At 71.0% G+C, this 55403-nt stretch carries 54 protein-coding genes, 1 tRNA gene, 2 pseudogenes and 1 riboswitch (1 of these 58 only partly in view); of the genes and pseudogenes, 22 read left to right on the top strand and 35 right to left on the bottom strand.

Annotated elements, in window-relative coordinates:
• Positions 1–277: 277 nt before the first annotated feature.
• Entirely contained in the window at positions 278–862 is a 585-nt protein-coding gene (locus tag A7B18_RS03680; protein ID WP_102125299.1) for a biotin transporter BioY, read from the bottom strand.
• Complete coding sequence (locus tag A7B18_RS03675) at positions 859–1794, bottom strand: biotin--[acetyl-CoA-carboxylase] ligase (RefSeq protein WP_102125320.1); 936 nt, start codon at positions 1792–1794, stop codon at positions 859–861. Before A7B18_RS03675 ends, A7B18_RS03680 begins: the two co-directional genes overlap by 4 nt.
• A gap of 206 nt (positions 1795–2000) precedes the next feature.
• On the opposite strand from A7B18_RS03675, the gene A7B18_RS03670 reads away from it, so the two are divergent.
• From A7B18_RS03670 to A7B18_RS03650, 5 genes are all read left to right on the top strand, one after another.
• Positions 2001–2405, top strand: coding sequence for a Fur family transcriptional regulator (locus A7B18_RS03670; protein WP_102125298.1), 405 nt, complete (start codon positions 2001–2003; stop codon positions 2403–2405).
• 194 nt (positions 2406–2599) lie between these two features.
• Positions 2600–5329, top strand: a complete 2730-nt coding sequence (locus A7B18_RS21850) for a hypothetical protein (RefSeq protein ID WP_102125297.1) — start codon at positions 2600–2602, stop codon at positions 5327–5329.
• A gap of 9 nt (positions 5330–5338) precedes the next feature.
• A complete protein-coding gene (locus tag A7B18_RS03660; RefSeq protein ID WP_102125296.1) occupies positions 5339–5995 on the top strand; it encodes a hypothetical protein in 657 nt (218 codons plus the stop codon).
• 145 nt (positions 5996–6140) lie between these two features.
• Positions 6141–6818, top strand: a complete 678-nt coding sequence (locus A7B18_RS03655; protein ID WP_102125295.1) for a MarC family protein — start codon at positions 6141–6143, stop codon at positions 6816–6818.
• Between the two features lie 112 nt (positions 6819–6930).
• On the top strand, positions 6931–7455 hold the full coding sequence (locus tag A7B18_RS03650) for an HNH endonuclease (RefSeq protein WP_102125319.1): 525 nt from the start codon (positions 6931–6933) through the stop codon (positions 7453–7455).
• 77 nt (positions 7456–7532) lie between these two features.
• Here the strand turns inward: A7B18_RS03650 and A7B18_RS03645 are convergent, their stop codons facing one another.
• Positions 7533–8681 (bottom strand): LbetaH domain-containing protein, encoded by a 1149-nt coding sequence (locus A7B18_RS03645; protein ID WP_102125294.1) that lies wholly within the window; start codon positions 8679–8681, stop codon positions 7533–7535.
• Between the two features lie 108 nt (positions 8682–8789).
• Here A7B18_RS03645 and A7B18_RS03640 point away from each other — a divergent pair, with 108 nt between their 5' ends.
• Both A7B18_RS03640 and A7B18_RS21845 read left to right on the top strand, forming a co-directional pair.
• Positions 8790–9359, top strand: coding sequence for an HD domain-containing protein (locus tag A7B18_RS03640; protein ID WP_180970003.1), 570 nt, complete (start codon positions 8790–8792; stop codon positions 9357–9359).
• Between the two features lie 149 nt (positions 9360–9508).
• The gene (locus A7B18_RS21845) at positions 9509–10024 is read left to right on the top strand and encodes a hypothetical protein (protein WP_180970002.1); all 516 of its coding nucleotides are present in this window, start codon (positions 9509–9511) and stop codon (positions 10022–10024) included.
• Between the two features lie 75 nt (positions 10025–10099).
• Here the strand turns inward: A7B18_RS21845 and A7B18_RS03625 are convergent, their stop codons facing one another.
• Together A7B18_RS03625 and A7B18_RS03620 are read right to left on the bottom strand one after the other, a co-directional pair.
• Positions 10100–10570, bottom strand: coding sequence for a response regulator (locus tag A7B18_RS03625; protein ID WP_102125290.1), 471 nt, complete (start codon positions 10568–10570; stop codon positions 10100–10102).
• Between the two features lie 197 nt (positions 10571–10767).
• A complete protein-coding gene (locus A7B18_RS03620) occupies positions 10768–11433 on the bottom strand; it encodes a response regulator transcription factor (RefSeq protein WP_102125289.1) in 666 nt (221 codons plus the stop codon).
• A 359-nt stretch (positions 11434–11792) separates the two neighbouring features.
• Here A7B18_RS03620 and A7B18_RS03615 point away from each other — a divergent pair, with 359 nt between their 5' ends.
• The 4 genes from A7B18_RS03615 to lon all read left to right on the top strand — a co-directional run bounded on the left by A7B18_RS03615 (position 11793) and on the right by lon (position 18259).
• Positions 11793–13481: a ribonuclease J gene (locus A7B18_RS03615; protein WP_102125288.1), complete on the top strand. Its 1689-nt coding sequence runs from the start codon at positions 11793–11795 to the stop codon at positions 13479–13481.
• 331 nt (positions 13482–13812) lie between these two features.
• On the top strand, positions 13813–14424 hold the full coding sequence (gene clpP / locus A7B18_RS03610) for an ATP-dependent Clp protease proteolytic subunit (RefSeq protein WP_102125287.1): 612 nt from the start codon (positions 13813–13815) through the stop codon (positions 14422–14424).
• On the top strand, positions 14421–15635 hold the full coding sequence (clpX, locus tag A7B18_RS03605) for an ATP-dependent Clp protease ATP-binding subunit ClpX (protein ID WP_102125286.1): 1215 nt from the start codon (positions 14421–14423) through the stop codon (positions 15633–15635). The genes clpP and clpX overlap by 4 nt, the downstream gene beginning before the upstream one ends.
• 173 nt (positions 15636–15808) lie before the next feature.
• Entirely contained in the window at positions 15809–18259 is a 2451-nt protein-coding gene (gene lon, locus A7B18_RS03600; RefSeq protein ID WP_102125285.1) for an endopeptidase La, read from the top strand.
• A gap of 69 nt (positions 18260–18328) precedes the next feature.
• On the opposite strand, the gene sugE is transcribed toward lon, so the two are convergent.
• From sugE to A7B18_RS03560, 8 genes are all read right to left on the bottom strand, one after another.
• Complete coding sequence (sugE, locus tag A7B18_RS03595) at positions 18329–18649, bottom strand: quaternary ammonium compound efflux SMR transporter SugE (RefSeq protein WP_102125284.1); 321 nt, start codon at positions 18647–18649, stop codon at positions 18329–18331.
• Positions 18650–18667: 18 nt separating this feature from the next.
• Positions 18668–18737: riboswitch (guanidine-III (ykkC-III) riboswitch) on the bottom strand.
• Between the two features lie 82 nt (positions 18738–18819).
• The gene (locus tag A7B18_RS03590) at positions 18820–19527 is read right to left on the bottom strand and encodes an ABC transporter ATP-binding protein (protein WP_102125283.1); all 708 of its coding nucleotides are present in this window, start codon (positions 19525–19527) and stop codon (positions 18820–18822) included.
• A complete protein-coding gene (locus tag A7B18_RS03585; RefSeq protein WP_102125282.1) occupies positions 19520–20332 on the bottom strand; it encodes an ABC transporter ATP-binding protein in 813 nt (270 codons plus the stop codon). The genes A7B18_RS03590 and A7B18_RS03585 overlap by 8 nt, the downstream gene beginning before the upstream one ends.
• Positions 20325–21305: a branched-chain amino acid ABC transporter permease gene (locus tag A7B18_RS03580; RefSeq protein WP_245872723.1), complete on the bottom strand. Its 981-nt coding sequence runs from the start codon at positions 21303–21305 to the stop codon at positions 20325–20327. Before A7B18_RS03580 ends, A7B18_RS03585 begins: the two co-directional genes overlap by 8 nt.
• Positions 21302–22162, bottom strand: a complete 861-nt coding sequence (locus tag A7B18_RS03575; protein ID WP_102125281.1) for a branched-chain amino acid ABC transporter permease — start codon at positions 22160–22162, stop codon at positions 21302–21304. The genes A7B18_RS03580 and A7B18_RS03575 overlap by 4 nt, the downstream gene beginning before the upstream one ends.
• 93 nt (positions 22163–22255) lie before the next feature.
• Positions 22256–23398, bottom strand: a complete 1143-nt coding sequence (locus A7B18_RS03570) for an ABC transporter substrate-binding protein (RefSeq protein WP_102125280.1) — start codon at positions 23396–23398, stop codon at positions 22256–22258.
• Positions 23399–23782: 384 nt separating this feature from the next.
• Entirely contained in the window at positions 23783–25528 is a 1746-nt protein-coding gene (locus A7B18_RS03565; RefSeq protein ID WP_102125279.1) for an NAD-dependent malic enzyme, read from the bottom strand.
• Positions 25529–25640: 112 nt separating this feature from the next.
• A complete protein-coding gene (locus A7B18_RS03560) occupies positions 25641–26060 on the bottom strand; it encodes a thioesterase family protein (RefSeq protein WP_102125278.1) in 420 nt (139 codons plus the stop codon).
• 61 nt (positions 26061–26121) lie between these two features.
• Between A7B18_RS03560 and A7B18_RS03555 the strand changes: the two genes are divergently transcribed.
• Positions 26122–27291 carry a YihY/virulence factor BrkB family protein gene (locus tag A7B18_RS03555; protein WP_102125277.1) on the top strand — a complete coding sequence of 390 codons (1170 nt, stop codon included), beginning with the start codon at positions 26122–26124 and terminating at the stop codon, positions 27289–27291.
• A gap of 29 nt (positions 27292–27320) precedes the next feature.
• Here A7B18_RS03555 and hisA read toward each other — a convergent pair whose 3' ends face one another.
• Positions 27321–28058, bottom strand: a complete 738-nt coding sequence (hisA, locus tag A7B18_RS03550) for a 1-(5-phosphoribosyl)-5-[(5-phosphoribosylamino)methylideneamino]imidazole-4-carboxamide isomerase (RefSeq protein ID WP_102125276.1) — start codon at positions 28056–28058, stop codon at positions 27321–27323.
• A gap of 70 nt (positions 28059–28128) precedes the next feature.
• On the opposite strand from hisA, the gene A7B18_RS03545 reads away from it, so the two are divergent.
• Together A7B18_RS03545 and A7B18_RS21840 are read left to right on the top strand one after the other, a co-directional pair.
• Complete coding sequence (locus tag A7B18_RS03545; protein WP_102125275.1) at positions 28129–29298, top strand: glycosyltransferase family 4 protein; 1170 nt, start codon at positions 28129–28131, stop codon at positions 29296–29298.
• A gap of 50 nt (positions 29299–29348) precedes the next feature.
• Positions 29349–29522: a hypothetical protein gene (locus A7B18_RS21840; RefSeq protein ID WP_180970000.1), complete on the top strand. Its 174-nt coding sequence runs from the start codon at positions 29349–29351 to the stop codon at positions 29520–29522.
• 66 nt (positions 29523–29588) lie between these two features.
• Here the strand turns inward: A7B18_RS21840 and A7B18_RS03540 are convergent.
• The 8 genes from A7B18_RS03540 to A7B18_RS03505 all read right to left on the bottom strand — a co-directional run bounded on the left by A7B18_RS03540 (position 29589) and on the right by A7B18_RS03505 (position 34793).
• Positions 29589–29673: transfer RNA gene (locus A7B18_RS03540), tRNA-Leu, on the bottom strand.
• A gap of 156 nt (positions 29674–29829) precedes the next feature.
• Positions 29830–30822 (bottom strand): malate dehydrogenase, encoded by a 993-nt coding sequence (locus tag A7B18_RS03535; protein ID WP_102125317.1) that lies wholly within the window; start codon positions 30820–30822, stop codon positions 29830–29832.
• A 123-nt stretch (positions 30823–30945) separates the two neighbouring features.
• A complete protein-coding gene (locus A7B18_RS03530; protein WP_180969999.1) occupies positions 30946–31350 on the bottom strand; it encodes an Imm10 family immunity protein in 405 nt (134 codons plus the stop codon).
• Positions 31351–31421: 71 nt separating this feature from the next.
• On the bottom strand, positions 31422–32597 hold the full coding sequence (locus A7B18_RS03525; protein WP_102125273.1) for an MFS transporter: 1176 nt from the start codon (positions 32595–32597) through the stop codon (positions 31422–31424).
• A complete protein-coding gene (locus A7B18_RS03520) occupies positions 32594–33190 on the bottom strand; it encodes a hypothetical protein (protein ID WP_102125272.1) in 597 nt (198 codons plus the stop codon). The genes A7B18_RS03525 and A7B18_RS03520 overlap by 4 nt, the downstream gene beginning before the upstream one ends.
• A gap of 48 nt (positions 33191–33238) precedes the next feature.
• On the bottom strand, positions 33239–33844 hold the full coding sequence (locus A7B18_RS03515) for a hypothetical protein (RefSeq protein ID WP_102125271.1): 606 nt from the start codon (positions 33842–33844) through the stop codon (positions 33239–33241).
• Complete coding sequence (locus tag A7B18_RS03510) at positions 33841–34482, bottom strand: hypothetical protein (RefSeq protein ID WP_102125270.1); 642 nt, start codon at positions 34480–34482, stop codon at positions 33841–33843. Before A7B18_RS03510 ends, A7B18_RS03515 begins: the two co-directional genes overlap by 4 nt.
• Positions 34479–34793 (bottom strand): PadR family transcriptional regulator, encoded by a 315-nt coding sequence (locus A7B18_RS03505; protein ID WP_102125269.1) that lies wholly within the window; start codon positions 34791–34793, stop codon positions 34479–34481. The genes A7B18_RS03510 and A7B18_RS03505 overlap by 4 nt, the downstream gene beginning before the upstream one ends.
• A 67-nt stretch (positions 34794–34860) precedes the next feature.
• Between A7B18_RS03505 and A7B18_RS03500 the strand changes: the two genes are divergently transcribed.
• Positions 34861–35400, top strand: coding sequence for a DinB family protein (locus tag A7B18_RS03500; RefSeq protein ID WP_102125268.1), 540 nt, complete (start codon positions 34861–34863; stop codon positions 35398–35400).
• Positions 35401–35415: 15 nt separating this feature from the next.
• On the opposite strand, the gene A7B18_RS03495 is transcribed toward A7B18_RS03500, so the two are convergent.
• The gene (locus A7B18_RS03495; protein ID WP_146009446.1) at positions 35416–36057 is read right to left on the bottom strand and encodes a hypothetical protein; all 642 of its coding nucleotides are present in this window, start codon (positions 36055–36057) and stop codon (positions 35416–35418) included.
• 108 nt (positions 36058–36165) lie between these two features.
• On the opposite strand from A7B18_RS03495, the gene A7B18_RS03490 reads away from it, so the two are divergent.
• Positions 36166–36882 carry a CPBP family intramembrane glutamic endopeptidase gene (locus tag A7B18_RS03490; protein ID WP_102125266.1) on the top strand — a complete coding sequence of 239 codons (717 nt, stop codon included), beginning with the start codon at positions 36166–36168 and terminating at the stop codon, positions 36880–36882.
• On the opposite strand, the gene A7B18_RS03485 is transcribed toward A7B18_RS03490, so the two are convergent.
• The 3 genes from A7B18_RS03485 to A7B18_RS03475 all read right to left on the bottom strand — a co-directional run bounded on the left by A7B18_RS03485 (position 36879) and on the right by A7B18_RS03475 (position 38918).
• Positions 36879–37505 carry a histidine phosphatase family protein gene (locus A7B18_RS03485; protein WP_102125265.1) on the bottom strand — a complete coding sequence of 209 codons (627 nt, stop codon included), beginning with the start codon at positions 37503–37505 and terminating at the stop codon, positions 36879–36881. The two genes, A7B18_RS03490 and A7B18_RS03485, sit on opposite strands and share 4 nt — an antisense overlap.
• Entirely contained in the window at positions 37502–37978 is a 477-nt protein-coding gene (locus tag A7B18_RS03480; RefSeq protein WP_102125264.1) for an acyl-CoA thioesterase, read from the bottom strand. Before A7B18_RS03480 ends, A7B18_RS03485 begins: the two co-directional genes overlap by 4 nt.
• Before the next feature lie 163 nt (positions 37979–38141).
• Positions 38142–38918, bottom strand: a complete 777-nt coding sequence (locus tag A7B18_RS03475; RefSeq protein WP_102125263.1) for a DeoR/GlpR family DNA-binding transcription regulator — start codon at positions 38916–38918, stop codon at positions 38142–38144.
• Positions 38919–39196: 278 nt separating this feature from the next.
• On the opposite strand from A7B18_RS03475, the gene ptsP reads away from it, so the two are divergent.
• The 3 genes from ptsP (at position 39197) to A7B18_RS03460 (ending at position 44667) form a co-directional block, all read left to right on the top strand.
• Positions 39197–41728 carry a phosphoenolpyruvate--protein phosphotransferase gene (gene ptsP / locus A7B18_RS03470; RefSeq protein ID WP_102125262.1) on the top strand — a complete coding sequence of 844 codons (2532 nt, stop codon included), beginning with the start codon at positions 39197–39199 and terminating at the stop codon, positions 41726–41728.
• Entirely contained in the window at positions 41725–42702 is a 978-nt protein-coding gene (gene pfkB / locus A7B18_RS03465) for a 1-phosphofructokinase (RefSeq protein ID WP_102125261.1), read from the top strand. Before ptsP ends, pfkB begins: the two co-directional genes overlap by 4 nt.
• 78 nt (positions 42703–42780) lie before the next feature.
• Positions 42781–44667: a PTS fructose-like transporter subunit IIB gene (locus tag A7B18_RS03460; RefSeq protein ID WP_102125260.1), complete on the top strand. Its 1887-nt coding sequence runs from the start codon at positions 42781–42783 to the stop codon at positions 44665–44667.
• Between the two features lie 167 nt (positions 44668–44834).
• Here the strand turns inward: A7B18_RS03460 and A7B18_RS23070 are convergent.
• The 8 genes and pseudogenes from A7B18_RS23070 to A7B18_RS03425 all read right to left on the bottom strand — a co-directional run.
• Positions 44835–45014 (bottom strand): annotated as a pseudogene (locus A7B18_RS23070) (FAD-dependent oxidoreductase); the annotation flags it as partial.
• A 59-nt stretch (positions 45015–45073) separates the two neighbouring features.
• Positions 45074–46111: pseudogene (locus A7B18_RS03455) on the bottom strand (flavin monoamine oxidase family protein); the annotation flags it as partial.
• 113 nt (positions 46112–46224) lie between these two features.
• The gene (locus A7B18_RS03450; RefSeq protein ID WP_102125259.1) at positions 46225–47175 is read right to left on the bottom strand and encodes an acetyl-CoA carboxylase carboxyltransferase subunit alpha; all 951 of its coding nucleotides are present in this window, start codon (positions 47173–47175) and stop codon (positions 46225–46227) included.
• Positions 47172–48026, bottom strand: coding sequence for an acetyl-CoA carboxylase, carboxyltransferase subunit beta (accD, locus tag A7B18_RS03445; RefSeq protein ID WP_102125258.1), 855 nt, complete (start codon positions 48024–48026; stop codon positions 47172–47174). The genes A7B18_RS03450 and accD overlap by 4 nt, the downstream gene beginning before the upstream one ends.
• Positions 48027–48161: 135 nt before the next feature.
• Complete coding sequence (locus A7B18_RS03440; RefSeq protein ID WP_102125257.1) at positions 48162–48626, bottom strand: hypothetical protein; 465 nt, start codon at positions 48624–48626, stop codon at positions 48162–48164.
• A 55-nt stretch (positions 48627–48681) separates the two neighbouring features.
• A complete protein-coding gene (locus A7B18_RS03435; RefSeq protein ID WP_102125256.1) occupies positions 48682–49623 on the bottom strand; it encodes a phosphotransferase family protein in 942 nt (313 codons plus the stop codon).
• Positions 49624–49906: 283 nt separating this feature from the next.
• Positions 49907–51211: a thymidine phosphorylase gene (locus A7B18_RS03430; protein ID WP_102125255.1), complete on the bottom strand. Its 1305-nt coding sequence runs from the start codon at positions 51209–51211 to the stop codon at positions 49907–49909.
• A 24-nt stretch (positions 51212–51235) separates the two neighbouring features.
• Positions 51236–51787 carry a (4Fe-4S)-binding protein gene (locus A7B18_RS03425; RefSeq protein ID WP_102125254.1) on the bottom strand — a complete coding sequence of 184 codons (552 nt, stop codon included), beginning with the start codon at positions 51785–51787 and terminating at the stop codon, positions 51236–51238.
• Positions 51788–51911: 124 nt separating this feature from the next.
• On the opposite strand from A7B18_RS03425, the gene A7B18_RS03420 reads away from it, so the two are divergent.
• Positions 51912–52433: a DinB family protein gene (locus tag A7B18_RS03420; protein WP_102125253.1), complete on the top strand. Its 522-nt coding sequence runs from the start codon at positions 51912–51914 to the stop codon at positions 52431–52433.
• Positions 52434–52441: 8 nt separating this feature from the next.
• Positions 52442–52960, top strand: coding sequence for a DinB family protein (locus A7B18_RS03415; protein ID WP_102125252.1), 519 nt, complete (start codon positions 52442–52444; stop codon positions 52958–52960).
• A 63-nt stretch (positions 52961–53023) separates the two neighbouring features.
• On the opposite strand, the gene ftsH is transcribed toward A7B18_RS03415, so the two are convergent.
• Positions 53024–54883: an ATP-dependent zinc metalloprotease FtsH gene (gene ftsH, locus A7B18_RS03410; protein ID WP_102125251.1), complete on the bottom strand. Its 1860-nt coding sequence runs from the start codon at positions 54881–54883 to the stop codon at positions 53024–53026.
• A 326-nt stretch (positions 54884–55209) separates the two neighbouring features.
• On the opposite strand from ftsH, the gene A7B18_RS03405 reads away from it, so the two are divergent.
• Positions 55210–55403, top strand: partial view of a tetratricopeptide repeat protein gene (locus tag A7B18_RS03405; RefSeq protein WP_102125250.1) — the start only. Its footprint extends 1207 nt past the window's final position; 194 of the gene's 1401 nt are visible here — the first part of the coding sequence; its start codon is at positions 55210–55212; its stop codon lies off the right edge, out of view.

The following is a 55403-nucleotide window of genomic DNA, read 5'->3' as shown; positions in this document are numbered from 1 at the left end:
GGCGAGCTCTCTCATGAAGGTGTTTTAAGCCTCCGTCCGTCCAGGCTATGCCCGGCGAGCGGAGTTCATCAGGATGTGGTTCCCAACATGTCTCCCCATCCTCGCCAGACGCCATCGTAAGACAAATTGTCTTACAAAACCCACGACTCCGCAAGTGGCACCCTCACAACCTCTCCGGCTGTTGCTACGATTTGCACTTACAGAAAGAGCGCAGCCACAACTCAAACGAAGGAGGTGCCCCCACCCTTACTCAGGTGGGGGCACCTCCTTCAGCTATTCAGAGCTTCCGTATCCACGCCCACGCCCCCGGCAGCAGCAGGGCGGCGAGGCCGAGTTTCAGGGCGTCGCCGAGGAGGAAGGGGGTGAGGCCCGCGTTCAGGAGGGCCTGACCCTTCAGGCCGGTGGTGGCGCTCAGCCAGGGCAGCCCCAGGCCGTAGATCACCACGCTGCCCGCCAGCATGGCGAGGGCGGTGCCGCGCACGGTGCGGTCCAGGGCGTACCGCTGGGCAAGCCAGCCGACCAGGCCAGCGGCAAACACGTAGCTCAGCAGGTAGCCGCCCGTGGGGCCGACGAACTTGGCGAGGCCCGCGCTGCCCCCCGCGAACACGGGCAGACCCGCCGCCCCAGCGAGGAGGTACGTGGTCAGGCTCGCCGCACCCCGCTTCCAGCCCAGCGCGGCACCGACGAGCAGCACGGCGAGCGTCTGGAGGGTGACGGGCACGGGCTTCAGCGGCAGTTCGACCTGCGCGACGAGGGCGACGAGGGCCGCGCCGCCGAGGATCAGCAAGAGGTCACGGGTCAGGCCGTGCGCGGGGGCGAGCGTGCGGGAGAGGGTGGGATAGGCGGGTGCGGCTCGGGTCATGGCTGTTCCTCCGGTGAGTGGGGTGGGGTGAGAGTGCCGACAAGCTGAACGTCGCCCGCGTGGACGGTGACGGGGGGGCCGCCGGGCGGACGGACGACGAGCCCCCCCTGCGCGTCGAGGTCCACGGCGGTCCCGGTGATCTCGCCGCGCCCGGTGACGACCCGCACCTCCCGCCCGAGGGTGACGCTCGCGCCCCGCCACGCCTCCAGCACAGCGTCAGGCGGCGCGGCGAGCCAGCGTTCCAGCTCGGCGAGGACGCGGGCGAGGAGGGCGGCGCGGGTGACGCCGGGAGAGAATTCGGCGAGGTGGGCGGCCCCGGGCGGCGCGGCGGTGACGTTGACGCCGATGCCCAGGACGGCGCGGCGGGCCTCCTCGCCCCGCAGGTCGGCTTCGAGCAGGATGCCCGCGAGCTTGCGCCCGTCGGGGGCGAGCAGGTCGTTGGGCCACTTCAGCCCGCCGACGCCGCACGCGGCTTGAAGCGCAACACCCGCCGCCAGCGGCATCAGGGCGAGGTCGGGGAGGGGCAGGGGGCCGTCGAGCAACACGCTGAAGACCAGCGTCCCGTGCGTCGTGTCCCACGCCCGCCCCCGTCTCCCCCGCCCGGCGGTCTGCCGTTCCGCGACGACGACCGCGCCGTGCGGAGCGGGGTCCCGCAGGTCGTCCGCCCACGCCCGCACCTCGTCCTGCGTGCTGCCAACCGTGCCCGCGTAACGCATCGCCCGCCCGAAGGTGCCTGCGACGGGCACGAGCTGCGGCGCGGGCGTGCCCGGCTCCAGCGCGTACCCGCCCCGCGTGGTGACGACGGGCACGCCGTCCTCCGCGAGCCGCCGCGCCAGGGTGTTCACCGTGACGCGGCCCACGCCCAGCCGTGCCCCCAACGCCTCCCCAGACTGGGGCTCATCGGTGAGCAGCGGCAGGAGTCGGGCGGGCACGTTCAGCACTATGCGGGGAAGGAGTGAACGAAGGCAAGGCGGGAGACCTGCACCCGTAAGTGGTCAGTGGGAAGTGGTGAGTGGAAAAGGAAGCGGTGAGCTAAAGCTGTTGCCGCCGTTTCCCACTCACCACTGACCACTTCCCACTCACCACAACCGTAACTCCCGCGTCAGGCCCCCGTCACCCCTTTTGCTATCCTCGAACCATGACGATGGTGCGGCAAACCCGGCAGCGGCAGGCGGTGATCGAGGTGCTGCGGGCGTCTCGGGAGCATCCGGACGCGGCCTGGATTCACGGGCAGGTGCGGGGGCGGCTGCCCCACGTGAGCCTGGGCACTGTGTACCGCACGCTCGACGCCCTGGTGCGCGACGGGGTGGTCGTGACCATCGAACGCGCCGGGCAGGCCACCCGCTACGACTACAAGCACGAGGGCGAGGACCACCACCATGCCGTCTGCCGCGGCTGCGGCGCGATCTTCGACGTGGACGCCGAGGCGATGCCGTGCATCCCGGTGGCGGCCCTCCCGCCCGGCTTCCAGGTCACCGAGGTCAGGCTCGAATTCATGGGCCTGTGCCCCGACTGCACGCCCCAGCCAAGCGCCGAGGGCTGAATTCACCTCCCCCACCTGCCCCGTCCCTCGCGGCGGGGTGTTCTTGTGCCGCGTCCCCATCGCCCGTGTTCTGGGCGGCGGGCAAAGTACGGTGGTCTTGAGCAACCAAACCAGGGCAATACCGCGCGAAGGGGGCAGGGCATGGGAGACACCGGGGTCTCGGCAGGGCGTGGTCGGAAGGTGGGGCGGGAGGCGTGACGACCCTCGCGGTGGTGCTAACGCTCCTGCTCGCCGTCTGGGCGCTTGTCCGCGCGGCACGCCTGGAACGGCGGGCGGACGAGGCCCGCGAGGAGCTGCGGCGGCTGAGGGAAGGGCACGAGGCGCTGCGGGCGAAACTGGCACGGCTGCGCGGGGTGCCGGACGAGCCCGCCGTGGCCGTCCTCCCCGTGGTCGAACAGGCGGGGGAAACGTCCCCTCCCCCAGTCTGGCCCGACGACGTGCCCGTCGCACCTCCGCCTCGCCCTGCCCGGCCACGCGGCCCCTCGCTGTGGGACCCCGCCTACAGCCGGGCGCGGATCAGCGTGATCGGCGGGGTGCTCGTGCTGGGCGGGCTGGCCTTCACCCTGCGGGAACTCGGGGCGCCGGGGTGGACGCGGCTGCTCGCCGTGTTCGCCTTCGGGGCGCTGCTGTACCTCAACGCGCGACGGGTGCCGTGGCCGGTGTCGGGCGCCCTGCGCGGGCTGGGGTACGGGGTGACGGCGCTGGGGCTCGGGAGCGTCGCCCAGGTCCTGCCGGACGTCTGGGGACCCGGCGTGGTGATGGCGGGCCTCCTCGGGCTGAGCGCCGCGCTGCTGTGGGACGGCCTGCGGCGGGGCGAACCCCTGCTCGGCGCGCTGGCGGTGCTGGGGGCGGGCCTCTCGACCTGGATGCTGACGGACGACCTGGGGCAGGCGTCCATTCCGGCGGCGGGCGCGGTGTTGCTCCTCGCGGGGGTGGCTGTCTCGCGGGGAAGTGCCCGGGTCCGGGAGGCCGACCCGGTTGAGGAACCGGTCCATCCGGGTCGAACCGCCCTCGCGCTGACTCTCGGAGCCGCGGGGCTGGTGCCGGTGGGGTGGGTGGTCGCCTCGGCAAGTCACGTGGACCCGGCATTGCTCTTCGGACGGGGGGAGGCGTTCGCCACCCAGGTTCTGGCCCTCTCCGGCGGAGTTTTCCCCGGCCTGCTCGCCTGGCTGGCGTTCAGCACCCTCGCGCTTGCCCCGGCCCTGGCCCTGCTCGGGCGGAGGGAGCGGGGGGAGGTGGGAGGTCCGGTGCCCGTCCTCGCGGCGTGGGCCACGCTGGGGCCGCAGGTGCTCGTGGCCGCCGCCGCAGGGACGGCGCTCTCCCTCCAGGGGGGCCCTGACCCCCTTGTTCTCGGACTCGCTCTCGCGCCCTTGATGCCCCTCGCGCTCGCCGCCCGGCACGCCTGGAGGCAGAACCTGGAAACGGATCGGGTCAGGGACACGGGTGCCTCGCTGGCGGGCACGGTCGCGGGCAGCCTGACCGCCGCCGCCACGGGGGTCGCGGGGGCGGCGGCCCTCGGGCTGCTCGGCGCACGGACCCAGCCCGCCGCCCTGAGCGGGATCGCGCTCGCCCTGCTGCTCGTGGGGCTGAGCGCCCGCAGCCGGGGCTGGCTGACGACGGGCGTGGCGGGCCTGGGGCTGAGCGCCTTGTGGGGCGCGGGCGTGGCGGGAGAAGGCTGGGGAGCGGACCCGGTGCGGGCGGCGCTGCTGGGCGCGGTTCCGGCAGTCATAGGGCTGCTCGGCGCCCTGCGGGTCGCGCGGGACCCCTGGGCGAGTGCTCCCCGCGCGGAGAGAGGCCCGGATGCCTCCGTCACGCCACCCGCCCCCGGGCTGACGGCCCCGCTCCTCGCCGTGGGGTGCGGCGCTCTGCTCATGGGGGCGCTTCAGCCGGGGGGCGTCCTCTCCCTCGGAATAGTCACAGTAGCTTTCGCGGGGGGGCTGTGGTGGCTGCGGCGGGCGGGGCAGCGGCCCGGCGACGCACCGACCCCGACCGACTCCCTCCGAACGACGCTCTTCTGGGCGCTCGCTCCCGGAGCCGCCCTGGGAGCCCTGCTGCTCCTCGGGACGGCGGAGGGCGACGGGCTCCCCAGGCTGGCCGCCTGCCTGACCGGCCTCCTCGCGGCGGGCTCGCTCCTGGGCACGGCACGGGTGGGCGGGGAGGCACGCGGCCTCGCCGAATTGGCCGGGCTCGTCCTCCTCGCCCTGGCGTTGAGCGTGGCCTGCGTGACGTGGCTCCCCGCGCTCGGCGTGCCGGGGGCGCTGGCCCTGGCGGCGGCGCTGACAGTCCCGCTGCGCCTCGTCTGGGGGTGGGGACGGCTGGACGTGGGGCTCGGCCTGGGCCTGCTCGCCGCGCTCGTCGCCCTGGTGGAGGGCGTGTGGGGCGGCACCTCCCCCGTTCCGGTCCCCGGCGTGCTCGCCCTCGGCGGGGTCTGGGCCCTGACCCGCACTCCGGGCGGCCTGCGGATGCTGACCAACCTGATTCCGGGCACCGCCACGCCCCAACGTCCCCCCGCCCAGGCCCTCTGGCTGGCCGCGCTCCTTCTCGTGGGGCTGCTCTCGCTCGGGGCGTGGCTGGACCCGTCGGTGGAGGGGCTGCGGCCCTGGCTCGCCCTCTCCAGCCTCGCGGTGCTCGGGGTCGGCCTGTGGGCCTGCGTGGGGGCGCACCGGACGGCGCGGCAGGGGACAAACGGCGGGCCACGCCCCCTGTGGGACACCGGCCTCGCGCTCGTCGTGGCGGGGGGCGTCAAGGGGGCCTTGCTCGACGCGCCGACGATGGACAATCCCGGGGCGGCGGTGGGCGTGGCCGTGCTCGTCACCGGGCTGAGCCTGCTCGCGGTGGCGATCCTGGCGCCGCGGCCTCCCGCCGCCGGGGGCGGAGTCGGCTCCGGGGAGGAAGGCCCCTTTGTCCCCCCGCCCCCGCGCTAGCCTGCCCGCATGACCGCGTCCGCCCGCCCCGCCCGACCGCTCTCGCCCCTGGTCGCCTTCCTGCTGGGGTGGGGGATCGGCGTGGGGGTGTTCCTGCTCTTGCGGGGGGTGGGGCTCGCGCTGCTTTCGGGGCCCTGCGAGGGGCGCACCACCCTGGCGCTGCTCGCGCCGCTGCTGCTGGGGCCGGGGGGCCTCGCCTTCACCGCCTCGAACTGGGCGCGGCCCCGGCGGGCGGCCCTGGGGCTGGGGCTCGTCGTGGCGTCCTTCCTCCCGGCGCTGGCGGTCGGGGCGCGGGACATCGGCGTGCTGCGCGCGACCGGGTGCGCGGGCGGCTACGTGGTCGTCACCCCGGCCTCGGGCGGGAAGTCGGTGTCCGAACTCAACGTGCGGGCGGGGCAGACCCTGAACTTCACCGCGCGGGTGGGCGGCTACACCCCCCAGACGCACCCCGGCGAGTTCCGCCTGAGCACCCGCAGCCCCGCGCCGGGCCTCGCCCTCACCCTGCAAGGCGCCCGCGCGCGGGCGGGCGAGAGCGTGCCGCTGCGCCTGACGGTGGCCCCCAACACGCCGCCGAACACCTATACGGTGGGCGTGCAGGCCACCCAGGAGAGCGGTGGGCAGGCGTATACGGCGGAGGGGACCCTGACGGTAAACGTCTTGCGGTAAGGGCGGGGCCACCCCTCGGTCAGCTTCGCTGAGAGGGGAGCCAGAGACAGACGTTGGAGGCCTCCCTTTAAGGGGAGGTGACCCGAAGGGCCGGGGGGACTTCCGGGCAAGCTCCGGGAGCGGGGGAGCAGGTAGGCTAAGCGGTGTGAACGTGGCCGAACTCTCCAGCCTCAGCCTCCAGACCTTCCTCACCATGCTGGTGGTGATGGACCCGGTGGGCCTGGCCCCGATCTTCCTGGGGCTCGCCGGGAACCGCCCGAGCTTCGAGCGGCGGCGGGTGGCGGTCAAGGCGACGCTGGTGGCGGGCGGCATCATCCTGGCCTTCGCGCTGTTCGGGCGCGAACTGCTCGGGCACCTGGGGATCAGCCTCAGCGCCTTCCGGGTGGCGGGGGGCATCCTGCTCTTCCTGATCGCGCTCGATATGGTCTTCGCCCGCCCCAGCGGCAGCCGCGAGAACCCCGACGAGGAACGCGAGGCGCAAGACCGCCCCGACATCAGCGTCTTTCCGCTCGCCATCCCGCTGATCGCCGGGCCCGGCACGCTGGCGAGCATCATGATCCTCGCCGGGGACGCGCACGGCAGCCCCCCCCTGCTCGCGGCGGTCCTCCTCGTGACGTTCGGGGTCTTGCTGCTGTGTTACCTCGCCCTGCGGCTCAGCGGGCAGATCGCGCGGGTGATCGGGCTCACGGGCGTGCACGTGGTGACGCGGGTGCTCGGGGTCTTGCTCGGGGCGCTGGCCGTGCAGTACGTGGCGGACGGGGCGATGGAGTTCGTGCGGGGGGAGGCGGGGCGGGCGCTGGCGGGGCTGGGGGTGCGGGGGTAAGCGCGGCCTTACGGCTTCCTAAGCCACTCGGCGCAACATTCCCCCCATCTGGGCGCTCTAGAATGCCGCCGTGAATCCCACCACGAGCGTGACGAGAGAGGAGGCGCGCGGGATGCGCGTGGCGGCGGACCTGAACGCCCCACGGGTCCTGGTCCTGAACGCGTCGTACGAGCCCCTGCACGTGACGAGCGCCAAGCGCGCGATCACGCTCGTCCAGTACGGGGTCGCCGAGGTGCTGGAGGCGAGCAACGACGTGGTGCGCTCGCCCTCGACCGTGCTGCGGGTGCCCAGCGTGATCCGGCTGCGGCGCTACGTCCGGCGCCCGCGCGTCCACCCCGTCCCCTTCAACCGCCGCAACGTCCTCAGGCGCGACACCTTCGCCTGCCAGTACTGCGGGGCGCCCGAAGACCTCACCCTCGACCACGTGCTGCCCCGCTCGCGCGGCGGGCGCCACGGCTGGGAAAACGTCGTCACCGCCTGCCGGGGCTGCAACCAGCGCAAGGGCAACCGCACCCCCGACGAGGCCGGCATGCCCCTGCGCACCCGCCCCCGCGCGCCCACCTTCGGCGTGTACGCCCACGGCCAGTTCGCCCACTGGCAAGACGAATGGGCCAAGTACATCTACGACCGGGGTTGAGCCCGCGAAAAGGCGGGGAGGGGTGGAGGCGTCACGGCCCCACCCCTCCCCGCCTGTGCTCTCGGAGGCTCAGGCCCTCAGCGCCTCAGCGCGTCCGCGTCCGCCTGACTCAGAATCTTCGCCCCCTCGGGCACGACCGTCCCGTCGGGCAGGGTCACGTCGATCACGAGCGCACCCGTGCCGATGGTCACGTCGTTGCCCACCTTGGAACGGAAGACCACCGCGTCGTCTCCGACCGTCACGTTGTTGCCCATCTCCAGCGGACCGTGGAAGACGATGTTGTCGTCGGAGTCGAGGTTGTCCCCGATGCGGATGCCCGTGCCCTTGAGGGCGTGGAAGGTCACCTGATCCCCGATCTCGGCGCCTCTCCCGATGACGATGGGCGCGCCCTCGTCCGCGCGGATGCTCGTGCGGCGGCCCACCACGCTGCCCTCGCCCAGCCGCACGTCGCCGACGATGCGGGCGAACTCCTCCGTGCGGACATTCGCGCCGAGGGTGGGCCGCACGGGGCTCGGGTTCCAGCTCGTTCTCGGCGCGGCGCTCACCCCGGTCACGCCCGCGTAGCCCTGGGCCGCGTACTGCTCGGCGTAGCCCTCGGCGAACTCGGCGTTGACCTCCAGCACGTCGCGCTGGAACTCGGCCTGCGCCTCGGCCTTGCGGGGCAGGGCGTTCGCCTGCGCCTGGGTGGTGACCACCGCGCCCGTGAGCACGAGGCGGCCCTGCGGCACCCGCACGTTCTGCACCAGCGCGCCGTGCAGGACGAACACCCCGTCCTCCAGCACGCTGTTCACGACCCGGCTGTGAAAGCCCACGAAGGTGAAGTTCCCCAGGGTGCTGTTCTCGACCGTCGCCTGGTGGGCCACGCTGACCTGATTCTTCGCGGTGGTCGCCCGCGCGTCGCAGCCGCCCGCCCCCGCCGGGAAGGGCCGCCCGCCGTCGGCCAGGAAGAGGATGTTGTCCTGCAAATTGGTCTCGTTTCCGAGGCACACCCGCGTGCCGGGGTCGGCGCTCAGCGTGGTGTTCCCCGCGACGAAGCTGCCGCGGCCCACCGTCACGTCCCCGAAGAGTTCGACCTGCGGGCTGAGGAAGCTGCCGTTCGTGACGACCGGAGCGTCCAGCCGGAAGCGCGAGAAGAGGCCGTCGGCCCCCCCCGCGAGGGCCACCGCCCCGAGGCCAAGCCCCGTGCCGAGTGCCGTGAGGATCACACCCTTGTTTGGTTGTCGCATCTGCCCGGAGGGTAGGGGGACGGGATGAGTGAACCGTGGGAGAGGCCCGCTCGGCGGCGGGGCCCTGCGGCCCACGGGTCCCCCGCAGAGCCGACGCTAGACTCGGGCATGAACCGCGCCGAGGCCTACGCCCTGATGCTGGAGCACACCCCCTCCGAGTCGCTGCGGCGGCACATGCTCAACGTCGAGGCGGCGATGCGCTGGCACGCCCGGCAATGGGGCGAGGACGAGGAACTCTACGCGGTGACGGGCCTGCTCCACGACTTCGACTACGAGCGGCACCCGGCGGAGCACCCGACCTGGGGCGCCCAGTTCCTGCGCGAACACACCGACACGCCGCCCGAAGTCTTGGACGCGATCCTGGGCCACGCGACCTCCACGGGCGTTCCGCGCGAGACCCGGCTGGCGAAGACCCTCTTCGCGGTGGACGAACTCACCGGGCTGGTGCAGGCGGCGGCGCTGATCCGCCCCGACCGGGACGTGCGCGCCGTCGAACCCGGCAGCCTGAAGAAGCGGTTTCGCAACCGCGCCTTCGCGGCGGGCGTCAGCCGCGAGGAGGTGGAGCAGGGGGCGCGCGAACTCGGGGTGGACCTCGACACCCACCTCGCCAACGTGCTGCGGGCGGTGCAGGAACTCGGGCCGGACGCGCGGAGGGAGGCGCCTCCCCCCACGCGCTGAGCCGGGGGCCTGTTTGTGGCCCCCCGGGCATGTGAAGAACACATAGAGGTGAAGCTCAGCCGAAGTGGAGGGGAGGCCCGCAGCATGGAAGGCGCTTGGCGGCTGCCCCGGCGGGTGGCCGCACGACCGGCATACCAAGGAGACTTTCCATGAACAAGACCCTGCTGACGCTCGCCCTGATCTTCGCCGCCCCCACCGCCCTGGCCGTGGCCGCTAGCGCCACCTACGTGCAGGTGCAGGACACGAGCACCACCGGCACCGACGCGACCGACGGCGCCGCCGAGCGGGCGGGCGAGGCCGTGGACAACGCCGCCGCCGCGACGGGCGACGCCGTGCAAGACGCCGCTGCCGCCACGGGAGACGCGGTGCAAGACGCCGCCGCCGCCACCGGCGAGGCGGTCGACAATGCCGCCGCCGCGACGGGCGCGGCTGTGGAGGGCGCCACCGAGAGCGTGAACAACGCGGTCGACCCCAACGGCGACGGCGTGGTGGACACCAACAACAACGGCACCGCCGACACCCGCGAGTTTCCCTGGGGCCTGCTCGGCCTCGCGGGCCTCTTCGGCCTGGCGGGCCGCAACCGCCGCCCCGAGCGCGTCGTGACCACAACCACCACGACGGGCACGACCGGCACGGGCTACACCGGCACGACCGACCGCCGCTGAGCCTACCCCCACAGCAAGTCCCCCGGCCTCGCACGGTCGGGGGACTTGCTGTGGGACCCCTGGGTCCTGGGCCGTCTACGCGCGGGGCGGAAAGCGCACGAAGGTCATCCAGAAGTCCTCGAAGGCGCGGATCGCGTTCAGGAAATTCTCGAAGCCGACGGGCTTGACCACGTAGCCGCTCGCGTGCCGGGCGTAGGAACCGCGCACGTCCTCCTCCGCCTGGCTGGTGGTGAGCATCACGACCGGGATGCTGCTGAGCACAGGGTCGCCCTTGATCTCGCCGAGGACCTCCAGCCCGTTCTTGCGCGGCATGTTGATGTCGAGCAAGATCACGTCGGGGCGCGGGGAGGAGGCGTACTCGCCCTCCCGGCGCAGAAAGTGCAGGGCCTCCACCCCGTCGCGCACCACGTGGACCCGGTTGGGCACCCGCGCGCCCTCGAAGGCCTCTTGGGTCAGCAGCACGTCGGGCTCGTTGTCCTCCACGAGCAGGATCTCGATTCGGGACCGGGCGTGGGAAGGGGCCTCGGCGGCGTGGGGGGAGGTCACGTGGGCCCTCCCGCCAGGAACAGGGCGGCCAGCGATCCTCCCGCGCGGTCTCCCACGCCTCTCCCGGAACGCCGCCTGCCTACCAGCATCGTCAACACGGCTTCATGATACTCAGGATCGCTGACAGAGCCGTCACCGGTCATACGAAGTGTGAAATTGTCGACTTGCGCCCGGGGAGGCCGGTCGGCCCGTCCGCCTCAGCCCCGCAGGGCGTACCCGACGCCGCGCACGGTGCGCAGCAGGCCGTAGCCGTCGAGGTCGCGCAGCTTGGCGCGCAGGTTCGCCATATGCACGTCCACCACGTTGCTGCCCTCGGGCAGGCGGCCCTGCCAGATTTCCTGCCCGATCTCCTGGCGCGAGTACACCCGGCCCGGCTGGCGGATCAGCAGGGCGAGGATGTCGAACTCCTTGGGCGAGAGCCGCAACTCCTCACCCTTGTAGGTCACCAGCCGCTTTTGCGGATCGAGGGTGAGGTCTCCCATGCTCAGGCTCTCGGTGGTGCGCTGGCGAAGCTGGACCTTGACCCGGGCGAGGAGTTCGTCGGGGTGGAAGGGCTTGATCAGGTAATCGTCGGCGCCCAGGCCCAGCAACCGGACCTTCTCGTCCACGGTGTCGCGGGCGGTCAGGACGATGATGGGCACGGCGCTGTTCTTGCGCAGCCGCTGCACCACGTCGCCGCCGTCGAAGTCGGGCAGGCCGAGGTCGAGCAGGATCAGGTCCGGATGATCCTCGCGGGCCCGGATCAACCCGTTCATGGCGGAGTCGGCGTGCTCGACCCCGTACCCGGCGTCGTTCAGGTCCATCCGCAGCACGTTGGCGATGTCGAGGTCGTCCTCGATCACGAGAATCCTTTGGGCGCTCACCCCCTCATGATACCCGCCTTCACCCGCACTTCACGTCACAGGGGCGGTGACCCCGGCGGGTGGGCCCGCGAGAACGCCCGCCCGGCGCCTCGCGCGCGCCCGGTCGGGGGCTTCCCGAAGGGTTGCTCAAGGCCAACCGGGGGCGGGTGCCTGTGCTACCCTGAGCCCACTGCGCCGCGGTCTGATCGCCGGGCGACACAATCCGTCTTTCCTGGGCCGCGCCCCTTTCCGCGTGGCCGCATCACTCAAAACCGCACTCGCCTCCCTCCCCCGAGGGTTTTTGACAGAGGAACGTTCTCCCCTTCTTAGGAAGCCCTCGCCGGGGCAGGAGGCGACCGTGCGCCGGAGCACCCACCCACATGACCCACCCAGAGCAGACCCCCCGGAACCCCCAGCCCGGGCCCGAGTCCAGTGACGCCCACCTCGAAGTGATCCCGCTCGGCGGCATGGGCGAGATCGGCAAGAACATCTTCGCCTACCGCTTCGGCGACGAGATCATGGTGGTCGACGGCGGCCTCGCCTTCCCCGACGCCCACCAGATGGGCATCGACCTGATCATCCCGCGCATCGACTATCTCCAGCAGCACGCCGCGCTGATCAAGGGCTGGATTCTGACCCACGGCCACGAGGACCACATCGGCGGCCTGCCGTACATCCTGCCCCGGCTGCCCAAGGTGCCCGTCTACGGGGCGCCGCTGACCCTCGGCCTCGTGCGCGAGAAGCTCGCCGAGTTCGGGGTCAAGGACGGTGACGTGGACCTGCGCGAGGTGGGCCTGAGCGACAAGGTGCGCATCGGCAAGAACTTCCACGTCGAATTCATCCGCATGACCCACTCGATTCCCGACAACGCGGGGTACATCCTGACCACGCCGGTCGGGCGGGTGCTGCATACCGGCGACTTCAAGCTCGACGAGCACCCCAGCGACGGGAAGCTCTCCGACCTGCCGCGCATCGAGCAGGCGGGGAAAGACGGCGTGCTCCTCCTGATCAGCGACTCCACGAACGCCGAGCGCCCAGGCCGCACGCCCAGCGAGGCGGAGGTGGCGAAGAACATCGAGGAGGTGATCGCGAACTGCCGGGGCCGGGTCTTCCTGACGACCTTCGCCTCGCAGGTCAACCGCATCCAGAACATCCTCCACATCGCTCACCGCCTGAACCGCCGGGTGGTCATGGAGGGCCGCTCGATGCTGAAGTACGCCCAGGTCGCCCAGGCCCTCGGCCACCTGGAGGCGCCCGACCCCTTCCTGACGAACGAGGAGGTCGGCGAGCTTCAGGACCAGCAGGTTCTGTACCTCTGCACGGGGTCGCAGGGCCAGCCCATGAGCGTGCTCAGTCGATTGGCCTTCGGCACCCATGCCAAGATCGCTCTCAGAAGGGGCGACTCGGTGATCCTCTCCAGCAACCCCATCCCCGGCAACGAGGAGGCCGTCAACCTCGTCATCAACCGCCTGTACGAGATCGGGGTGGACGTGTACTACCCGCCGACCTACCGGGTCCACGCCTCCGGGCACGCCTCGCAGGAGGAGCTGGCGACCATCCTCAACCTCGCGCGGCCCAAGTTCTTCCTGCCCTGGCACGGCGAGCCCCGCCACCAGATCAACCACGCGCGGCTGGCGCAGACCCTCCCCCGCCCGCCCAAGCGCACCCTGATCGCCAAGAACGGGGACGTGGTGCGGCTGGGGCCGGACGAGTTCAAGGTGACGGGTACCGTGCCCGCGGGCGCCGTGTACGTGGACGGCCTGGGCGTGGGCGACATCAGCGATGAGATCCTGCTCGACCGGGTGAGCATGAGCCAGGAGGGCATCCTGATCATGACCGCCGTGCTGCACCCCTCCCCCCACGTCGAGATCGTCTCGCGCGGCTTCGTGCGCGCCAACCGCGACCTCGACAACCAGATTCGCAAGGTCGCCCTGGAGGCCATCGAGGGCGGCGTGCGCGAGAAGAAGAGGTTGGAGGACGTGCGCGACGACATGTACGGGGCCGTACGCCGCTTCGTCCGCAAGGTGACGGGCCGCAACCCGGTCCTGATCCCGATGATCGTGGACTGAGCAGGGCAAGGAGCAGAGGGCCGGGGTGAAGGAAGCTCCGGCCCTCTGCTTTTGGCTTGCCGGAAGGGCCTTTTAGCTCCTCCCCCCTTGTGGGGGAGGCCGGGAGGGGGGTCAACGCAAACGACCCGCGGCGCGGCGAGAAGAGGGCTGCCTGGACATTCCCACCGGCTCTGCTCCGCCATGCCCGCTCACCCCCTCCTAACCCCCCCCCTCAAGGGGGAGGAGCTTTTGGTGCCTCCCTCTCCCAAGCCGTCCAGCCGCCGCCCAGCACAGCCCCCACCCCCCACTCAGCGCAGCCTTGCCTACCTTCCACCCGAAAGCCCGTGCGATAATGCCGCCCATGAGCGTGATCCCGTACGTGATTGAGCAGACCGGTCGGGGCGAGCGGATGTACGACATCTACTCGCGCCTCCTCAAGGACCGGATCATCTTTGTGGGCACGCCCATCGAATCCCAGATGGCGAATACCATCGTGGCGCAGCTTCTCCTCCTCGACTCGCAGAATCCCGAGCAGGAAATCCAGATGTACATCAACTGCCCCGGCGGCGAGGTCTACGCGGGGCTGGCGATCTACGACACCATGCGCTACATCAAAGCACCCGTCTCGACCATCTGCGTGGGCATCGCCATGAGCATGGGCTCCGTGCTCCTGATGGCCGGGGACAAGGGCAAGCGCATGGCCCTGCCCAACAGCCGGATCATGATCCACCAGGGCTCGGCGGGCTTCCGGGGCAACACCCCCGACCTGGAGGTGCAGGCCAAGGAGGTGCTGCACCTGCGCGACAAGCTCGTGAGCATCTACCACAAGCACACCGAATTGCCGCACGACAAGCTGCTGCGCGACATGGAGCGCGATTACTTCATGTCGCCGCAGGAAGCCCAGCAGTACGGCCTGATCGACTCGGTGATCGAGAACACCCGCCAAGTTGAGGCCGTCCTGTGACGGGCCGCAGCGTGGGCGGCGACCGCTGTTCCTTTTGCGGGCGGCAACACCCCCAGATCGCCCAACTGATCGAGGCGCCGGGCCGCGCCGCCTTCATCTGCAACGAGTGCACCGACCGGGCCCACGAACTCGTCAAGCAGAACAAGACCAAGGGCAGTGAATTCAGCCTCGAAGAACTCCCCAGCCCCAAGGAGATCAAGGCCTACCTCGACGAGTTCGTGATCGGGCAGGACGAGGCGAAAAAGGCGCTGGCCGTCGCCGTCGTCAGCCACTACCAGCGCCTCGCGCACCCCGACGTGAACCTCCAGAAGAGCAACATCCTGCTCATCGGGCCGACGGGGACGGGCAAGACGCTGCTCGCTTCGAGCCTGGCGGAGATGCTGGAAGTTCCTTTCGCCATCGCGGACGCGACCACGCTGACGGAGGCGGGGTACGTGGGCGACGACGTGGAGAACGTGATCGTGCGGCTCCTCCAAGCCGCCGAGTACGACGTGGCCGCCGCCGAGCGCGGAATCATCTACATCGACGAGATCGACAAGATCGCGCGCAAGAGCGAGGGGACCTCGATTACCCGTGACGTGTCGGGCGAGGGCGTGCAGCAGGCGCTGCTCAAGATCATCGAGGGCACGGTCGCGCAGGTACCGCCGCAGGGGGGCCGCAAGCACCCGCAGCAGGAACTCGTGCAGGTGAACACGAAGAACATCCTCTTCATCGTGGGCGGCGCCTTCGAGAGCATGAGCGAGATCGCCCGCGCCCGCACGAACGTCCGCGCGGTGGGCTTCGGCGCCGAGCACAAGGGCGAGGAGAAAGAAGAGCTGCGCTTCTTGCCCGAAGACCTCGTGAAGTTCGGCCTGATCCCCGAGTTCGTGGGCCGCCTGCCCCTCGTCGTGCAGCTTCAGGACCTCGACGAGGAGGCGCTCGTCCGCATCCTGACCGAGCCGCAGGGCGCCATCGTCAAGCAGTACCAGGCCCTCTTCGGCTTTCAGGACGTGGACCTGAGTTTCACCGAGGCGGCGCTGCGGGAAGTCGCCCACCGGGCCAGGGAGCGCAAGACGGGAGCGCGGGGCTTGCGGGCCGTGCTCGAAAAGGCCATGACCGACCTGCTGTTCGAGCTGCCGGTCGAGGGCCTGCGGGAACTGCGTTTCGACGCCGAACATATCGACCATTCCCTGAGCCTGATTGAGTCTAAGGGACTCAAGAAGTCTGCTTAAAAGCGAGAGGGATTACAGCCACACCCCGCCCACGTCCTTACAATCTGGGGACATCGTGGGCGGGGTGTCTTTTCCTGAAGGTCACGCCACGAGTGGATGTGACCCGAGGAGGGCGCCCCGCGTTGAACTCACCTCTTCCCGGGCCTTTCCCGGCCCGGTTTCAAGGAGCAAGCATGATCTGGGAACTTCCCGTAGTTGCGCTCAGAAACATCGTGATCCTGCCCGGCATCACCATGAACGTCGATGTGGGCCGCCCCAAAAGCAAGCGCGCCGTGGACGAGGCTCAGGCGTCGGATCGCCGCGTCCTGCTGCTCACCCAGCGTGACGCCCGCACCGACGACCCCACCCGCGCCGAGCTGTACGACATGGGCGTGCTGGCCGTCGTCAAGCAGGTCGTGCGGATGCCCGACAACACCTACCAGGTGCTCGTGGAGGCCCAGGAGCGCGCCCAGGTGACGGGTGAGGTGCCCGCCGCCTACCTGCGGGTGCGCGCCGAGACGATCCCCACCCCCGAGGCCCCCGGCGAGATGGAGGCGCGCGAGGTGCAGGTGATCGCGGGCGAGGTCAAGTCGGCCTTCGAGGAGTACCAGCGCCAGAACAAGAACCTGCGGCTGGACAACTACCAGCTCGAGGGCCTGAAGAACCTCTCCGACCCCGGGGCGCTCGCCGATTCTGTCGCGCACCACGCCACCTGGACACCCGAGGAGAAGCAGGAGGTTCTGTCGGCCACGTCCCCGCGTGCCCGCCTGGAGGCGGTGCTGAAGTTCCTGACGCGCGACTCCGAGCGCTTCAACATGGACAAGAAGATCGCGGGCCGCGTCAAGGAGCAGATGGACGCCAACCAGCGCGAGTACTACCTGCGCGAGCAGATGAAGGCGATCTCCAAGGAACTCGGCGGCGGGGAGGACGGACCTGCCGAGGTCGAGGCGCTGCGCGAGAAGATCGAGGCTGCCGGGATGCCCGAGACGGTCAAGGACAAGGCCCTCAAGGAACTCGCCCGCCTGGAGCGCACCCCCGGCGGCAGCCCCGAGAGCACGGTCGTCCGCAACTACATCGACTGGCTCACCGACGTGCCGTGGAGCAAGCGCGACGAGGAGATTCTCGACATCGGGCGCACGCGCGACATCCTCGACGCCGACCACTACGCGCTGGGGGACGTGAAGGACCGCATCCTGGAGTTCCTGGCCGTGCGGCAACTGACGCACCAGGACGGCGAGACCGAAGAGCAGCGCAAGGAGCGCACCGCCGAGGAGCGCATCGAGGACGGCGAGCTGCGCGCCCCGATCCTGTGCCTGGTGGGCCCTCCCGGGGTGGGCAAGACCTCGCTGGGCAAGAGCGTGGCCCGCTCGCTCAACCGCAAGTTCGTCCGCATGGCGCTGGGCGGCGTGCGTGACGAGGCCGAGATTCGCGGCCACCGCCGCACGTACATCGGCTCGATGCCGGGGCGGATCATCCAGGCGATGAAGACGGCGGGCGTGACCAACCCGATCATCCTGCTCGACGAGATCGACAAGATGAGCTCGGACTGGCGCGGCGACCCCAGCAGCGCGATGCTGGAAGTCCTCGACCCCGAGCAGAACCACACCTTCCAGGACCACTACCTGGAGGTGCCCTACGACCTCTCGCAGGTCATGTTCATCACGACGGCGAACACCCTCCAGACCATTCCGCGGCCCCTGCTCGACCGCATGGAAGTCATCCAGATTCCGGGCTACACCCAGCCCGAGAAGGTGGAGATCGCCAAGCGCTACCGGGTGCCCCGGCAGCTCAAGAGCCACGGCCTGACGGGCAAGCTGGAGATCACCGACGCGGCGCTGAACCGGATCGTGGAGGAGTACACCGCCGAGAGCGGCGTGCGCAACCTCGACCGCCAGATCAGCAAGCTGACCCGCAAGGCGGCGCGCGAGCTGCTGGAAAAGCCCTGGGAGGGCCTGCGCGTCCTGGACGCCGCCGACATCCCCGAGTACCTGGGCGTGCCGCTGCACCGCCCCGACCGGATGGAGAAAGAACCCCAGGTCGGCGTTGCGCAGGGCCTGGCGTGGACGAGTGTGGGCGGCACGATGCTGATGGTCGAGGCCCTCGCCACCCCCGGCACGGGCAAGATCGTGATGACGGGCTCCTTGGGTGACGTGATGAAGGAGAGCGTCTCGGCGGCGGTGGCCTACCTGCGGGCGCACGCCCACGAGTACGGCGCGGACCCCGAGTTCCACAAGACGCTCGACCTGCACGTGCACTTCCCCGACGGCGCCACGCCGAAGGACGGCCCCAGCGCGGGCATCACGATTGCCACCGCCGTCGTGAGCGCGGTGACGGGCCGCCCCGTGCGGCTTGACGTGGCAATGACCGGCGAGATCAGCCTGCGCGGGCGGGTGCTTCCCATCGGCGGCGTCAAGGAGAAGCTGCTCGCGGCACACCAGGGCGGCATCCGGGAGGTCATCATCCCGAAGGACAACGAGGCCAACCTTCAGGACGTGCCGGAGAGCATTCGCGGTGAGCTGCGGATTCACACCGCCGAGCGCGTGGGTGAGGTGCTCGACCTCGTGCTCCTGCCCGCCCCCGAGGCCGAGCAGCCTGTCACGATTCCGCCCAGCCAGGGCCGGGACGTGACGCAGCCGGGAGCGTAAGAGTCGCCGGCAGCCAGCGAAAGAAGGAACGCCCCCGGGTCCACTGGGGGCGTTTCTCTTTTCTGCTGTTCAGTGGCCGCTCGTCGCCTTGAGGCCCACGATGGCGACGACCATCAGGGCGAGGAAGCCGAGGCGGGAGAAGGTGGCGGGCTCCTTGAACAAGACGATGCCGAGGATGGCCGCACCCACCGCGCCGATGCCGACCCAGACGCCGTAGGCCGTGCCGATGGGCAGGGTCTTGGCGGCGAGGCCGAGCAGACCCATGCTGGCGACCATGCTGATGACGGTCAGGACGGTGGGCAGGGGACGGGTAAACCCTTCAGTGTACTTGAGGCCGACGGCCCAGCCGACTTCCAAGAGCCCCGCGACGACAAGCAAAATCCAGGCCATGACGTGACACCTCCTGTGTCCGCGCCGTCTTGTCGTGACCGGGTACGGCGGTGCTCTCGTCCGGAGTTCGGCCCCTCGGGGCGACTGAGAAGCAGTGTAGCGGCGCCGTGTCGGCAAAGGCAGAGCGGAGTGTAAACCGGCGCTTACACTCCGCCCGACCCCTTCCTGCCCTACACGCCCAGGTACGCGCTCCTCACCCGGTCGTCGCCCAGCAACTCGCCCTGGCTACCCTGGAGCGACACGCGCCCGCCTTCGAGCACGTAGCCCCGGTGCGCGATGCCGAGCGCGGCGAAGGCGTTTTGCTCGGCGAGGAGGACGCTCACGCCCGCCTGATTCACCCGCCGGATCGCCTCGAACACCTGCTCCACCACGAGGGGGGCGAGGCCGAGCGAGGGCTCGTCGAGGAGGAGAAGTTGGGGGCGGGCCATCAAGGAGCGGGCGATGGCGACCATCTGCTGCTGCCCGCCCGAGAGGCTCCCGGCGGGGGCGGCGCGTTTCTCGACGAGGGCGGGAAAGAGCGCGTAGACCCGCTCCAGTTCCCGCGCGGTTCCGCTTCCGTCCCGGCGGTGGACGAAGGCCCCCAATCTCAGGTTCTTCTCGACGCTGAGGTCGGGGAAGAGGAGGCGGCCCTCCGGACACTGGGCGACCCCGTGCGCGACGTTGTGCTCCGCCTTGCCGCCCGTGAGCGGCACGCCGTTCCAGGTCGCCGTGCCCCCCGACGGACGTTGCAGGCCACTGAGGGTGCGGAAGAGGGTGCTCTTGCCCGCCCCGTTCGCCCCCAGCAGCACGACGATCTCGCCCGGGTTCACCGTCAGGTTGACCCCGTGCAGGGCGGTGAAGTGGCCGTACCTCACGCTCAGGTCGCGGACCTCAAGCACGGGGGCCCCCCGTGGTCGTGGCGATGATCGTCTGGCCCATCTGGCCCCCGTGCGCGTGCCCGCCGAGGTACGCCTCGACCACGGCGGGGTCGCGGCTGACCTCGGCGGGCGTGCCCTGCGCGATCTTCTGGCCGTGGTGGAGCACCACGATCCCGTCCGCCAGGCCCATCACCAGGCTCATCTTGTGCTCCACGAGGGTGACGGTCAGCCCACCGGAGACGAGTTCGCGGATCAGCGCCATCAGGTTCACCGTCTCCTCGGGGTTCATCCCGGCGGCGGGCTCGTCGAGCAGCAGCAGTTTGGGGTCGCTGGAGAGCGCCATAGCGATTCCGACGCGCTTCTGGCCCTCCTGGGTCAGCGCTCCGGCAGGACGCCCGGCTTGCCGGGCAAGGCCCACCCGGTCCAGCGCCCGCATCGCCCCGACCCGGCTTTCCTCCTCGTCGCGGCGCTCGCGGCCCGTGCGCAGCAGGGCGTCGAGGAGCCCGGCGCGGGTGCGGACCCGGTGCCCGATCATCGCGTTATCGAGGACGCTGAGTTCCCTGTAGATCGTCGTGGTCTGGAAGGTGCGGGCGATGCCGCGCGAGACGACTTCGTGGGTCCTCAGGCGGGTGATGTCCTCGCCCTGAAACTGGATGCGGCCCGAGGTCGGCTGGTAAAACCCCGAGATCAGGTTGAAGAAGGTGCTCTTGCCCGCCCCGTTGGGCCCGATGATCGCGGTGATCTGCCCCGCCGGAATGGAGGCCGTCACGTCGCGCACGGCGTGGAGGCCGCCGAAGCGGATGCCGAGGTCCTGAACCTCAAGCATGGTCCACCGCCCTCTCGGTGCGGGCCTGGACCCGCCGCGCCTGGGCCCGGTCCCACAGCCCGGCGAGCCCCTGCGGCGCGAACAGCACGAGCAGCACGAGCAGCGGCCCGAAGACGATGTACTGGTAGTCCTGGAGTCCCTTCATGAATTGCAGCGCCACGTAGATGATCGCCGTGCCGAGCAGCGGCCCCGCGAGCGTCCCCACCCCGCCCACGAGCAGGTACAGCAGCACCGTGAAGGTCGTCGTCGGCCCGGTGACCCCCGAGCCCAGGAAGCCCACGTAGGCCGCGTACACCCCGCCCGCGAAGCCCGCGATGGCCGTCGAGAGCATCAGCGCGCGCGGCTTGTGGGTGTAGACGTTGACCCCCGCCGAGCGGGCGAGGTCCTCCCCGCCCCGGATGGCGACGAGCGAGCGCCCGAAGACGCTGGCCCGCGCCCGCGCGACGACGAGCACCGTGACCGCCAGGGCCGCGAGCGCCACGTAATAGAAGTTCGCCGACCGCGAGAAGTCGATCCCGAAGAGGGAGGAGGCGGGCGGCACCCCGTTCAGGCCGTCGTTGCCGCCCGTCAGGTCGTCCCACTTGTTGATGATCAGGGCGATGATCACCCCGACGCCGAGCGTGAAGATGGCGAAAGCGTCCCCCTTCGTGCGGAAGGCGACGAGGCCGAGCAGCAGCCCGCCGAGCGCGGAGAGGATCACCGCGACCGGCCACGCCAGCCAGAAGTTCCAGCCCCCCTTGAGGGTCAGGATGCCCACCGTGTACGCCCCGATACCGAAAAAGCCCGCGTGCGCCAGGGGCAGTTGCCCCGTGTACCCCAGCATCACGTTCAGGCCGTAGGCGAGCATCGCCCAGATCATCGTGTTGATCGCCACGTCGAGGACGTAGGTGCCGGGCCGCAGCAGGGGCAGCAGCGCCGCGAGCGCGAACACGGCGACCCAGCCCCACACGCCGACCTTCAACCCCCGGGTCACGTGCCCCTCCTGAAGAGCCCCTCGGGCCGGATCGCGAGCACGAGCACGAGGGCCGCGAAGCCGATCACGTCCGCGAAGTCGAGGTTGATGTAAAAGCCCCCGAAGACCTCCGCGAAGGCGAGCAGGAAGGCCCCCACGATGGCGCCCGGCACGCTCCCCATCCCGCCCAGGATGATGATGGCGAAGACCTTGAGGTTCATCACCTCACCCATGCTGGGAGCGACCGCGATGATGGGCGCGATGAGGGCGGCGGCGGCGGCGGCCAGGGCCCCCGAGATGGCGAAGGTCAGCATCCCGACCCGGTTCACGTTGATGCCGACGAGCCGCGCGCCCTCGCGGTTCTGGCTCATCGCCTCGATGGTCGCTCCCGTCAGCGTGCGCTTGAGGAAGAAGTTCAGCCCCAGCATCACGAGGACCGAGGCCAGGATCACGAGCAACCTCTGCCACGTGATCACCACGCCGCCCACGTTCAGGATGCCCGGCACGGGCTCGGCGATCTGCTTGAAGTCGGGGCCCCAGATCAGTTGCACGGCGGCCTCCAGGAAGAACAGCACCCCGATGGCCGCGATCATCGCGTGGACGTGCGGGGCGTTGCGGAGGGGATAGAACACCAGCCGCTCCAGCCCCGCCGCGAGCAGGGCGACCGCCACCGCCGCGAGGAGCAGCGCGGGAACGTACCCGATGCCGAGCCCGGTGAGGATCGCGTAGGTGAAGTACGCGCCGAGCATGTACAGGCCGCCGTGGGCGAAGTTGGGCACCCGCATCACGCCGTAGACGAGGGTCAGGCCCAGCGCGACGAGGGCGTACACGCCGCCCAGCGCGAGGGCGTTGAAGAGTTGTTGCAGGAAGAGGGTCAAGGCTGTGGCTCCCGGTCAGAGGGGACCGCGCCCCTCGTGGTGACGGGACGCGGCGGGGTGGCTGTGGGGTGGCTTGGGTCAGGTCCTCTCGCCTTACTTGTAGACCTTGTTCACGCGCAGGCGGGTGTACTTGCCGTCCCTCACGCTGGCGATGATGAACTCGGCGTCCACGTGCCCGCCGGGGGTCACGCCCGTCAGCTTGTAGACCGTCTTCCCGAGCGGCAGGGCCTTGGCGGCGGCGTTGAGCTGCGCGCGGATCGCCTGCGGATCGTCGGTGGTGCCCGCGAGCTCCATCGCTTTGGCAACCACGTTCATGCCCATGTAGTTCAGGCCCGCCTCGCTGGTGGGGATCTTCTTGTAGGCGCGCTGGTACTGGTTCACGAAGACCTGGGTGCCCGGGAACTCCTTGGTGGGCAGCACGCCGACCGAGCCGTTGAGGTAGGCGCGCGGCACCACGGTGTCCATCTGCTCGAACTTCGCCTGGTCCATCACGATGAAGCCGCCCTTGAAGCCCTGCTCGCGCGCCGCCTTCACCACGAGCGCCGTGGGCTGCGAGGGCCCGCCGATGAACAGCACATCGGGCTTCTCCGCCAGGGCCTTGGTCACCGCGCTGGAGTAGTCCACGGTGGTGGAGTAGTCCACCCCGTTGTTCGCGCCCACCGTGCCGCCCTGCTTCTTCCACTCCTCGGTGACCGCCTCGGCCCACTGCTTGCCGTAGGCGCTCGTGGTGCCCACCATGCCGAGCCGCTTGCCAAACGCCTTCATCTGGGTGCTCACGAAGGGCTGGAGGTAGTTGTCGTACCGGGGCGGCAGCATGAAGGTCATGGGGTTCTTGGCCTCCAGGATCTTCGGCTCGCTGGAGTACGCGACCAGGAGGAAGTTGGGGTCACGGCCCGTCAGCGGCTGCACCGTCAGGATGCCGCCTGCGTGGGGCACGAACACCACGTTGATGCCCTGCGAGGTCAGGCGCCGCACGTTCGTCGCCGTCTCGTTGGGAAGGTAGCGGTCGTCGAGCGACACGAGCCGGAAGGTCACCTTCTCGCCCTTCACGGTGACGCCCCCCGCGCGGTTGAGTTCGTTGATCGCCATCTCGATGCCGCTCTGCACGTCCTTGCCGTAGAAGGCCGCGCCGCCCGAGAGGGGGCCGCTGTAGCCGATGCTCACCACCTTGTCGGCGAAGGCCGAGCCCGCGCCCAGCGCGAGCAGGAGGGGGAGAAGGGTACGGGTGTGCTTCATAGGAAACCTCCAGCGCCGGGACGGACACAAGGCCCCCGCAGGCAGGGAAAGACTCGTGGGCCCCTGAACGCAGTTCAAGTTAGGTGTGCACGCCATGCTGGCACGGGGAGGGGGGGGTGTCAATTCCCCAGCCCCCCTTTGATGGCCGCGTCTGGAGGCTTCCCCCGACAAGAGAACCCGCCCTCCCGAAGCCCCGGTCACGAGAGAGGGTGGAAGGGAGGGTCACCCTGATAGATCAGGCGGCGAAACGGAGCAGGGCCAGGGGACCTCACGGCGGGGTGGGGCGGCCTCGCGCGACTTCCAGCCCGACCCCGGCACAACACCGCGGCCTCACACCCCCGACCGTTCACCCACGGTGGGCGTGAGGCTCCTCACGTTCTTCCGTCAGTCCCGCGCGTCCGCCGCCTTGCGCAGCGGCAGGTACTTCGGCAGCCACGAGCGGCGGCGGACGAACGCCTCGAGTTCGTCGTCCGTCAGGTTGCGGATGCGGCGCTCGGCGCACACCCCCTCGTCGATGGCGCGGCGGGCGACCCGGACAGCCACCTTCATGCTGATCTCGCGCAGGTGACTGATGGGCGGGTACACCCGGTCGCCGTGCGCCCTCGTCTCGTCCGCGAGGGTCAGGGCCGCCTCCATCACCATGCCGTCGGTGATCTCGCGGGCGCGGCTGATGACGGCGCCGAAGCCCAGGCCCGGGAAGATGAAGGCGTTGTTCCCCTGCCCGACCGGGTACAGCCTGCCGCCGTACTCGATGTCGGCGAAGGGGCTCCCGGTGGCGATGATCGCCGCGCCCGCCGTCCAGCGCAGCACGTCGGCGGGCTGGGCCTCGACGTTGCTGGTGGGGTTGGAGAGGGGGAAGACGATGGGCCGGGCCGTGTGGGCGAGCATCGCCTCGACGGTGGGCTGCCGGAAGAGGCCAGGAACGCCGGTCAGGCCGAGGAGGGCGGTGGCGCGAGCGTTCACCACCGTCTCGTGCAGGGTGGGCCACTCGCCCGCCACCTCCCAGCCCGCGAGGTCTTCCGGGTGCTTGGCGAAGGAGCGCTGGTGGTCTTCGAGGGGCTGGCCGTGCACGAGCAGGCCGTAGCGGTCCACCACGAAGATTCGGGCGTTCGCCTCCACGTAGGTCAGGCCGCCCTGCATCAGCCCCTGCCGGATCGCGCTCGCCACGCCGATGCCGCCCGCCCCCGCGCCGACGACCACGAAGACCTGATCGTGCAGCATCTCGCCCTTGAGGCGGCTGGCGCCGATCAGCCCGGCGAGGGCCATCGCCCCGGTGCCCTGGATGTCGTCGTTGAAGCTGGGAACGACCCGGCGGTAGCGCTCCAGCACCCGGAAGGCCGTGCCGCGCGCGAAGTCCTCCCACTGGATGATCGCCTTGGGGTAGCGTGCGGCGGTGGCCTCCACGAAACGGTCGAGGAACTCGTCGTACTGGGGGCCCGTCAGCCGCTGGTGGTGGACGCCGAGGTAGAGGGGATCGTCGATCAGGTCCTGGCGGTCGGTGCCCACGTCCAGCTCGACGGGCAGCGTCTTGTCGGGCCCCACACCGCCCGCCGCCGTGTAGAGGCTGAGCTTGCCGATAGAGATCGCCATGCCGCCGAAGCCCTGGTCGCCGATGCCGAGGATGGCGCTGGAATCGGTCGCCACGATCATCCGCACGTCGTTGAGGGGCACGTTCTCCAGCAGTTCGTCCACCCGGTCGATGTCCTCGGTGCTCACCGACAGGCCGCGCGGATAGCGGTAGATGTGGGAGAAGATGCGCACCGCCTCGCCCACGGTGGGGGTATAGAGGATGGGAAGCATCTCCTCTAAGTGGTCGGCGAAGATCGCGTAGAAGAGCACCTCGTTGCGGTCTTGCAGGGCGCGCAGGTACTCGTGCTTTTCCAGGTCGGTCGTCTGCTGGAGGTAACGGAGGTAGGTGCGTTCCTTCTGCTCCTCCAGGGTGCTCGTGTGGGGGGGGACCAGGCCCTCCAGCCCCAGGGCGCGGCGTTCCTCGCGGGTGAAGCCGGTGGACTTGTTCAGGAGGGGGATGTGCAGCAGCGAGAAGCCGGTCACGTTCACGTCGAGGAAACGGTGGCCGTCTTCGTCGCGCCGAACGTCGTAGTAGCGGGAGACGCGGCGGGCTTCGGGCATAGACCCGGGTAGCTTAGCTCGGGCGTGCTGGACGGGGCCGGGGCACGTATGGCACGGAAAGCACGCGGGGAAAACGGCCCGCCACCTGAGGGTTCGGGCGTCAGCAGAGGGGTCACCCCCGCCGCGCCGCCCACCGCTCCCGCAGCGACCCGAAGTTCGCGTCGATCCGCTCCTGGGGCAGCACCACCTGGGTCGTCGTGCCGTGGCCGATCTCGTCGCCCAGCTCGGAGATGGCGCGCAAGGTGCAGAAGACGCGGCGGCCCTCCACCCGCTCGCAGGTGGCCGTGACCGTCACCGTCATGCCGGGCAGGGCGGAGGCGGTGTGCCGGACCTCGACCGCCGTGCCCAGGCCGCCCTCGCCGTCTTCGAGAAAGGGAAGGATCACCAGGCGTCCGGCCTCCTCGAAGTGGCGGGTCATCCAGTAGGTCGCGTAGACGGGGTGGACGGGGCCGAGTTGCTCGAAGCGCACGGTCATCTCTTCTGTGACGGTGACGGTGAGGGTCTGGGCGAAGCCGGGCGGGATGGGGCGCATGGGGGCAGGCTAAGCCATCGTCCCCGGCCTTTCCCACGAAGCGGGCCCTTAGACTGGCGCGGTGAAGCTCAAGCTCGCGGACCTCTTTCCCCTGATCCGGGAGGCCGCACTCGCCTTCGGACAGGACAAGGCCCCCCGGCTGGCGGCGGCGGTGGCCTACTACTCGATTTTCGCCATCGCGCCCATGCTGTTTTTCGCCCTGGCGGTCGCCAGCGGGCTGCTCGCCAACGTGAACGTGCAAGAGCGGCTCTTCGAGTTCCTGGGCCAGAACCTCAACGAGAGCGCCGTGGAGTTCGTGCAGGGCATCCTGCCGCAGGGCAGCCAGCTCCGGCAGTCGAGCCTCTGGGCGAGCGTGCTGGGCTTCGGGACCCTCTTCATGGGGGCCACGGGCCTGTTCGTGCAGGTGCAAGACGCCCTGAACACCCTCTGGGGCGCCGAGCCCGGACCGCTGGGCGGGGTGTGGAACGTCGTCAAGGCGCGGCTCAAGGCCTTCGCGCTGATCCTGGGCTTCGGGGTGGTGATCATCGCCTTCCTGATCGGCAACACGTACCTCTCCGCGGTTGCGCAAGACCTCGGGGACACCATCGGGGCCGGGGCCTTTTTCGTGCGGCTGATGACGCTGGTCGTGGGGCTGGGCGTGCTCACGCTGGTGTTCGCCGCCGTGTTCAAGGTGCTGCCCAACGTGCGGCTCCAGTGGCGGGAGGTCTGGGTGGGCAGCGTCGTGACCGCCGCGCTCTTCACGCTGGGGCAGCTCGCCATCAGTTGGTACCTGGGCCGCTTCGCGCCGGGCAGCGCCTTCGGGGTGGCGGGGTCCCTGGTCGTGCTGCTGCTGTGGATCTACTACTCGGCCATGATCTTTTTCTTCGGGGCGGAGGTGACCTGGGTGTACTCGCAAAAGTACGGCTCGGGGGCGGGCGGCGCCGTCAGCGTGACCAAGAAAGAGGAGCTGATCGCCAAGGGAGCCGCGCTCGACCCCACCCCCAGCGAGCAGGAGCGCGAGGGCCTGGAGCGCGCCGCTGAGCAGGGCAAACCCATCGCCGGACGCTGGGGCCGGATGCTGACCGAACGGCCCCACCTCCCCCGCGTGCTGCCCCAGGTCCCCACCCGCGCCCAGGGCCGCGTGGTGCCCACCGTGCGCGCCTCGCTGTGGAACGCGCTCACGGCCCTGCTCGCCGTGCCCGCCGTGGTCCTGCTGCGGGTCCTGGGCCTGACGGGCGGGCGGCGAAGGTAGCGGGGCAGCGGGGCGCCGCGCTCAGAGAATCAGAGGCCGGTGACCGGGTAGCCGAGCGTCCCCTCGTAGATCGCGCGCCCGACGACGGCGCCCTGGATGCCCTCCTCGGCGAGCAGGCGCACGTCGTCGAGGGTGGCGACGCCGCCGCCCACGATCAGGGTGTTCGTCCAGAGGCGGCGCACCGTCCGCATCAGCTCGCGGTCGAGGCCCCGCAGGGTGCCGTCGCGGGTCACGTCGGTGAAGATCAGCGTTTTCAGGCCCGCGTCAGCCAGGCTCGGCGTGAGGTCGGCGACCCTGAGGCCGCTCCCCTGCGCCCAGCCGTGGGTGGCGACCTCCAGGCCCCGCGCGTCGAGGCTGACGACGACCCGCTCGGGGCCGTGGAGCCTGATCAACTCGCCCACCAACTCCGGCTCCCGCACGACCGCCGTGCCGATCACGATGCGGTGAACGCCCGCCGACAGCAACTCCTCCGCCGTGTCCCGGTCACGGATGCCGCCTCCCACCTCGACCTGCACGCCGGACCCGCCCAGCTCGGCGGCGATCTGCTGAATCACGCCCCGGTTCTCACCCCGCCCGGTCGCCGCGTCGAGGTCCACCAGATGCACGAGGCCCGCGCCCAGCCCGGCCCAGTGGCGGGCGGCGTCCAGGGGCGAGTCGAAGTACACCGTCTCCCGGTCGGGGTCGCCCCCCAACAGGCGCACGGCGCGGCCCGACTGGATGTCCACGCAGGGGATCACGAGGGGGAGGGGGGCAGCGGCTCCGGTCATGCCGGGCAGGATAACGCGCCACAGCGCGCGGACCTTTCCCGCCGTCCCACCCGGTAGACTTCGGGGGAACGTGCGCATCGGAATCGTCACCGCCACCTACCTGCCGTCCCGCAACGGCGTCGCCACGAGCACCGCCCTGTACGTCCGCGGCCTGCGCGAGCGGGGCCACGACGTGCGCGTCTTCGCCCCGCGTCATCCGCAGGAACCCGTGCGGGAGGAGGGCGTCTACCGCCTGAACTCGTCGTTTGCGGGGGCGCGGGCGCTGGGCGCCCCGGCGGACTACCCGGTCATGCTCGCCCCGGGGCCACTCCTGACCGCCCGGCTGCCGTTGCGCGACCTCGACGTGCTGCACACCATGCACCCCTTCCTGGCCGGAAGACTGGCCCTGAAGTGGGCGCGGCTCTCGGGCGCTCCCGTGGTCTTCACGGCGCACACCCAGTACGACCAGTACCTGCACTACGCGCCCATGCCGAGGCGGGTGGGCCGCGCGATGCTGCGCCCGCACATCTCGGCCTTCGCGCGGCGGGTGGACGCGGTACTCGCCCCGGGCCGGGCGATGGTGGAGATGCTGCGTGAGTACGGCTACGGCGGCGAGGTGCACCTCTTCCCCAACCCGGTGGACCTCGCCGCCTTCGCGCGGACGCGGGGAGAGGCCTTCCGGGCCGAGCACCACGTTCCGCGGGACGTGCCCCTCGTGATGTACCTGGGCCGCCTCGCCGCCGAGAAGAACCTGAGCGTGATGCTCCACGCCTTCGCGCAGGCGCAGGCCTCGCGCCCGGAGCTGCGGCTGCTCGTGGTGGGCGACGGCCCGGCGCGGATGGAGGCGCAGGCGGGAGCCCAGGAGGGCGTCACCTTCACCGGCCCGATCCCCTACGCCCGGGGCCCCGAGGCCCTGGCCGCCGCCGACGCCTTCCTCACCGCGAGCACGTCCGAGGTGCTTCCCATGAGCATGATCGAGGCGCTCGCGGCGGGCACCCCCCTCGTCGCCGCGCGCAGCCCCGCCGCCCTCGACCTCGTGCGCGAGGGCGTGAACGGTACCGTGCGGGACGCCACGCCGGACGCCCTGGCCGCCGGGCTGCTGGAGGTCCTCGCCCCGGGCCGCCTCCCCGCCCTGCAAGCGGGGGCGCGGAAGAGTGCGGGCGAGTACGACCTGACGGAGCGCGCGGCGGCGCTGGAGGCGGTGTACCTGCAAACGGTGGCGCGGGAACAGGCTCAGGGCCGCATCGACAGGTTGAGATGACGCCCCCGAAACACCCACCGGGAGGAAGACCCTGGGGACGCCCGGCGTCGGTGAGGTTCCGTCTCTTCGGGCTGTTGATCATCCAGGGCGCCTGGCTCCTCGGCCTGCTTGCGCTGGCCCTGAGGGACGCGGAGGACTTTCCTTACGTGGTGGGGCTGTCGGTGTGTCTGCTCGCCTCGCTCGGGCTCGCCGTCCTGATCGGGCGATCCAGGAACGGGCCGTGACCGACTTCCAGAGACGGCACGGCCAGAAAGGCGAGACCCCCGCTCGCGGGCGGGGGCCTGTTGTGCTGGTGCCGAGGATGGGATTTGAACCCACACGCCTCGCGGCGCTAGTCCCTGAAACTAGTGCGTCTACCAATTCCGCCACCTCGGCATGTCTTGGCTGCGCCCGCGCGGGGGCGCGTTTCAGGCTCGCTTACTTTAGCGGTGAGTCCGGGGACTGTCAACGGGTCGGCCATCTGGCGGAGCACGCGGGAGACCTGTGCCCAGCTTGCCCCCGGAGACGCGGGCGGGCCGCCCGCGTCAAGCCTTACTGCACCAGCCCGAGCTTGCGCACCTCGTCGCGCTCCTCGGTGAGCTCCTGGGCGGTGGCGTCCATCTTGCCGCGGCTGAAGTCGCTGACCTCCAGGCCCTGCACGATCTCGTACTCGCCGCCGCTGCACCGCACCGGGAAGCCGTAGATCAGCCCCTGGGGCACCCCGTAGGAGCCGTCACTGGGGATGCCCATGCTGACCCACTGCCCTTCCGGGGTGCCCAGCGCCCAGTCGCGCATGTGGTCGATGGCCGCCGACGCCGCCGACGCCGCGCTGCTCGCCCCGCGCGCCTCGATGATCGCCGCGCCGCGCTTGGCGACGGTGGGGATGTAGATCCCCTCGTACCACTCGCGGTCCACGAGGTCCAGCGCTGGCTGGCCGTTCACCGTCGCCTGCGAGAGGTCGGGATACTGGGTGGACGAGTGGTTGCCCCAGATCGTGATGTTCTGAATGGCATTCACCGGCTGGCCGGTCTTCTCGGCGAGCTGGCTGATCGCGCGGTTGTGGTCGAGGCGCACCATCGCCGTGAACTGTTCCGGCTTGAGGTCGGGCGCGTTCTGCTGGGCGATCAGGGCGTTCGTGTTGGCGGGATTGCCCACCACGAGGACCTTCACGTCGCGGCTCGCCACGGCGTTCAGCGCCTGACCCTGCGGCTTGAAGATGCCGCCGTTGGCGCCGAGGAGGTCGCCGCGCTCCATCCCGGCCTTGCGGGGCATCGCGCCCACGAGGAGGGCGTAGTCGGCGTCCTTGAAGGCGACCATCGGGTCGTCCGAGGTCACGATGTCGGCGAGCAGCGGGAAGGCGCAGTCGCGCAGCTCCATCACGACGCCGTTGAGGGCCTTGAGGGCGGGCGTGATCTCCAGCAGTTGCAGGATCACGGGCTGGTTCTTGCCGAGCATGTCCCCGGCGGCGATGCGGAAGAGCAGGCTGTAGCCGATCTGCCCGGCGGCGCCGGTCACGGCCACGCGGACGGGTTGCTTGGTGGTCATCGTCATGGATTCCCCTCCTGAAGGTGAGTTCGGGCCAACAATAACGCGGGTGGGCGAGAGGGAGAGCGGGGGCAGCGTTCCCGAGGGGGAGACAGGGGAAGGCGTCTTCAATCCGAGCCTCTTCTACTCCAAGATCAACTCATCAGGCTCCCGTTCCGAGAAGACGAGGGCGAGACCGTCACGCAACTTGGCCCGCTCGGTTTCGTCGAGTTCCAATTGGAGCAGAAAACCTGTGACACCGAAGACTTCGACCGCTTGAGGCGTCAACAGCAGCGTCAGTGTCTTCTCCTGCAAAACGCAAGAGGACAGGGCTCCGTACTCCGTAGGTCCCGCGTTCCAGACCAGACAGTAGGTGTCCATGTCTGTTCCCTTGTCCTGCTCCTCAAGTTCGCTTCCCGGCAAGGCTCTCTGAAGCTCCAGAACCTGCTCCTGCCGCTCCAGGTCGTCAGCAAGGGCGATCATGAATGTGTCGAGGTCTTCCAGAACCTCCACCGCACAGGCCGTCACCGCTATTTTTTCCAGTTCCACGAGGCACATTCTCCCCGAACCTCAGCCCCCACCTCGCGCGCAGTCGGCTCAGGCGCCCGCATACGTTGGGATTAACCTCTCTGAACCCCACCCCGCCCCGCCCGCCTCCACCCCACCGCGCCCACGACCGCCGCGAGGCCCAGGCTGCCCGCGACGAGAGGGACGACGGCAGGCCAGCCTCCCGCCTCGAAGGTGTGCCCGGCGACCACGCTCGCGGCGGCCCCTCCCCCGTAGTAGGCGAGGTGGTAGAGCCCGGTGGCGAGGCTGCGCGCCCCCGTCACGCTGCGCTGCACGGCGGCGAGCGCGGCGGACTGGGCCAGAAAAACGCCGCACGCCCCCGCCGCCACCCCCGCGATCACCAGGGGCAGGGGCGCGGCGAGGGTGACGAGCAGACCCGCCACGCTAAGGGCCACGGCGGCCAGCAGGCCCGTGCGTGGGCCACGCGAGGCGAGAAACGGCCCGGCGACGGGCGTCACGACCACCCCGAGGAGATAGACGGCGAAGACCGCCCCCGTCCCCGCCGTGCTGAGGTTGTAGGGCGCGTCGTCCAGCCGCAGCGTGAGGGTGTTGAAGGTGCCCACCAGTGCGAAGAGGATCAGGAAGCCGACTCCGCAGGTGGCGAGCAGGGCGGGGTTGCGCAGGTGGGCGGCAAACCCGGCCAGCACGGCACGCGGATTACGGCGCGGGGTGAACCTCTTCTCACGCGGCAAGCCAACCCCGGCGAGGATAACGCCCCCCACGGACGCGGCGGCGAGCAGCCAGAAGGCCGCGTGCCAGCCGAAGGGCGCGGCGACGAGTCCGGCCAGGAAGCGGCCCAGGAACCCCCCCAACACCGTGCCCGTGACGTAGGCGGTCAGGGCGCGGGCCCGTCCTTGAGGAGCGACTTCCTCGGCGATGTAGGCGTTCAGAGCCACCATCACTCCAGGGATGAGGAGGCCCTGGGCGAAGCGGGCGGCGTTCAGGAGGGGCAAGGTGTGCGCGAGGGTAGCGAGGACGGCGGGCAGGGCGAGGAGCGCGAAGGCCCCCACCACCGTCCGCCTGCGGCCCCAGGCATCGGCGAGGACACCCACGACCGGAGAGGCGAGCGCCATCGCCAGCGTCGTCGCGCCCACGACGAGGCCGACCTCCGCCGCGCCGACCCGGAACTCGCGCGCCAGCAGGGGCAGGAGGCTCTGGGGCGCGTACACGTTGAGAAAAACCAGCGTCCCCAGCGCCGCGAAGAGGAGGGGGTGAGACCCCGACCTCAAGGCAGCCCGACCAGCCCGAGGGGGTTGACCAGGGCGAGCGGCACGCCCAGCTCCACCGCCTGCCCCGGGTCCGGCACGCCCGGCGGACCGGCGAAGAGGAGGGTCGCCCGCGCCTCCAGCCCCACGCTGCCCGTGTCGTCGAGCCGGGTGAGGAGCGCGTCGAAGGTCCAGTCCTGCGCCCACAGCCGCTTGAGGGCGTGCAGGGCGGCGGTGCCGGGGGGCGTCACGCGTGCGGTCTCCACCTCCCGCTCCCCCGGTCGCCGGGCGTGCAACTCGCCGCTCCTCAGCCCCGCGTTGCCCAGCGCCCGGTAGAAGAGCTGCACCGCGTCATCCGAGAGGTAGCTCGTGCGGACGAGGGCCCCGGCGCGTTCGGCGAGGGCTTCGAGGAGGTCCTCGTCGATGCGGCTCGGCTGGACGGGCGCGAGGAGGTTGCGCAGTTGCTCGGGCAGGTTGGAGGCGCGGTAGAAGCCCTCCTCGAAGGCGGGCGGCACCACCATCCCGGCGGGCAGACGGGCGGTATGTAAGGCGAGGCGGCGGGTCTCCGCGCCCACCAGCGTGTCGGGGAAGCGCGCGGCCTCCGCGAAGGTCAGCATGGGGGAGAGCTTAGCGCGGTGGGGAGGCTGGCCGCCTTGGGAGCGGCGTTAAAGCTGGGCTCCACCGACGAGGGCGAGGGTGCGGCGCAGGCGTTGGTCCTGATGCCAGCCTTTCCAGAGCTGGCGGCACAGCGCTAAGGGCCACCAGATGAGGAAGGCGGCCCACCAGAGGGGAGAAAAGTCACCGCTCAGAAAGGACGATACGAACGAGAGCCACAAGTAGGCCTGGAGAGCGACCACAGACAACTCTTTGTGAAAGACGCGAAGGCGCACAGGGGGCCAGGTGTGAGTCAGAAACAGCGCGAGGAGCCAAAGACTCGACACGATCAGGATTCCCTGCCGGAGAAGCCCATCGTACGCTGGACTGGGTTCCGAAGAGAAGCCAAAAAACATAAAGGAGCCAACACAGCCTGTAACGATGTAGTAGAGATCTGTCGAATTATGTTCGACCAGGGCGCGCAGGTGATCCTCCGGCACATACAGCCGCCCTAACTCCCGCCGCATCACCTTTGGCTCACCCAACACGGCCCGCACGTCCTCACCCTCTCCCACCCCGGCGTCCTCCAGGTGAGCGAACGTCTCAGCCTGGACCCGCTGCCGCACGGCTTCGGGCATCTCCTTCGTCGCCTGCTCCAGCCACTCCCGCGCGTTCATGCACGGTCCTCAGACAGGTCGAGCAGGGCCAGGGTGCGGCGCAGTCGTCCATCGTCGCGCCAGGCTTTCCACAGGAAGAAACAGGCCCCGCAGAGCGGCAAGGCAAGCCCGACGACGGACCAGCGGTCGAGCGGGCCTTCCCCCAGGGAGCCGACAAGAGAATCCAGCCCATACCACCCGAGCCAGGTGGCGAAGCCCAGCGCCCCGTGCCACAGTCGGCGCCGCTCGGAGCCAAGACCTCTGGTCAGGAGTAGGGCGATCAGCCAGGACCAGAGCAGGGAGAGGGCGACCTGACTGAGAAGCCTGGCCTGCGGCAACTCCAGATCGAAGCGCAGCGAGTGGAAAGTGGAGAAGAGAAGGAAGAACGGAGCGACATACGTCAACAAGACGAGCAGGCCATACCCGGCGGCAGAAAGGTAGGAGGGGTCACGCCGTAGGACACCGATTTCCCGGGGAGGGAGGTACAGCCGCCCTAGCTCCCGCTCCATCCTCTCGGGACTGCCCAGCACGTCCCGCACGTCCTCACCCTCCCCCACCCCGGCGTCCTCCAGGTGTGCCAGGGTCTCCGCCCTTACCCGGTCCCGCACCGCTTCGGGCATCCCCATCGTGGCCTGCTCCAACCACTCCCGCGCGTTCACGCCCGGCCCCCGATCACGGCCCCGACCGCCCGCACCTGCCGCTCCCACTCGCCGCGCGCCCCCTCCAGCGCCTTTTTCCCCTTCTCGGTCAGGCGGTACTCGCGGCGCACCCGCCCGGCGACCTCGGTTTCGTGGCTCTGGACCAGGCCCTCGGCCTCCAGCGCGTGCAGGGCCGGATAGAGGGTGCCCTCCTTCGCGTGCAGCAACCCCTCCGACCGCGCCTTGATCGCCTGCGCGATGGCGTACCCGTGTTCGGGCTGCCGTTCCAGCACGGCGAGGATCAGCAGCCGGAGTTGCTCTCGCGGATTCATGAAAGGATCATACCTCGAAACTCGATACATCCAGGTTTAGGGTATCGGGAGGGGGGATACTGCCCCCATGACCTCCTCTGCCCAGGATGCCCGGCGCTTTCCCATCGGCCCGATTCAGGACCTTCCCGGGCGGGACCGGGCGGCGCTGGAGGACACGGCGGCGCGAATGGAGGAGGCCGCGCGCGGGTGGCGTGAGCTGCTGTCGAGGCTCGGCGCCGCCGCCCTGTCGCGCACGTACCGGCCCGGTGGGTGGACGGTGCGGCAACTGGCCCACCACACGGCGGACGCGCATGTGCACGGCCTCAACCGCCTGCGCTCCGGCCTGACGACCGAGGAGTTCGTGATCCAGCCCTTCGACCAGGAGGCGTGGCTGGCCCTCCCCGACGCGGAGTTGCCTGTGGAGGCGGCGCTGGCGCTCATGGACGCGGCGAACCTGCGCTGGGCGGCCCTGCTGCGCGGGGTGGACCCGGCCCGGTTCTCGCGGCACGTCACCCACCCGCACGAGGGGCGGCAGGAGCTGTGGCGGCTCGTCGCCAAGCACGGCTGGCACCTGCGCCACCACCTCGGGCACGCACGGCTGGCGCTGGGGGAGACGGGCGTGGCCTGAACCCGGTGACCCCCGTCACCCCGGCCCCTTCCCGCCCTCCGGCACGGGCGCGCAGAGCAGGCCGAGGAGGTGGGTGGGGGCCGCGCCGACCCGGCCCGCGTAACGACCGAGCAGGGCGTGCAGTTCCGCCTGGAGGGCCTTGGCCTCGTCCGGGGTGAGGGCCAGCGGCAGCCAGTTCAGGGCGACGGCGGGGGCCTCGGGGCCGAGCAGCACGCCCTCGGCGTCCCCGGAGGACGGCGGCGCGAAGTCCAGGCGGGCCGTGCCCTGACCGTCCCGGTAGAGGTGCAGGTGCCACCCGGTGACCGGACCCCGGGACGCCGCCCCGGCGAGCCCCCGCAGGGCCAGCGCGCGCGGGGCAGCGTCGAGCGCGGTGAAAAAGGCTTCCAGGTCCTCGGCGGGCAGCGCCGCGAAGGGGGCCGAGAGCCGGGCGGGCGCCGCGTACAGCCGCACCGGGCGGCCCGCGCGGGCTCTGGAGCCCACCTCGCCGAGCAGGCCCAGGCCCACCAGGACGCGCACCCGGTAGGCCAGCGCGTCCGCGGGCACGCCCGATTGCCGCGCCGCCTCGGCGACCCCCAGGGTCCGGCCCAGGAACGGCTCCAGACAGCGCCGCGCCTGCGGGTCGAGCAGCGTGCGGGCGGCGCGGGGGTCGAGGACCACGCGGGCCTCCATCTGCCGCACGCCGGGGGAGCTACCGGAAGGGCTACTGGAAAGGGGGCCTGTCATCTCGGGTTGATCTTCGCCGACCCTGGGGGCGGAGGTCCAGCCATGAGCGCCCACCCCGCCCCGACCGACCGACCAGCACGCACGCGCCTCTCCACCACCGTCTTGCTCCACCTGCTGCCGGGCTGGGTGGCGGGGGCGATCTATCTCCCGCTGGGGGCGGCGCTGCACCGCGCGGGCCTGCCGCCGGTCTGGGGCCTGCTCCTCGTCACGGTGGCGGTGCTGCTCCCGCTGGAACTCGCCCTGCTCTGGCGGGCGGGGGCGCTTCCCTCCCTCCGGCGCCCCCGCGCGGACGCCCGGTTGCTCGGCGCGGCGGGGCTGACGCTGCTCGCCAGCGCGGTGCTGCCGGGCCTCGCCGTCCCCCTGGAAGGAGTCACGCGGCCCCTGCTCCCCCTCCTGCCCGGCTGGGTGCTCGACCCGGCGCAGGGCCTCGCCGCGCTCCCGGAGAGCCTGCGGGCCCTGACGCTCGCCGCGTGGCTCGTCGTGTTCGGGTTCGCCGGGCCGACGGTCGAGGAGGCATATTTCCGGGGCTGGCTGCTCGGGCGCCTCTCGCCGCTGGGCCGGGCCGCCGCCCCCGTGAACGCCCTGCTGTTCGCCCTGTACCACCTGTGGCAGCCGCAGCACGTCCTGCGGGTGGCCCTGACGGCCCTGCCACTCGCCGTCGCCCGCCTTCGTACCGGGAGGCTGCTGCCGGGCGTGATCGCGCACGTCACCGTGAACGTCGTCGCGTGGGGGCTGCTCGCCCTGTCGCTCGCCCGCTAGTCCGCCCCCGCCTCCAGGTGCGCGTGGTCGTTGTACGTCAGCAGCGTCCAGCGGCCCGCCGTCCGGGTCAGGCGGGTCAACCCGGTGTGGGCGTGCCGGTAGGGAAAGGGCAGGACGTACCCCGGCTGCGGCGTGGCGGGCCAGCCGAAGAGGTCGCACAAGAGGGCACGCAGGGCCGCCCCGTGGGTGAAGGCGATGACGTCCCCGGCGGGAAGGTCCTCGGCCCAGGCGCGCATCCTTTCGGCCACCCCCCGCAGGCTCTCGCCGCCCGGGGCGGGCCGGGTCCAGGGGTCACGCTGCCACCCAGCATACTCGGGGTCATGGAGCACGTCTTCGGTGGTCGCGCCCTCGTAACGCCCGAAGTGCAGTTCGCGCAACCGGGCGTCGGGGGTGACCGGGTGGCCGGGGAGGGCGAGGGCGGCGGTGTCCAGGGCCCGGCGCAGGTCGCTGGCGTACGCGGCGTCCCAGGTCTTGCCCGCCAGCCGACGGGCGAGGAGACCGGCCTGGGCACGGCCCGTCTCTCCCAGCGGCGTGTCGGTCCAGCCCTGCCAGCGGCCCTCGCCGTTCCAGTCGGTCGCCCCGTGGCGGACGAGGGTGAGGTGCAGCGCCCCCCGCGCCGTCAAGGGCGGGCCTCGGGGTCGGGCTCCTCGCTGCCCGTGTCCAGACCCTCCCCCAGGGGCCGCACCGGGCGGGGCCTCCCGTCCTCACCGACCGCCACGAAGACGAAAAAGCCGGTGGTGGCGAGTTGCTGCTCGCCGGAGGCCATGTGCTCGCGGTACACGTCCACCCGCACCCGCATGGAGCTGCGGCCCACCCGCACCACCCGCGCGTCGAGGGCCACCGCGTCCCCGACCCGGATCGGGACGTGGAAGTCCACCCCGTCCATCCGCGCCGTGACGACCGCGCCGCCCGCGTGCCGCACCGCCGCCACCGAGGCCGCCTTGTCCATCAGCGAGAGCACGAAGCCCCCGAAGGCCGTGCCGAGGTAGTTGGTGTCCTTCGGGAACACCAGTTCGAGCATCCGGGCGCGGCTGCGGGGAGCGGGGGTGGTCTCGCCGGGCGGGGGGCTGGTCTCGGGGGTGGGCAGGTCGCTCATCGCGCCCGAGTGTAGCGGGAGGCGCTCCTTCCAGCGGTGACCGGATCAGTTGCGGGTGTAACCGGCAACCGATCCGGTCCGAACAAAGCGAGAAACCGTCATGAGAGCGGTCGGAGTGGAGTTGAGGGGCGCTTTCCTCGCTCAACGGAACGGAATACCGCGATCAGTCCCTCCCGTCCGCCTCGACGACCTCCACGCCCGCTGCTCCGAAGACCCCCCGCGCTTCCGGCGGGGCGTGGTCGGTGACCCACGCCCGCACGTCGCCGAGGGGGGCGAAGGTGGCGAAGCCTGCCTGGTTCCACTTGCTGTGGTCGGCGATCAAGACGCTCTCGCGGGCGCGGCGCATGATCGCCGTCTTCTGCTGGGCCTCCACCAGATTGCTGTTCGTGAGGCCGCGTTCCGGGTCGATGCTCGTGCAACCCACCAGAAACACGTCGTAGGCATAGCGGCTCACGGTGGCGAGGGCGTCGGGGCCGGTAACGCTGAAGGTCGAGCCGTACACCTCGCCCCCCACCACGTACAGCGAGCACTCGCCGTTGAGTTCGTACGCCACGTCGATCCCATGTGTCACCACGCGCAGGGTGCGGGTGAGGTGGGGCACGGCGCGCAGGGCCTGGGCGACGTGCCGGGCGGTCGTCCCCGCGTCGAGGTACACGGTCTGCCCGGGCCGCAGCCGCGAGACGGCGGCCTGCGCGAGCCGGGTTTTGCCGCCGCGCTCCAGGCTCTGGCGGTCGCGGTACCCCTGGTCCTGGTGGACGAGCGCCGCCCCGCCGTGCACCTTGCGGACGAGCCCCCGCGAGGCGAGCACGTCGAGGTCGCGCCGCGCCGTCGCCCCGCTCACCCCCAAGTGCTCGGTGATCGTGGTCGTGCGGGCCGTGCCCTGCCGGGCGAGCAGGTCGAGAATCCGCGTCAGGCGTTCCTCCGCCAGGGGAGCCGTCATCTGCCCGGATGGTACCCCAAAGTGCTCAGAAATGCTCAGCCCCGCTCAAGTCCAGACCCGCAGAGTTGGCTTAAGAAAGACTCCATGAAATCACCGTCCCGGCTCCCGGCACTGCGGAAAGAGGGGCGTACAGTGGGGTGCCGGAACAGCCGGACCGGGCCCTTGTCGGCGGCCCCCGGATCAAGTACGATCTGAATCGATCAGAATTCGTCATGATTTCTCAAAAGTGGGCAGCATGAGGCTCGGGCGGCAGGGCCCGGACGGGGGGGCACGAGACGATGATCGATCTTCCGCAGGAACTCATCGGGCTGGGGGCGCGGGCGAGTACGAAGGACGACGCCATCGCGCAGGTCGCCGCGCTGCTCACGGCAGCGGGGAATGTGGACGCGGGGTACGTGCAGGGGATGCGCGCCCGCGAGGGGCAGGCGAACACCTATCTGGGCAGCGGCATCGCCATCCCGCACGGCACGCCCGAGACGCGGCACCTGATCCGCAAGACGGGGATCGCGGTGCTGCAACTCCCCGGCGGGGTGCCGTGGGGCGTGGGCGGCGAGACGGTGCGCCTCGTCGTGGGCATCGCCGCCGCAAGCGACGAGCACCTGGGCATCCTGCGCCGCCTGACCCGCGTGCTTTCCGACGATGCGCTGGTCGAGAAGCTCTCCACCACCACCGACCCCGGCGACGTGCAGGAGGCGCTGACCGGGGAGCGGTCCACGCCGGTGCAGACCCAGGCTCAGACGGTCACGGTCACCGCCGCGCCTGCACCCGCCGCCTCCGACCTCCCCTATTCCGCCCAGGTCACGCTGCCCAATCCCCTCGGGATGCACGCCCGGCCCGCGACCATGCTCGCCAACCTCGTGCGCTCGCGGGGCGGGCGGGTGCGGCTGAGCCGGGACTCGGGCGAGAGCGCCGACGCGACCCGCCTGATGGAGGTGCTGAGCCTGGGCCTGACGCGCGGCACCGCCGTGACCGTCAGCGCGGACAGCCCGGAGACGTTGAACGCCGTCACCGACGCGATCCGCTCGGGGCTGGGAGATGACCTGAGCGCCGCGCCCGCGAGCGCGGCCCCCGCCCGCCGCGAGCCCGAGTGGGCCCCGCAGGGGGCCGGGGCGACCGTGGAAGGTGTGCCCGCCGCCGACGGGCTGGTGGTCGGGGTGACCCGGCAGCACGCGCCGAGGCCCCTCGACGTGCGCGACGAGCCCGGCGACCCGGTGGCGGACGGGGACCGCCTCGACCGGGCCCTCGCCGCCGCCCGCGCGGAACTCGACACCGTGATCGCCGACGTGGGGGCCCGCTTCGGGGCGGATAAGGCCGCCATCTTCCGCGCGCACCAGGAACTCCTCGGGGACGAGAGCGTCGTGCAAGACACCGTATCGCGCATTCTCGACGGGCACGGGGTCGCGTGGGCGTACCAGGCGGTGACGAGCGACCGGATCGCCGGGCTCCAGCGGCTCGACGACCCCACCCTCGCCGCCCGCGCGGTGGACCTCAGCGACGTGCAGCGGCGGGTGCTGCGTCACCTCCTGGGCCTGCGCGAGACGGACGTGGCGGCGAGCGGCCCGGTGATCCTCCTCGCGCCCGACCTCACGCCCAGCGACACGGCGCGGCTGGGGCCGGACACCCTGCTCGGCTTCGTGACCGCGCAGGGCGGGCCGACGAGCCACACGGCGATCATCGCGCGCGGGCTGGGCCTTCCCGCCGTGGTCGCCGCCGGGAACGGGGTGCTGGAGGTGCCCGACGGCACGCCCGCGATCCTCGACGGCGGGGCGGGGCGGCTGTACCTCAACCCCTCGGAGGCCGACGTGGGAGCCGCGCGCGAACGGCAGGGCGTCCTGGCCCGCGAGCGCGAACTCGCCCGCGCCGCCCGCCACCAACCCGGAGCCACGCGCGACGGGGTGCGGGTGGAGGTCGCCGCGAACATCAACCGCGCGACGGACGCCGCCGCGGCCCTGGACGCCGGGGCCGAGGGCGTGGGCCTGATGCGCACCGAGTTCCTGTTCCTGGAGCGCGACTCGGCGCCCACCGAGGAGGAGCAGGAGCGCGAGTACCGGGCGATGGCGCAGGCGCTGGGGGACCGCACGCTGATCATCCGCACGCTCGACATCGGCGGGGACAAGGAGGTGCCGTACCTGGGGCTGGCGCACGAGGACAACTCCTTCCTGGGCATCCGGGGCATCCGGCTGTGCTTCGAGCGGCCCGACCTCTTCCTGCCGCAACTGCGGGCGGTGGCGCGGGTGGCGAAGGACCACCAGGGCGTCCACCTGATGTTCCCGATGATCTCGACCCTGGAGGACTTCCGCCGCGCCCGCGCCATCTTCGACGGGGTGCGCGAGGAACTGGGCGCCCCCCGCGTGCCCCTCGGCGTGATGATCGAGGTGCCCTCCGCCGCTCTCATCGCCGACGCGCTCGCGCAGGAGGTGGATTTTTTCAGCGTGGGCACGAACGACCTCACCCAGTACACGCTGGCGATGGACCGCCTGCACCCCCAGCTCGCCCGGCAGACGGACGCGATGCACCCCGCCGTCCTGCAACTCATCGCCCTGACCGTCCAGGCCGCCGACCGCCACGGCAAGTGGGTGGGCGTGTGCGGCGGCGCGGCGGGCGACGAGGTGGGCGCGCTGATGCTGACCGGCCTGGGCGTGAAGGAACTCTCCGTCAGCACCCCACAGATCGCCACCGTGAAGGCGGCCCTGCGGCAGCGCACCAAAGCCGAGTTGCAGGCCCTCGCCCGCGAGGCGCTCACACAGCCCAACGCGGAGGCCGTGCGCGCCCTCGTCCGTCCGCCCGCACCCCAGGGGGCGACGGCATGACCGCCTTTCGCGTCGCCACCCTCACCCTCAACCCGGCCCTCGACCTCACCGTGCGGGCGGACGGCTGGAGGAGGGGCGAGGTCAACCTCGGGCAGTCGCTGCACCTGGGCGCGGGCGGCAAGGGCGTGAACGTCGCCTCCTTCCTGGCCGACTGGGGGCTGAGGGTGACGGCGACGGGTTTCCTGGGGGACGAGAACCCGGGGCAGTTCGAGGCGCTGTTCCGGCAGAAGGGGGTGCAGGACGCTTTTCTCCGCGTGCCCGGCCCCACCCGCGTCGGCGTGAAGATCGTGGACGGGGCGGCGCAGGAGACGACCGATATCAACCTGCCCGGTCTCGCCGCCACGCCGGAACTACTGGCCGAGTTGGAAGCCCGCCTGGACGCCCTCGCCGCCGACCACGACGCCTTCGTGCTGGCGGGGAGCGTGCCGCCGGGGGTGGGGGCGGACTTCTACGCGCGGACGGTGGCGCGGCTGCGCGCGGCTGGACGGTTCGTGGCCCTCGACACCAGCGGCGCGGCCCTGCAAACGGCGCTCAGGGCAGACGTACTTCCCAATCTCCTGAAGCCGAACATTCACGAGCTTTCGGCGGCGCTGGGCCGTCCCCTGCCCGGGGAGGACGACGTGCTGGCGGCGGCCCGGGAACTGCTCGCCCGCGGGGCCGAACTCGTTACCGTGTCGCAGGGGGAACGGGGGGCGTTGCTGGTGTCGAGAGACGAGACGGTGCGGGCCGTCCCGCCCCGGGTGGCCGTGGTGAGCACCGTGGGGGCGGGGGACGCGATGGTCTCGGGGCTGGTCTGCGCCCGCGCCGAGGGGCTGTCCCTGGCGGACGCGGCCCGGCGGGCGACGGCCTTCAGCCTGGGGGCGATCACCCGGCTGGGGGCGCACCTGCCGCCGCGGGCCGAACTGGATGCCTTTGCCGCGCGGGTCGTGGTGGAGACGGTGAACTGGAGGGAGCCGATGAGGCAAGACGCCTGAGCCTGGCGCCTCCGTGGCCGCCCCTTCCCCTTCGGACCGCATCACCCGGGATTCCCAGCCCTCAGAGGAGGCGCAGACATGGCAAGACTCGTGGCAGTCACGGCGTGCCCGACCGGCATCGCCCATACCTTCATGGCCGCCGAGGCGCTGCGGCGCGCGGCGCAGGCGGCAGGACACACCCTGCGCGCGGAGACCCAGGGCAGCGTGGGGGCGGGGGACGCCCTGACCCCGCAGGAGATCGCGGACGCCGACGCGGTGATCCTCGCCGCCGACGTGAACGTGGACGAATCCCGTTTCGCCGGGAAACGCATCATTCGCGCGAGCACCGGGGACGCCATCCGGGGCGCGGCGGGCCTGATCTCCCAGGCGGTGGGCGCGGGCGAGGCGGGCACAGCGACGGCTCCAGCCGTTCAGACCGTCACCGCCCCCACGACGCCGACAGCGGGCGCCGTCTCCCCCACCCCGGCCCCCTCCGCCCCCACCACCGACGCGGGCCGACCTCTCAGCATCGTGGGCATCACCGCCTGCCCGACCGGCATCGCGCACACCTTCATGGCCGCCGAGGGGTTGGAGAACGGGGCGAAGGCGCTGGGCTACACCGCCAAGGTGGAGACGCAGGGCAGCGTGGGAGCCGGAAACCAGCTCACCGCGCAGGACGTCGCGGGCGCCGACCTCGTGATCATCGCCGCCGACACGAACGTGGACCTCTCGCGCTTCCAGGGCAAGCGCGTCTTCCAGACCGGCACCAAGCCCGCCATCCAGAACGGGCAGGCCCTGGTGCAGCGCGCCCTGGCCGAAGCGCCCGTGTACGGCACGGCGGCGGGCCTGGCGGTCGCGGGCGCCCAGGGCGGCACCGACTTCGTGTCGCAGGCGAGTGCCGCTAAGGCCGCCAAGAATGCGGGCGTCCCGAGCGCCTACAAGCACCTGATGACCGGCGTGTCGCACATGCTGCCCTTCGTGGTGGCGGGCGGGCTGCTGATCGCGCTGGCCTTCGCCTTCGGGGGCATCAACCCGGCGCCGGGCACCTTCGGGGCGGCGCTGAGCCAGATCGGGGGCGGGACAGGGGCCTTCGGCCTCTTTATCCCCGTGCTCGCCGGATACATCGCCTACTCCATCGCGGACCGTCCGGGGCTCGCGCCGGGGATGATCGGCGGGTTGCTCGCGCTGGGGGGCGGCAGCGGCTTCCTGGGGGGCATCATCGCCGGATTCCTGGCGGGGTACGTGACCCGCACGCTCAACCGCGGGATCAAGCTCCCCCGCACGCTGGAGGGCCTCAAGCCCACGCTGCTGCTGCCGTTGTTGGGCACGGCGATCACGGGCCTGCTGATGATCTACGTGGTGGGGCGCCCGGTCGCCGCCGCCCTGACCGCCGCGACGAACTGGCTGCGCGGCCTGGGCGACACCTCGGCGGGCGTGCTCGGGGCCGTGATCGGCGCGATGATGGCCTTCGACATGGGCGGGCCGATCAACAAGGCCGCCTACACCTTCTCGACCGGCCTGCTGGGCTCGGAGGTCTACGGCCCCATCGCCGCCGCGATGGCTGCGGGCATGACGCCCCCGCTCGCCCTCTTCCTCGCCACCCTCGTCTTCAAGAACCGCTTCACCGCCGACGAGCGCGAGGCCGGAAAGGCCGCCGGGGTGCTGGGCCTTTCCTTCATCACGGAAGGCGCCATTCCCTTCGCCGCCCGCGATCCGCTGCGCGTGATCCCCTCCCTGATGGTGGGCTCGGCGGTCGCCGGGGCGATCAGCATGGCGGCGGGGGTGCAGCTCCGCGCCCCGCACGGCGGCGTCTTCGTGCTGTTCATCCCCAACGCCGTGACCCACCTGCCCATGTACATCGTCGCCATCGTGGCGGGGACGGTCCTCAGCACCGCGCTCCTGGGCCTCCTGAAAAAGCCCATAGCGGAGGCGGCCCTGCCCGGCGTGACGAACACGGGGACGGTGGCGGGGGCGGCGGACGACTGAGGCAGGGTGTGGGCGGTGGGAACAGAAGGGGCGGCTCCGTGGTGGGGTCGCTCTCTCTTCTGGGAAGATCAGGCGGGCAAGACGGCCTCCGCTGATCTCCCCACCGCCAGCAGCTCCGCCGCCACGCGCTCGCCACTCTCGACGGCGCCGTCCATGTAGTTCATCCACACCCGGGCCGTCTCCGCCCCCGCCCAGTGGAGGCGGCCCACGGGTTCGCGCAGCGCCTCGCCGTACCCGGTCCACACGCCGGGGCCGAGGAGGGCGCCGTAACACCCGCCGCTGTGGGGCTCGGCGGACCAGTCGCGCTCGACGGTTTCGAGGGGGCGCAACGCCTCCGGGCCGAACAGGCGGGCGAGGCGGGCGAGGGCCGCGTCCCGCCGCTCCTCCTCCCCATCAGCGCCCGCGCCTCGCCTCCCTCGATAAAGCCGAGCAGGACGCCGGGGAGGCCCTGCGGCGGGCTGTTGTCGAAGGTGACGGTCACGGGCCCCTCGTCGCTGATGCTCATGCCGCTCAGGCCAGAGTCCCGCCAGAAGGGACGCTCATAGACGGCCATGAACTTGACGACCGCCCCCATCGGGAGCCGCTGCTGGAGCTGCGCGCGGCGGGGCGGGAGCGGTGGGTCGAAGGGAACGCCGGAGAGCAGGGCCGGGGGCACGGCGAGAACGGCGCGGTCGGCGTGGTGCTCCCCCGCCGGGGTGTGGAGGGTGACGCCCGAGCCGCCTTGCTCCACCCGCGTGACCGGGCTGCCCAGCCGCACGTCGTCCAGACTATCCGCCAGCCGCTGCGCGATGCCCTGCGCGCCGCCCAGCACCCGGTCTTGCAGGGCGTGGCCGCGCGTGAGGGTGTGGCCGTTGATGCCGCCGCCGTGCGCGGTGTACGTGAGGGCGTGCAGGAGGCTGAGTTCCGCCGCGTCCGCGCTGAACACGGCCCCGGCGTAAAGCCGCATCAGGGCGCGGGTCTGGCGGGTGTGGGCGTGGCGGGTGATCCAGGTATCGAAGGTCTGCGCGTCGAGGGCCCCCGCGTCCGGGGCCGTCCAGGGGGCGCTCAGCGGAATGCGGTTGGCCAGCGCCTCGAAGCGGGCCGAGAGCAGGGCGTAGTCGGCGAGCACGTGCGGCGGCAGGGGCGGAATCAGCCCCCGGTACCGCAGCGTCTTGCCCAGCAGGTGCGCGAGGTTCTGCCCCTCGTCATGGGTGGGGTACACGTCCAGGCCGAGTTCGCGGATCAGGGCCATGACGTGCGGCTGGTTGGGCCCGACCCACTGCCCGCCCATGTCCACGCTCACGCCCGTGACGGGCAGGCGAATGGTGTGGGTGCGTCCGCCCACCCGGCCCCGCGCCTCCAGCACCCGCACCCGCCGCCCCGCCCGCGCCAGCCTGCGCGCGGCGGTCAGCCCGGCGAGGCCCGCGCCGACGACGATGACGTCCGTTCTCCGAGTTGTCGTCATGCACGAGAGTACCGCGCCGTGGCGGGGGAGCGGGCCGCAGATGCGGCGGGGGCAGGTTGCCCATGCGAAACGGGCCACCCCTTCCGAGTGACCCGCCCGCACCCTCCGCCCGCTCAGCCCTCCGTGTAGGCCCCCAGCCCCCGGAAGCGCTCCGCCCGCTGCGCCTTGAGTTCCGCCTCGTTCAGGCCCCCCAGTTCGGCGAGGTGGCGGCGAACGGCCTCGCCGAGCGCCCGCGCGGCGGCGTCCGGGTCGAGGTGGGCGCCGCCGGGAGGCTCGGGCACGATCTCCTCGACGATGCCGAGCCCCAGCAGGTCGGGCGCGGTGAGCTTCAGGGCCTCGGCGGCCTTGGGGGCCTGCGCGGCGTCGCGCCACAGGATCGCCGCGCACGACTCGGGGCTGATCACGCTGTACCAGGCGTTTTCCTGGATCAGGACCCGGTTGCCGACCCCCACCGCGAGCGCGCCCCCGCTGCCCCCCTCGCCGATCACCGCGCAGACGGCGGGCACCGAGAGGCGCACCATCCGCTGAATGCTCTCGGCGATGGCCCAGGCCTGACCGCGCTCCTCGGCCTCGATGCCGGGGTAGGCGCCGGGCGTGTCGATCAGGGACACGACGGGCAGCCGGAAACGGTCGGCGAGGTCCATCAGGCGGATCGCCTTGCGGTAGCCTTCCGGGTTGCTCATGCCGAAGCGGCGCCGGATCTTGCCCTTGGTGTCGCGGCCCTTTTGCTGCATCAGCAGCAGGACGGGCACCCCCTGCCAGCGCGCGGGCCCGCCGATCAAGGCGAGGTCGTCCCCGAAGGCGCGGTCCCCGTGAAGCTGGGTGAAGTCGGTGCACAGCCGCTCGGCGTAGTCGAGGGCGGTCGGTCGGCCCGGCGCGCGGGCGAGCCCCACCCGCTCCCAGCGCGAGACGGGGGCGCGGTGCGCGGCCCGCAGCCGCTCGACCTCCGCGCGCAGGGGGGTGATCGCCGCGTCGAGGTTCTGCCCGGTGCGGCGCGCGGTGTCCTCCAGGTCGTGAACGCGGGCTTCGAGTTCGCGCACCGCCTCGGCGGCAGACGGGCTCACGCGCTCACCTCGCGCCGGGTGAGCACCCCGAGCAGCCGGGCGAGGTAGGCGCGGTGCTCGCGGCGGTCCACCACGTCGTCGATCATGCCGTGCTCCATCAGGAACTCGGCGCGCTGGAAGCCCTCCGGCAGGTGCTGGCGGATCGTCTGCTGGATCACCCGCGGCCCCGCGAAGCCGATGAGGGCCCCCGGCTCGGCCAGGATCACGTCCGCCACCGTGGCGAAGCTCGCCGTCACGCCCCCGGTCGTCGGGTCGGTGAGCACGCTGACGTAGGGCAGGCCCCGCGCCGAGAGGCCTTCGAGCGCCACCGTCGTCTTCGCCATCTGCATCAGCGACAGGGCACTCTCCTGCATCCGCGCCCCGCCGCTCGCCGCGACGAGGACGAAGGGCGTGCCGTGCGAGGCGGCGTGCTCGGCGGCGCGGGAAATCTCCTCGCCCACCACGCTCCCCATGCTGCCGCCGCTGAAGGCGAAGTCCATCACGGCGAGGGTGACGGGCAGGCCCTCGACGGTGCCCGTGCCCGTCAGGATCGCGTCGGGGCGCCCGGTCTTGGCCTGGGCGCGGGCGAGGCGCACCGCGTAGGGCTCGGTGTCCTCGAAGTGCAGGGGGTCGGTGGGGTGGACGCGGCCCGAGAGCTGCACAAAAGTGCCGGGGTCGAGGAGAACCTCCACCCGCTTGCCCGCGTCCAGCCGCAGGTGATGCCCGCACTTGGGGCAGACGAAGCGGCTGGCCTCCAGCTCACGGTTATAGAGCCCTTCCTTGCAGGCGGGGCACTGGGTCCACAGGTCCGGCACGTCGGCCCCCGCTTGCGGCTGCGGGCGGCGTCTGCGAAAAAAACGGTCGAGCGCCATTCTAGACTCCTTCGGGTGGGAACTGCTCCCTCGCGGGCCATTCTAGAGGGGCCGCTCCCCGCGCAATGAACCGGGTGTAAGCGCGCGGACAAACCCGACTCCCGCCGGAGCGGGGCGGGGAGCCCGACCCTGGCCTCACCGCAGCCGACGTTTGAGGTAATCGTCGATCTGCGCGAGCTGCACGTTGAGGTTGCGCTCCAGGGCGTCGAGCCGCGCGTTCGTCGCCGCGAGTTCTTGCGCCACCGCCTCGCCCTGGGTCGCCGGACTTCCCGACCCCAGGGCCTGGAAGCGCTGGTCGAGGTAGCCCTGAAGCTGGGCGAAGCGGCTGCCCTCCTGACTGTCGAGGCTGTTGCGCAGGGCCTCCATGTCACGCAGCAGCCGGGCGCTGTCCGCCTGCGCCCGCAGCCGCGACACCCCCGCCCAGAAGTAGAAGATCAGCGCGAGGACCAGCCCCGTGAGCAGCAGGATCAGCCCCAGCGGCACCTCCCGGTAGGTCACGAAACCCAGGCTGAGCGTGTGGGGAAAGAGCAGCGCGTTGCGGTTGAGAATCGCGAAAATGGCCGCCAGCACGACGATCACGACCAGAACGATGGTCCGCATGGGTCGAGGGTAACTCACCTCTCCCAGACCGGGGGGAGCGAGGGTTACGGGAGAGTTAAGAAACGCCGTCAAGGGCGGATTCGGCAAGCAGGGTGTCCAGTTGCCCCTGCAACCACTCCGCCCTCGCCGCGTAGCCGTGCTCCACAGCCCACAGCAGCCGCGCCAGGACGTGCCACAGGTGCAGGAAACGCAGTTCCTCCAACGCCTCTCCGGGCGGCAGGCGCCCGTAGGCCCGCAGCACCTCGGCGGCAAAGTCGGGGCCGTACTCCCCATACAGGTACAGGAAATCGCGGGCGGGCCGCCCCACGATCATCCCGTTGAAGTCGATGACCGCCGACGGTCGTCCGGTGGATGGATCGTACAGGACGTGATCAGCCGACACCTCGTTGTGCAGGAGCACCAGGGGAGGAGACCACGCGCGGGCAAACCGCAGATACCCGTCCAGCGCGCGCTCCAGCCCGCCCACCAGGGCCGCCTCCGCCCCTGGCCACGTTGCGAACGTCTCCAGGTCGCGCCGGTACAGTTCCTTCGCCGGGCCCGGGAGCAACGCGTCATCCTGCATGGCGAAGGGATACTCGCTGACGGGAACGCCCAGGGAGGTGGCCCGCGCAGGGGCAAAGGCGTGCAGGTGCCGGAAGAACGCGCCCAACATCTCCGCCAAGGCGTTCCGCTGGCCCGGAGTCAAGGCCGCGAAGCGTTCCGCCGTGAGTTCGTCGCCGGGCAGGCGGCGGTAGCCGATGTACCCGACACCAGCGACCGAACCGTGGTACTCCGCCACCGGAACGGGCAGCGGGGAGCCCTCCGCCAGGGGGGGCAGCACCCGCGCCACCCGCTCCAGACACGCCGAGGCGAACGGGTGTTTGGCGAACAGAAAAATCCAAGTGTGGTCCACCAGGAAGGCGCGGCAGTAGTCGCCCTCGCCCGCAGGGGTGACGGCGAGGTCGGGCCGCTGCGGGAAAGAGACCCGCACGGCGTCGGAAACGAAAGGTGACAGCATGGCGGCTCCTGGGGCGGGGGGACCCCGGGCAGGGAGACCGGACCGGGCGCAGCCGACCGGGCAGCCTCCCGCCGGGGTCAGGAAGGTCTGGGCCTTTTCGAGGTCCAGGCAGGCTTCACGGGCGACCCGTGACCGGGCCACTCGCCTCCCTCCTGTTCCTCTGTACGTGCTACAGGCCCGGCCTCACCGGGGCGCCCGCTAAGCTCCGCGCTTGCTGCACCCTGGGCCGGGCAACTTCACCACGCCCATCGTGCCCACTCGCACGCCCAAAAAGCAAGGCGGTTCAGCTCTCCCGCCCCAGGATGAGCGGCTGAGGCGCCGGAGCCGTCTCCGACACGCTCAGCCCCGCCGTAAGCAGCGCCCGCGCCGTCTCCAGCCCCCGCCCGCCCCGGTGGTAGAGGCGCAGCGCGGCTTCCCCGGCCTCCACCCTCTCGCCGGGCTTTTTCAGCAGCTCCACCCCCACCCCGTGGTCGATGGTCTCGCCCAAGAGATGGCGCCCGCCGCCGAGGGCGAGGACCGCCCGGCCCACCGCCAGCGCGTCGATGCCCGCCACGAAGCCGGAGGAGGGGGCCACGACCTCCGCGCGTCCGGGCGCCACGTCGAGCCGGGCGGGCTCGTCCACCAGGGACGCGTCCCCGCCCTGCGCCGCGATGAAGGCGCGGAACTTGGCGAGGGCCGAGCCGTCCGTGAGCGTTGCGCGGGCGCGGGCCTCCGCCTGCCCCGCGTCCTCGCCGTACGCCGCCAGCGCCTCCACCGCGAGGGCCACGCACAGTTCGGTGAGGTCCTCCGGGCCCTCGCCGCGCAACGTCGCCAGCGCCTCTTGCACCTCCAGGCTGTTTCCGGCCATGTGGCCCAGCGGCGCGTCCATATCGGTCAGGACCGCCCGCACCAGTCGGGACGCCCGCGTGCCGATGTCCACCATCGCCCGCGCCAGGGCCCGCCCGTCGTCGAGGGTCCGCATGAAGGCCCCGGCCCCCACCTTCACGTCGAGGACGACCGTGTGCGCCCCCGAGGCGAGCTTCTTGCTCATGATGGAACTGGCGATCAACGGCAGGCAGTCCACGGTCGCCGTCACGTCGCGCAGGGCATAGAGCTTGCCGTCGGCGGGCGCGAGGTCCCTCGACTGCCCCACGAGCGCGAGGCCAATCTCGCGGGCCTGCGCCAGGAAGCGTTCCTCGGGCAGCTCGGGGGTCCAGCCGGGGAAGCTTTCGAGCTTGTCGATGGTGCCGCCCGTGTGCGCCAGTCCCCGCCCGCTCATCTTGGCGACGGTCAGGCCCAGGGCCGCGAGCATCGGCGTGAGGATCAGGCTGGTCTTGTCGCCCACGCCGCCCGTCGAGTGCTTGTCCACGGTGCGCGGCAACCCGGTGAGGTCCAGCTCGTCACCCGAGGCGGCCATCACCAGGGTCAGGTCGGCGGTCTCCTGCGGGCTCATGCCGCGCAGGTACACGGCCATCAGCCACGCGCTGACCTGGTAGTCGGGCACCTCGCCGCGCGTGTAGCCCAGCACGAGGTGGTCGAGTTCGGCGCGGGTGTGCGGCTCCCCGTCGCGCTTCTTGCGGATCAGGTCGGGGACGTTGAAGGAGGTCATGGGGCAGTGTAGGCCGCGGCGCCCCTAGTTTTCCTGTGAGGAGGTTTCCTGTGAATCCCGCGCCCCGTCCGCCCGCTGCCCCTCCCCGTGCTCGTCGTCGCCTCGCTGTTCGGGCGAGGTCGCTCCCCCGCTCTTCCAGCCGATCTTCGCGTGGGCGCCGTTGCAAAAGGGCTTGTTCTCGCTCGCGCCGCAGCGGCACAGGGCGGCGCGCACCTCCCGCACCTCGCCGTCCGGGGTCTGGATACGAAGGTCGCCGCGCAGGGCGAGGGGACCGTCGGGCACGGGGGTGATGGTCGTCGGAACCTCGGGCGCCTCCGGCGGGCCGTGTTCGAGCGCGTAGTGCAGCGCCCCCGTCGGGCAGGTGCGGACGACCGCGGCCACCCGCTCGGCGTCGCCCTCGTTCCAGAGCCGAATCCAGGGGCGCTCGCGGGGGCGGAACACCTCGGGGAGACCCCGCACGCAGTTGGCGACGTGGACGCAGCGGGGCGCGTCGTAGGAGACGGTCACGCCCTCTCCGGTGTAGGCCTTGCCGCGCAGGAGGTCGTCGCCGCCGGGGGTGGGCTGGGGCTGCGTCATGGTGCAGTCTACGCCTCAACACGCCAGCTTCTGACGGCTATCGCGCTTACCCTGAACCCAGGGGCCCCGATGACCCATACTCCGGGCGCCCGGCCTCCTCACGCCCCCACCCCCCGAGGTCACCATGAACGAACCGACTCTTCTGCTCGAATCCTTCCGCCGCAACGGGCGCGTCAACGGGATGCTGCTGAGCGCCCTGACGCCCGCCGATTTCGACCTGAGTGACGGCCAGGGGGGCTGGACGGTCGAGCGGCACCTGCGGCACATGGCGGGCTTCCGTGTGGGCTGGTTGTGGAACCTGTCCCGTGAACACGCGGGCCCGCTCCTCGACCCCACCCAAAAGGATGCGGACGGCGACCCCCTGTGGCGCTGGCAGAACAGCCCCCCGTCAGAACTGGCGGCGGCCTTTGCCGCTGGAGACGAGGCCGCCCTGGAGGCGGTGCGGTCCCACCTGGCGTCGGGAGAGCCCTTCGCCGATCCCTGGCAGGAGGGCGCGTACCGGTCGAATCCCGCCCACTTCCTCCAGCACACCATCGTCCACGACGCGCACCACCGGGGGCAGGTCATGGCCCTGCTGCGCCTGGGCGGGCGCACCCCCGAGGGGATGGAGGCGCTCGACGAGCACTGGGCCATCTGGCGGGAATAGGAGAGCGAATGAACATCCCCGAGACCTACGCCTACCTCGTTCGTGCCCGCCGGGACCTGTGGGCGGCGCTGGAGGGCGTCCCGGACGAGGTGCTGTCGCGCCCGCTGCTGGACGGTGAACGCTTCCGCTGTATCAAGGACCTGGTGGCGCACACGGCAGCGGTGGAGGACGGCTGGATTCACTACACGATCCTGCGAGACGTGCCCGTGGAGGACGTTTTTCCGGCCATCAAAGCCGCCGGGGACGGCCCCGTCTACGCGGGGTTTCCGCTGGCGGAGTTGCTGGACTACTGGCGGGCGGTGGAACAAAGCACGCTGGCCTACCTCTCTACGCTGACGGACGTCGAGCTGGAGCGCGGGGTGGAAGACGCGCCCGAGGAACACTTCCGGCTGGGCGGTCTGCTGTGGCACGTCATGCTGCACGAGGTCCGGCACACCGCGCAAATTGTGGCGCTCCTGCGCACGCAGGGCATCAGGCCGCCCTCGCTCGACCTGTTGTTCTACCTGCCGAACCTCTGGAAACCCTGACCACACCGGGCCACAGCAAAAACCCCCGCATCTCGGCGGGGGTTATCGTCTTTCGGGCTGTGCCTACGCCGTCGTCTGCGGCATGGGCTGGGGATTGCGGCCCGCGCGGCCCACCGCGTCGCGCACCACGTCACCCGTGATGAGTTCCTGCGAGAGCAGCGCGTCGGCGACCTCGTGCATGGCCCCCGAGTACTCGGTCACGAGGCTCTTGGCGCGGTCGTAGGCGCGGTGCAGGATGCGCTTGACATCCTCGTCCACGAGCTGCGAGGTGTGCTCGCTGAAAGCCTTGGGCTTCGCCATGTCCTCGCCGAGGAAGACAGGGCCGGAGTCGGTCGTCAGGGCCATGTTCTTGAAGTTCTCGCCCATGCCCCACTCCAGCACCATCTTGCGGGCGATGTTCGTCGCCTTGCGGAAGTCGTCGGCGGCCCCGCTCGTCACGCTGCCCATAAAGACTTCCTCGGCGGCGCGGCCTCCCAGCGCGACGGTGAGCTGGTTTTCCAGCCGCTCCTTGCTCATCAACACCTGCTCTTCGGGCAGGTAGAAGGCGGCGCCGAGCGCGCGCCCGCGCGGGATGATGCTGACCTTCTGGAGCTTGTCGCTGCCGGGGATCACCGCGGCGGTCACGGCGTGCCCCGCCTCGTGGTAGGCGATGGCCTTCTTCTCCTCGGGGCTGATCGTCAGAGAAGAGTTCTCCAGCCCCAGCGTGATCTTGTCGAGCGCCCGGTAGAAGTCGCTCATGTCGATCTGGGTCTTGCCCAATCTAGCGGCTTCCAGCGCGGCCTCGTTCGTGACATTTTTGAGGTCCGCACCCGAGAAGTAAGGCGTGCTCTTGGCGACTTCCGGCACGTCCACGCCGGGAGCCATCGGCTTGTTGCGCAGGTGGACCTTGAGGATCGCCTCGCGCTCCTTGAGGTTCGGGAGGTCGATGGTCACCTGACGGTCGAAGCGGCCAGGGCGCAGCAGCGCCGGGTCGAGCACGTCCGGGCGGTTGGTGGCGCCCAGGACGATCACGCTGCTCGTCTTGTCGAAGCCGTCCATCTCGGAGAGGATCTGGTTGAGCGTCTGCTCGCGCTCGTCGTGGCCGCCGCCGATCCCGGCCCCACGCTTGCGCCCGATGGAGTCGATCTCGTCGATGAACATGATCGCCGGGGCACTCTTGCGGGCGTCCTCGAAGAGGGTCCGCACGCGGCTCGCGCCGACGCCCACGAACATCTCCATGAACTCGGATGCGCTCACCGAGAAGAAGGGCACGTCCGCCTCACCCGCGATGGCGCGCGCGAGCAGGGTCTTACCGGTGCCGGGAGGGCCCACGAGCAGCACGCCCTTGGGAATCTCTGCGCCGATCTGGTGGTACTTGCCGGGGTTTTTCAGGAAGTCCACGACCTCGATCAGCTCGCGCTTGGCCTCCTCGTGCCCGGCCACGTCAGTGAACTTGGTCTGGACGCGGTTTTCCTTGCCATACTTCTTGGCCCGCGACTGGCCGAACTGCATCACGCCGTTCTGGCCGCCCTGGGCGCGCATGAAGAAGAAGTACATCATGCCGAAGAGGAGGATAATGGGCAAGAAGTTGATCAAAATGCCGAACCACTGGCTGGGCGCGTCGAAGCGGTAGTCCACGCCCCGCGCCTCCAGCTCATTGATCAGGCCGGTGTCGGGCGTGGCCTGGTTGCTCGGCAGCCGCACCGAGAAGCCCGACACCTCGCGCGGGGTGGGCGAGCCCGCCACCGACACGCTGGTGGGCTCGGTCAGCGCCACCTGCGCCACGTTGTCGCGCACGATCACCCGCTCGACCCGCCCCTGTTCGAGCAGGTCCTTGAACACGTTGTAATTGACGCTCGACCGTCCGCTCGTCGGCGCCTGCGAGAACATCAAAAACAGCGCCAGCACGAACAGGACGATCAGCCAGGGATTGAGTCGCCTCAAGAGGAATCCTCCGGAAAAGGGAAACGATGGGACGCAAAGGACGCCCCGCTGAAGTTGAGTGTACCAGACTCAAGATGCGTGTGCGTATCCGCCGTCACACCTGGGCTTTAGCGTCCCCAAACCCTGACGGGGAGGCGCCCGCGGGGGGCTGGCGAGCGGCGCCAGCACGGCAAAAGGGGCCGGGGGCGGTGAGGAGCGGAGGCGGCAGGAGAGGGGAGCTGCCGTGCCGTCCCGCGACGTTGCGGGGGAGCAGGGCGGCTCGTCTGTATCCGCCTTCGTACGGACGAACCCGACTCTTCCCCTTCTCCGCGCTATTCTGAGGGGTGATGATCGACGTGCCCACCACCTGGCAGCAGGCCTGCGCGGCGCTTGCGGGGGGCGATTACGAGACGGCCTTCGACGTGCTCGAAAGCGCCATGAGTGAGGCCCGCAAACCCGAGCGCGCCCGCATCGCTCTCTACCTTGCCAGCGTCCACGCCCTGTACGGCGACGCCGCCACCGCCGAGGTCGGCGCGGCGCT

It is taken from the genome of Deinococcus planocerae, assembly GCF_002869765.1.
Taxonomy (GTDB): Bacteria; Deinococcota; Deinococci; order Deinococcales; family Deinococcaceae; genus Deinococcus; species Deinococcus planocerae.
Note: the sequence above shows the minus strand (reverse complement) of the source record. Positions and strands in the feature narration are given on the sequence as shown.

Bases quoted from the DNA above. Each gene is read 5' to 3' on its own strand.
- A7B18_RS03565 (WP_102125279.1), bottom strand. From the start codon at position 25,528: ATGCCCGAAGCCCGCCGCGTCTCCCGCTACTACGACGTTCGGCGCGAC.
- A7B18_RS03670 (WP_102125298.1), top strand. From the start codon at position 2,001: ATGACGATGGTGCGGCAAACCCGGCAGCGGCAGGCGGTGATCGAGGTG.
- A7B18_RS03680 (WP_102125299.1), bottom strand. From the start codon at position 862: ATGACCCGAGCCGCACCCGCCTATCCCACCCTCTCCCGCACGCTCGCC.
- A7B18_RS03430 (WP_102125255.1), bottom strand. From the start codon at position 51,211: ATGACCTCCTTCAACGTCCCCGACCTGATCCGCAAGAAGCGCGACGGG.
- A7B18_RS03460 (WP_102125260.1), top strand. From the start codon at position 42,781: ATGGCAAGACTCGTGGCAGTCACGGCGTGCCCGACCGGCATCGCCCAT.
- A7B18_RS03515 (WP_102125271.1), bottom strand. From the start codon at position 33,844: ATGAACGCGCGGGAGTGGCTGGAGCAGGCGACGAAGGAGATGCCCGAA.
- hisA (WP_102125276.1), bottom strand. From the start codon at position 28,058: ATGACCGGAGCCGCTGCCCCCCTCCCCCTCGTGATCCCCTGCGTGGAC.
- A7B18_RS03440 (WP_102125257.1), bottom strand. From the start codon at position 48,626: ATGCGGACCATCGTTCTGGTCGTGATCGTCGTGCTGGCGGCCATTTTC.
- A7B18_RS03535 (WP_102125317.1), bottom strand. From the start codon at position 30,822: ATGACCACCAAGCAACCCGTCCGCGTGGCCGTGACCGGCGCCGCCGGG.
- A7B18_RS03500 (WP_102125268.1), top strand. From the start codon at position 34,861: ATGACCTCCTCTGCCCAGGATGCCCGGCGCTTTCCCATCGGCCCGATT.
- A7B18_RS03420 (WP_102125253.1), top strand. From the start codon at position 51,912: ATGAACGAACCGACTCTTCTGCTCGAATCCTTCCGCCGCAACGGGCGC.
- A7B18_RS03615 (WP_102125288.1), top strand. From the start codon at position 11,793: ATGACCCACCCAGAGCAGACCCCCCGGAACCCCCAGCCCGGGCCCGAG.
- A7B18_RS03425 (WP_102125254.1), bottom strand. From the start codon at position 51,787: ATGACGCAGCCCCAGCCCACCCCCGGCGGCGACGACCTCCTGCGCGGC.
- lon (WP_102125285.1), top strand. From the start codon at position 15,809: ATGATCTGGGAACTTCCCGTAGTTGCGCTCAGAAACATCGTGATCCTG.
- ptsP (WP_102125262.1), top strand. From the start codon at position 39,197: ATGATCGATCTTCCGCAGGAACTCATCGGGCTGGGGGCGCGGGCGAGT.
- A7B18_RS03490 (WP_102125266.1), top strand. From the start codon at position 36,166: ATGAGCGCCCACCCCGCCCCGACCGACCGACCAGCACGCACGCGCCTC.
- A7B18_RS03645 (WP_102125294.1), bottom strand. From the start codon at position 8,681: ATGCGACAACCAAACAAGGGTGTGATCCTCACGGCACTCGGCACGGGG.
- A7B18_RS03480 (WP_102125264.1), bottom strand. From the start codon at position 37,978: ATGAGCGACCTGCCCACCCCCGAGACCAGCCCCCCGCCCGGCGAGACC.
- A7B18_RS03640 (WP_180970003.1), top strand. From the start codon at position 8,790: ATGAACCGCGCCGAGGCCTACGCCCTGATGCTGGAGCACACCCCCTCC.
- A7B18_RS03415 (WP_102125252.1), top strand. From the start codon at position 52,442: ATGAACATCCCCGAGACCTACGCCTACCTCGTTCGTGCCCGCCGGGAC.
- accD (WP_102125258.1), bottom strand. From the start codon at position 48,026: ATGGCGCTCGACCGTTTTTTTCGCAGACGCCGCCCGCAGCCGCAAGCG.
- A7B18_RS03435 (WP_102125256.1), bottom strand. From the start codon at position 49,623: ATGCTGTCACCTTTCGTTTCCGACGCCGTGCGGGTCTCTTTCCCGCAG.
- A7B18_RS03660 (WP_102125296.1), top strand. From the start codon at position 5,339: ATGACCGCGTCCGCCCGCCCCGCCCGACCGCTCTCGCCCCTGGTCGCC.
- A7B18_RS03475 (WP_102125263.1), bottom strand. From the start codon at position 38,918: ATGACGGCTCCCCTGGCGGAGGAACGCCTGACGCGGATTCTCGACCTG.
- pfkB (WP_102125261.1), top strand. From the start codon at position 41,725: ATGACCGCCTTTCGCGTCGCCACCCTCACCCTCAACCCGGCCCTCGAC.
- A7B18_RS03650 (WP_102125319.1), top strand. From the start codon at position 6,931: ATGCGCGTGGCGGCGGACCTGAACGCCCCACGGGTCCTGGTCCTGAAC.
- A7B18_RS03505 (WP_102125269.1), bottom strand. From the start codon at position 34,793: ATGAATCCGCGAGAGCAACTCCGGCTGCTGATCCTCGCCGTGCTGGAA.
- sugE (WP_102125284.1), bottom strand. From the start codon at position 18,649: ATGGCCTGGATTTTGCTTGTCGTCGCGGGGCTCTTGGAAGTCGGCTGG.
- A7B18_RS03520 (WP_102125272.1), bottom strand. From the start codon at position 33,190: ATGCTGACCTTCGCGGAGGCCGCGCGCTTCCCCGACACGCTGGTGGGC.
- A7B18_RS21845 (WP_180970002.1), top strand. From the start codon at position 9,509: ATGAACAAGACCCTGCTGACGCTCGCCCTGATCTTCGCCGCCCCCACC.
- A7B18_RS03560 (WP_102125278.1), bottom strand. From the start codon at position 26,060: ATGCGCCCCATCCCGCCCGGCTTCGCCCAGACCCTCACCGTCACCGTC.
- clpP (WP_102125287.1), top strand. From the start codon at position 13,813: ATGCCGCCCATGAGCGTGATCCCGTACGTGATTGAGCAGACCGGTCGG.
- A7B18_RS03570 (WP_102125280.1), bottom strand. From the start codon at position 23,398: ATGAAGCACACCCGTACCCTTCTCCCCCTCCTGCTCGCGCTGGGCGCG.
- A7B18_RS03585 (WP_102125282.1), bottom strand. From the start codon at position 20,332: ATGCTTGAGGTTCAGGACCTCGGCATCCGCTTCGGCGGCCTCCACGCC.